Source organism: Aliinostoc maniaoense, assembly GCF_058172895.1.
In genome coordinates, this window is sequence record NZ_CP187952.1 from 4,842,594 (window position 1) to 4,900,264 (window position 57,671).

58 protein-coding genes (2 of these 58 cut by a window edge) are annotated in these 57,671 nt (G+C 40.7%); 25 read left to right on the forward strand and 33 right to left on the reverse strand.

All coding sequences use genetic code 11. The features are described from left to right. Nucleotides 1-72, reverse strand: the beginning of a protein-coding gene (gene rbp / locus ACPZ3T_RS20975) for an RNA-binding regulator (protein ID WP_490271391.1). Its footprint begins 228 nt before the window's first position; 72 of the gene's 300 nt are visible here — the first part of the coding sequence; the start codon lies at nt 70-72; its stop codon lies beyond the left edge, outside the window. A 368-nt stretch (nt 73-440) separates the two neighbouring features. Here rbp and ACPZ3T_RS20980 point away from each other — a divergent pair, with 368 nt between their 5' ends. Further along, on the forward strand, nt 441-938 hold the full coding sequence (locus ACPZ3T_RS20980; protein ID WP_490271392.1) for a CRR6 family NdhI maturation factor: 498 nt from the start codon (nt 441-443) through the stop codon (nt 936-938). 82 nt (nt 939-1,020) lie between these two features. Here ACPZ3T_RS20980 and ACPZ3T_RS20985 read toward each other — a convergent pair whose 3' ends face one another. The 4 genes from ACPZ3T_RS20985 to ACPZ3T_RS21000 form a co-directional block, all read right to left on the reverse strand. Further along, nucleotides 1,021-2,004, reverse strand: coding sequence for an RNA polymerase sigma factor, RpoD/SigA family (locus ACPZ3T_RS20985; protein WP_490271393.1), 984 nt, complete (start codon nt 2,002-2,004; stop codon nt 1,021-1,023). Nucleotides 2,005-2,519: 515 nt separating this feature from the next. Beyond that, a complete protein-coding gene (locus ACPZ3T_RS20990; protein ID WP_490271394.1) occupies nt 2,520-2,672 on the reverse strand; it encodes a hypothetical protein in 153 nt (50 codons plus the stop codon). Nucleotides 2,673-2,692: 20 nt separating this feature from the next. Beyond that, entirely contained in the window at nt 2,693-4,432 is a 1,740-nt protein-coding gene (locus tag ACPZ3T_RS20995; protein ID WP_490271395.1) for a helicase HerA domain-containing protein, read from the reverse strand. A 173-nt stretch (nt 4,433-4,605) separates the two neighbouring features. Further along, complete coding sequence (locus tag ACPZ3T_RS21000) at nt 4,606-5,397, reverse strand: glutathione S-transferase (protein ID WP_490271396.1); 792 nt, start codon at nt 5,395-5,397, stop codon at nt 4,606-4,608. A gap of 701 nt (nt 5,398-6,098) precedes the next feature. On the opposite strand from ACPZ3T_RS21000, the gene ACPZ3T_RS21005 reads away from it, so the two are divergent. Then, a complete protein-coding gene (locus ACPZ3T_RS21005) occupies nt 6,099-6,905 on the forward strand; it encodes a fasciclin domain-containing protein (protein WP_490271397.1) in 807 nt (268 codons plus the stop codon). Nucleotides 6,906-7,155: 250 nt separating this feature from the next. Here ACPZ3T_RS21005 and ACPZ3T_RS21010 read toward each other — a convergent pair whose 3' ends face one another. The 5 genes from ACPZ3T_RS21010 to ACPZ3T_RS21030 all read right to left on the reverse strand — a co-directional run bounded on the left by ACPZ3T_RS21010 (nt 7,156) and on the right by ACPZ3T_RS21030 (nt 13,148). Beyond that, nucleotides 7,156-7,839: a DevA family ABC transporter ATP-binding protein gene (locus tag ACPZ3T_RS21010; protein ID WP_490271398.1), complete on the reverse strand. Its 684-nt coding sequence runs from the start codon at nt 7,837-7,839 to the stop codon at nt 7,156-7,158. A 24-nt stretch (nt 7,840-7,863) separates the two neighbouring features. After that, on the reverse strand, nt 7,864-9,036 hold the full coding sequence (gene devC / locus ACPZ3T_RS21015) for an ABC transporter permease DevC (protein ID WP_490271399.1): 1,173 nt from the start codon (nt 9,034-9,036) through the stop codon (nt 7,864-7,866). A gap of 42 nt (nt 9,037-9,078) precedes the next feature. Then, the gene (locus tag ACPZ3T_RS21020) at nt 9,079-10,266 is read right to left on the reverse strand and encodes an ABC exporter membrane fusion protein (protein ID WP_490271400.1); all 1,188 of its coding nucleotides are present in this window, start codon (nt 10,264-10,266) and stop codon (nt 9,079-9,081) included. A 139-nt stretch (nt 10,267-10,405) separates the two neighbouring features. Next, nucleotides 10,406-10,681 carry a hypothetical protein gene (locus ACPZ3T_RS21025; protein ID WP_490271401.1) on the reverse strand — a complete coding sequence of 92 codons (276 nt, stop codon included), beginning with the start codon at nt 10,679-10,681 and terminating at the stop codon, nt 10,406-10,408. Between the two features lie 1,717 nt (nt 10,682-12,398). Next, the gene (locus tag ACPZ3T_RS21030; RefSeq protein ID WP_490271402.1) at nt 12,399-13,148 is read right to left on the reverse strand and encodes a hypothetical protein; all 750 of its coding nucleotides are present in this window, start codon (nt 13,146-13,148) and stop codon (nt 12,399-12,401) included. 115 nt (nt 13,149-13,263) lie between these two features. Between ACPZ3T_RS21030 and ACPZ3T_RS21035 the strand changes: the two genes are divergently transcribed. The 3 genes from ACPZ3T_RS21035 (at nt 13,264) to ACPZ3T_RS21045 (ending at nt 16,243) form a co-directional block, all read left to right on the forward strand. Beyond that, nucleotides 13,264-13,689, forward strand: a complete 426-nt coding sequence (locus ACPZ3T_RS21035; RefSeq protein ID WP_490277305.1) for a hypothetical protein — start codon at nt 13,264-13,266, stop codon at nt 13,687-13,689. Nucleotides 13,690-13,699: 10 nt separating this feature from the next. Continuing rightward, entirely contained in the window at nt 13,700-13,996 is a 297-nt protein-coding gene (locus ACPZ3T_RS21040; protein ID WP_490271403.1) for an antibiotic biosynthesis monooxygenase family protein, read from the forward strand. Between the two features lie 102 nt (nt 13,997-14,098). After that, nucleotides 14,099-16,243, forward strand: coding sequence for a single-stranded-DNA-specific exonuclease RecJ (locus tag ACPZ3T_RS21045; RefSeq protein WP_490271404.1), 2,145 nt, complete (start codon nt 14,099-14,101; stop codon nt 16,241-16,243). Nucleotides 16,244-16,280: 37 nt separating this feature from the next. Here the strand turns inward: ACPZ3T_RS21045 and psb30 are convergent, their stop codons facing one another. Further along, nucleotides 16,281-16,403 carry a photosystem II reaction center protein Ycf12/Psb30 gene (gene psb30, locus ACPZ3T_RS21050; protein WP_490271405.1) on the reverse strand — a complete coding sequence of 41 codons (123 nt, stop codon included), beginning with the start codon at nt 16,401-16,403 and terminating at the stop codon, nt 16,281-16,283. A gap of 126 nt (nt 16,404-16,529) precedes the next feature. Between psb30 and ACPZ3T_RS21055 the strand changes: the two genes are divergently transcribed. After that, on the forward strand, nt 16,530-16,880 hold the full coding sequence (locus ACPZ3T_RS21055; RefSeq protein ID WP_490271406.1) for a YkgJ family cysteine cluster protein: 351 nt from the start codon (nt 16,530-16,532) through the stop codon (nt 16,878-16,880). A 70-nt stretch (nt 16,881-16,950) separates the two neighbouring features. Here the strand turns inward: ACPZ3T_RS21055 and ACPZ3T_RS21060 are convergent, their stop codons facing one another. Next, nucleotides 16,951-17,088, reverse strand: a complete 138-nt coding sequence (locus tag ACPZ3T_RS21060; protein ID WP_490271407.1) for a YlcI/YnfO family protein — start codon at nt 17,086-17,088, stop codon at nt 16,951-16,953. Nucleotides 17,089-17,239: 151 nt separating this feature from the next. Between ACPZ3T_RS21060 and ACPZ3T_RS21065 the strand changes: the two genes are divergently transcribed. The 3 genes from ACPZ3T_RS21065 to ACPZ3T_RS21075 are packed head-to-tail and all read left to right on the forward strand — an operon-like array spanning nt 17,240 to nt 18,539. Next, nucleotides 17,240-17,659 (forward strand): TMEM165/GDT1 family protein, encoded by a 420-nt coding sequence (locus ACPZ3T_RS21065; RefSeq protein ID WP_490271408.1) that lies wholly within the window; start codon nt 17,240-17,242, stop codon nt 17,657-17,659. 35 nt (nt 17,660-17,694) lie between these two features. Next, nucleotides 17,695-17,988: a TMEM165/GDT1 family protein gene (locus ACPZ3T_RS21070; RefSeq protein WP_015138438.1), complete on the forward strand. Its 294-nt coding sequence runs from the start codon at nt 17,695-17,697 to the stop codon at nt 17,986-17,988. Between the two features lie 23 nt (nt 17,989-18,011). Next, nucleotides 18,012-18,539, forward strand: a complete 528-nt coding sequence (locus ACPZ3T_RS21075; RefSeq protein WP_490271409.1) for a GNAT family N-acetyltransferase — start codon at nt 18,012-18,014, stop codon at nt 18,537-18,539. Between the two features lie 34 nt (nt 18,540-18,573). On the opposite strand, the gene ACPZ3T_RS21080 is transcribed toward ACPZ3T_RS21075, so the two are convergent. Further along, complete coding sequence (locus tag ACPZ3T_RS21080; protein ID WP_490271410.1) at nt 18,574-19,221, reverse strand: hypothetical protein; 648 nt, start codon at nt 19,219-19,221, stop codon at nt 18,574-18,576. A gap of 473 nt (nt 19,222-19,694) precedes the next feature. Here ACPZ3T_RS21080 and ACPZ3T_RS21085 point away from each other — a divergent pair, with 473 nt between their 5' ends. The 3 genes from ACPZ3T_RS21085 (at nt 19,695) to ACPZ3T_RS21095 (ending at nt 23,611) form a co-directional block, all read left to right on the forward strand. Then, the gene (locus tag ACPZ3T_RS21085) at nt 19,695-20,198 is read left to right on the forward strand and encodes a DUF6174 domain-containing protein (RefSeq protein ID WP_490271411.1); all 504 of its coding nucleotides are present in this window, start codon (nt 19,695-19,697) and stop codon (nt 20,196-20,198) included. Between the two features lie 471 nt (nt 20,199-20,669). Further along, nucleotides 20,670-22,142, forward strand: a complete 1,473-nt coding sequence (locus ACPZ3T_RS21090) for a TldD/PmbA family protein (protein ID WP_490271412.1) — start codon at nt 20,670-20,672, stop codon at nt 22,140-22,142. 128 nt (nt 22,143-22,270) lie between these two features. Then, nucleotides 22,271-23,611 (forward strand): TldD/PmbA family protein, encoded by a 1,341-nt coding sequence (locus ACPZ3T_RS21095; protein ID WP_490271413.1) that lies wholly within the window; start codon nt 22,271-22,273, stop codon nt 23,609-23,611. 2 nt (nt 23,612-23,613) lie between these two features. Here ACPZ3T_RS21095 and ACPZ3T_RS21100 read toward each other — a convergent pair whose 3' ends face one another. The 7 genes from ACPZ3T_RS21100 to pilM all read right to left on the reverse strand — a co-directional run bounded on the left by ACPZ3T_RS21100 (nt 23,614) and on the right by pilM (nt 30,909). Next, nucleotides 23,614-23,814, reverse strand: a complete 201-nt coding sequence (locus tag ACPZ3T_RS21100; protein ID WP_490271414.1) for a hypothetical protein — start codon at nt 23,812-23,814, stop codon at nt 23,614-23,616. Further along, complete coding sequence (locus ACPZ3T_RS21105; protein ID WP_490271415.1) at nt 23,815-24,456, reverse strand: Uma2 family endonuclease; 642 nt, start codon at nt 24,454-24,456, stop codon at nt 23,815-23,817. It abuts the gene before it with no gap. A 212-nt stretch (nt 24,457-24,668) separates the two neighbouring features. Then, the gene (locus ACPZ3T_RS21110) at nt 24,669-25,313 is read right to left on the reverse strand and encodes a Uma2 family endonuclease (RefSeq protein WP_490271416.1); all 645 of its coding nucleotides are present in this window, start codon (nt 25,311-25,313) and stop codon (nt 24,669-24,671) included. Nucleotides 25,314-25,736: 423 nt separating this feature from the next. Next, the gene (locus ACPZ3T_RS21115) at nt 25,737-28,172 is read right to left on the reverse strand and encodes an AMIN domain-containing protein (protein ID WP_490271417.1); all 2,436 of its coding nucleotides are present in this window, start codon (nt 28,170-28,172) and stop codon (nt 25,737-25,739) included. Nucleotides 28,173-28,280: 108 nt separating this feature from the next. After that, nucleotides 28,281-29,042 (reverse strand): pilus assembly protein PilO, encoded by a 762-nt coding sequence (locus ACPZ3T_RS21120; protein WP_490271418.1) that lies wholly within the window; start codon nt 29,040-29,042, stop codon nt 28,281-28,283. Next, complete coding sequence (locus ACPZ3T_RS21125; protein ID WP_490271419.1) at nt 29,039-29,797, reverse strand: PilN domain-containing protein; 759 nt, start codon at nt 29,795-29,797, stop codon at nt 29,039-29,041. Before ACPZ3T_RS21125 ends, ACPZ3T_RS21120 begins: the two co-directional genes overlap by 4 nt. A 2-nt stretch (nt 29,798-29,799) precedes the next feature. Next, complete coding sequence (gene pilM, locus ACPZ3T_RS21130; RefSeq protein WP_490277306.1) at nt 29,800-30,909, reverse strand: type IV pilus assembly protein PilM; 1,110 nt, start codon at nt 30,907-30,909, stop codon at nt 29,800-29,802. A gap of 202 nt (nt 30,910-31,111) precedes the next feature. Between pilM and ACPZ3T_RS21135 the strand changes: the two genes are divergently transcribed. Then, a complete protein-coding gene (locus tag ACPZ3T_RS21135; RefSeq protein ID WP_490271420.1) occupies nt 31,112-32,410 on the forward strand; it encodes an ABC transporter substrate-binding protein in 1,299 nt (432 codons plus the stop codon). 192 nt (nt 32,411-32,602) lie between these two features. On the opposite strand, the gene ACPZ3T_RS21140 is transcribed toward ACPZ3T_RS21135, so the two are convergent. From ACPZ3T_RS21140 to ACPZ3T_RS21165, 6 genes are all read right to left on the reverse strand, one after another. Next, nucleotides 32,603-33,679, reverse strand: a complete 1,077-nt coding sequence (locus tag ACPZ3T_RS21140; protein WP_490271421.1) for a sensor histidine kinase — start codon at nt 33,677-33,679, stop codon at nt 32,603-32,605. Nucleotides 33,680-33,685: 6 nt separating this feature from the next. After that, the gene (locus ACPZ3T_RS21145; RefSeq protein ID WP_490271422.1) at nt 33,686-34,861 is read right to left on the reverse strand and encodes an FIST signal transduction protein; all 1,176 of its coding nucleotides are present in this window, start codon (nt 34,859-34,861) and stop codon (nt 33,686-33,688) included. A 789-nt stretch (nt 34,862-35,650) separates the two neighbouring features. After that, the gene (locus ACPZ3T_RS21150; protein ID WP_490271423.1) at nt 35,651-36,913 is read right to left on the reverse strand and encodes a bifunctional folylpolyglutamate synthase/dihydrofolate synthase; all 1,263 of its coding nucleotides are present in this window, start codon (nt 36,911-36,913) and stop codon (nt 35,651-35,653) included. 60 nt (nt 36,914-36,973) lie between these two features. Continuing rightward, on the reverse strand, nt 36,974-37,783 hold the full coding sequence (locus ACPZ3T_RS21155) for a Uma2 family endonuclease (RefSeq protein WP_490271424.1): 810 nt from the start codon (nt 37,781-37,783) through the stop codon (nt 36,974-36,976). Between the two features lie 246 nt (nt 37,784-38,029). After that, nucleotides 38,030-38,158, reverse strand: a complete 129-nt coding sequence (locus ACPZ3T_RS21160; RefSeq protein ID WP_490271425.1) for a photosystem II protein Y — start codon at nt 38,156-38,158, stop codon at nt 38,030-38,032. A 258-nt stretch (nt 38,159-38,416) separates the two neighbouring features. Next, nucleotides 38,417-38,938 carry a gamma carbonic anhydrase family protein gene (locus ACPZ3T_RS21165; protein ID WP_490271426.1) on the reverse strand — a complete coding sequence of 174 codons (522 nt, stop codon included), beginning with the start codon at nt 38,936-38,938 and terminating at the stop codon, nt 38,417-38,419. Between the two features lie 240 nt (nt 38,939-39,178). On the opposite strand from ACPZ3T_RS21165, the gene ACPZ3T_RS21170 reads away from it, so the two are divergent. From ACPZ3T_RS21170 to ACPZ3T_RS21200, 7 genes are all read left to right on the forward strand, one after another. Then, nucleotides 39,179-39,688: a TIGR02652 family protein gene (locus tag ACPZ3T_RS21170; RefSeq protein WP_490277307.1), complete on the forward strand. Its 510-nt coding sequence runs from the start codon at nt 39,179-39,181 to the stop codon at nt 39,686-39,688. Between the two features lie 94 nt (nt 39,689-39,782). Further along, the gene (locus ACPZ3T_RS21175; RefSeq protein WP_490271427.1) at nt 39,783-39,926 is read left to right on the forward strand and encodes a hypothetical protein; all 144 of its coding nucleotides are present in this window, start codon (nt 39,783-39,785) and stop codon (nt 39,924-39,926) included. Next, nucleotides 39,863-40,291, forward strand: coding sequence for a VOC family protein (locus ACPZ3T_RS21180; RefSeq protein ID WP_490271428.1), 429 nt, complete (start codon nt 39,863-39,865; stop codon nt 40,289-40,291). Before ACPZ3T_RS21175 ends, ACPZ3T_RS21180 begins: the two co-directional genes overlap by 64 nt. Before the next feature lie 128 nt (nt 40,292-40,419). After that, entirely contained in the window at nt 40,420-43,239 is a 2,820-nt protein-coding gene (locus tag ACPZ3T_RS21185) for a M16 family metallopeptidase (protein WP_490271429.1), read from the forward strand. A 157-nt stretch (nt 43,240-43,396) separates the two neighbouring features. Next, on the forward strand, nt 43,397-43,885 hold the full coding sequence (locus tag ACPZ3T_RS21190; RefSeq protein WP_490271430.1) for a cupredoxin domain-containing protein: 489 nt from the start codon (nt 43,397-43,399) through the stop codon (nt 43,883-43,885). Nucleotides 43,886-44,099: 214 nt separating this feature from the next. Beyond that, on the forward strand, nt 44,100-44,924 hold the full coding sequence (gene map, locus ACPZ3T_RS21195) for a type I methionyl aminopeptidase (protein ID WP_490271431.1): 825 nt from the start codon (nt 44,100-44,102) through the stop codon (nt 44,922-44,924). Nucleotides 44,925-45,501: 577 nt separating this feature from the next. Then, nucleotides 45,502-46,428, forward strand: coding sequence for a bestrophin family protein (locus tag ACPZ3T_RS21200; protein WP_490271432.1), 927 nt, complete (start codon nt 45,502-45,504; stop codon nt 46,426-46,428). Between the two features lie 139 nt (nt 46,429-46,567). On the opposite strand, the gene ACPZ3T_RS21205 is transcribed toward ACPZ3T_RS21200, so the two are convergent. Continuing rightward, on the reverse strand, nt 46,568-47,416 hold the full coding sequence (locus ACPZ3T_RS21205; RefSeq protein ID WP_490271433.1) for a M28 family peptidase: 849 nt from the start codon (nt 47,414-47,416) through the stop codon (nt 46,568-46,570). A gap of 357 nt (nt 47,417-47,773) precedes the next feature. On the opposite strand from ACPZ3T_RS21205, the gene dnaK reads away from it, so the two are divergent. Together dnaK and ACPZ3T_RS21215 are read left to right on the forward strand one after the other, a co-directional pair. Beyond that, the gene (dnaK, locus tag ACPZ3T_RS21210) at nt 47,774-49,843 is read left to right on the forward strand and encodes a molecular chaperone DnaK (RefSeq protein ID WP_490271434.1); all 2,070 of its coding nucleotides are present in this window, start codon (nt 47,774-47,776) and stop codon (nt 49,841-49,843) included. 268 nt (nt 49,844-50,111) lie between these two features. After that, the gene (locus ACPZ3T_RS21215) at nt 50,112-51,104 is read left to right on the forward strand and encodes a DnaJ C-terminal domain-containing protein (protein WP_490277308.1); all 993 of its coding nucleotides are present in this window, start codon (nt 50,112-50,114) and stop codon (nt 51,102-51,104) included. A 34-nt stretch (nt 51,105-51,138) separates the two neighbouring features. On the opposite strand, the gene ACPZ3T_RS21220 is transcribed toward ACPZ3T_RS21215, so the two are convergent. Next, complete coding sequence (locus tag ACPZ3T_RS21220; RefSeq protein ID WP_490271435.1) at nt 51,139-52,008, reverse strand: Rpn family recombination-promoting nuclease/putative transposase; 870 nt, start codon at nt 52,006-52,008, stop codon at nt 51,139-51,141. Nucleotides 52,009-52,129: 121 nt separating this feature from the next. Between ACPZ3T_RS21220 and ACPZ3T_RS21225 the strand changes: the two genes are divergently transcribed. Beyond that, the gene (locus tag ACPZ3T_RS21225) at nt 52,130-52,684 is read left to right on the forward strand and encodes a J domain-containing protein (protein ID WP_490277309.1); all 555 of its coding nucleotides are present in this window, start codon (nt 52,130-52,132) and stop codon (nt 52,682-52,684) included. Nucleotides 52,685-52,807: 123 nt separating this feature from the next. Continuing rightward, nucleotides 52,808-53,080 (forward strand): DUF3143 domain-containing protein, encoded by a 273-nt coding sequence (locus ACPZ3T_RS21230; RefSeq protein ID WP_490271436.1) that lies wholly within the window; start codon nt 52,808-52,810, stop codon nt 53,078-53,080. Here the strand turns inward: ACPZ3T_RS21230 and ACPZ3T_RS21235 are convergent. The 4 genes from ACPZ3T_RS21235 to lysA form a co-directional block, all read right to left on the reverse strand. Beyond that, complete coding sequence (locus ACPZ3T_RS21235; protein ID WP_490271437.1) at nt 53,005-53,235, reverse strand: hypothetical protein; 231 nt, start codon at nt 53,233-53,235, stop codon at nt 53,005-53,007. The two genes, ACPZ3T_RS21230 and ACPZ3T_RS21235, sit on opposite strands and share 76 nt — an antisense overlap. Next, complete coding sequence (gene uppS, locus ACPZ3T_RS21240) at nt 53,222-53,971, reverse strand: undecaprenyl pyrophosphate synthase (protein WP_490271438.1); 750 nt, start codon at nt 53,969-53,971, stop codon at nt 53,222-53,224. Before uppS ends, ACPZ3T_RS21235 begins: the two co-directional genes overlap by 14 nt. After that, a complete protein-coding gene (cdaA, locus tag ACPZ3T_RS21245; protein ID WP_490271439.1) occupies nt 53,968-54,891 on the reverse strand; it encodes a diadenylate cyclase CdaA in 924 nt (307 codons plus the stop codon). Before cdaA ends, uppS begins: the two co-directional genes overlap by 4 nt. 214 nt (nt 54,892-55,105) lie before the next feature. Beyond that, nucleotides 55,106-56,509, reverse strand: a complete 1,404-nt coding sequence (gene lysA, locus ACPZ3T_RS21250) for a diaminopimelate decarboxylase (protein ID WP_490271440.1) — start codon at nt 56,507-56,509, stop codon at nt 55,106-55,108. Nucleotides 56,510-56,603: 94 nt separating this feature from the next. Between lysA and rimI the strand changes: the two genes are divergently transcribed. After that, nucleotides 56,604-57,155, forward strand: coding sequence for a ribosomal protein S18-alanine N-acetyltransferase (rimI, locus tag ACPZ3T_RS21255; RefSeq protein ID WP_490277310.1), 552 nt, complete (start codon nt 56,604-56,606; stop codon nt 57,153-57,155). A gap of 151 nt (nt 57,156-57,306) precedes the next feature. Here rimI and ACPZ3T_RS21260 read toward each other — a convergent pair whose 3' ends face one another. Further along, nucleotides 57,307-57,671 carry the end of a histidine kinase gene (locus ACPZ3T_RS21260; protein ID WP_490271441.1) on the reverse strand. The gene runs 433 nt beyond the window's last position, so the window shows 365 of its 798 coding nt (coding positions 434-798); the start codon falls outside the window, past its right edge; it ends in the stop codon at nt 57,307-57,309.

A 57,671-nucleotide genomic window follows, 5' to 3' on the forward strand; every position in this document is an offset into this window, starting at 1 on the left:
ATATTCTGCAAAAACAGCAGTGAGGCTATCTTCTGTTACTTGGTAAGAGAGGTTGCCTACATAAATTGACATTTATTTATGTCTCCAAAATCATCACATGAGTTTGTAGAGATTTAGATTTCGGAGAGAGTCTGCAAATACCAAAAGGAGAAAGCCTGTCAATACTAAAAACAAACACTATAACCGAATATAATTCTCAAACCAGATGGTAACACAGATTGTTAGTTATGAGCGATAAATTTCAGAAAATGTTATGTAAGCACATATTTACAGTTAACGGGGAACAGGTCATTTTGAATGCGGAGGTGTAGGGGTGTGGGGGTAGACCCCTACACCCCTTTATCCCACTTTTTCTGCTGCAAATGTAGCTTTGATTGCAGAAAGCTGGTACTGTAAAGTGTCAAGTCTACCACTGTGTACAAAAAGTAGCTGTTGAGTCCATGACAATCACGATCGCACTCAATACTGATTCTGTTAACTATCTGGATTTATCACCTGTTGATAAGGTAATGAATCAATTGCTACAAGAGGCAGCATCTCCAGACAAAACACAAAGCGTTTACGCTAAGTACGAACAGCAGTTACAGTTTGATATTAACTATCCCCTCGAACCTGGCGATCCTCGTGAATTGTCAGAATTGCCTGAATTAAGATTGTGGTTTGTGCGGTTAGATGCCAAATATCCCTGGTTGCCATTTTTATTAGATTGGAAAGCGGGAGAACTGGCTCGTTACACCGCTATGCTTGTACCCCATCAATTTAGTGCTAAGGAGGGTATTCAATATAATCCTGAAGCTTTAGAAATATTTTTGATGCACAAGGTTTTTGTTTTAAGTGACTGGTTAAAACAGCAAGATATTCCCTCACCAGCCAGAATTAAATCTATGGCGCAAATGCTAGGTTACGAATTAGATGATGCCTTTTTTGAAATGTTTTGAGGGATGAAGATCAAAAAAATTGCCCCCTGAGTTCAGGAGGCGCATCACCTTGGAGGAACGCCGCATAGCTAAGATGTGAGATTTAGCTAGCAACGTATTCTTTGACATTAGCTCGACGGCGACGGAGATGAGCTAAGGCTTGATGTTCTAACTGCCGAACACGCTCACGACTGAGGTTTAATCGTTCGCCGACTTTTGCTAGAGACATTTCGTTACCATCCTCTAAACCAAAGCGCAGTGCTAACACTTCTCGCTGTTGGGGTGTGAGTTCCGCTAACAAGGTGTTTAAGTCTTGGCGTAAGAACTCTTGGGTGGTGTAATACTCTGGAGATGGGCCTTCATCTTCGAGCATTTCTTGTAGTTCTGTATCTTGGTTATCACCGACTCGCACATCTAAGGAAACTGGTTGACGCGCCATGTTCAGATATTCACGAATCTGAGCAGGTTCTAGTTCTAGTTCTTTGGCAATTTCCGTCGGAGAAGGGGATCTTCCTAAAGTCTGAGCTAGTTCGCGCTGAACTTTTTTAATTTTGTTCAGTTTCTCGGTAATATGGATCGGTAGGCGAATTGTTCGCCCTTGTTGAGCGATCGCACGGGTAATTGCTTGGCGAATCCACCAGTAAGCGTAGGTGGAGAATTTATAACCCCGCATGGGGTCAAATTTCTCTACGCCTCGCTCTAATCCTAAAGTTCCCTCTTGGATTAAATCCAGAAACTCCATGTTACGTTTCTGGTACTTCTTCGCTATGGCTACTACCAAGCGTAGGTTCGCTTCAATCATCTTTTGCTTGGCGCGTTTACCTTGAGCAACGGTTTGTTTCACCTCGGTTTCCGACTGGTGAACATATTCCGCCCATTCTGATAAACTGGGTTCGTGTTCTAACTTCTTCGCTAAAGCTTCTTTAGCGTCTAGAAGTGACATCATTTGCTGCACCTGCTTCCCGTAAACAATCTCTTGCTCACGGGTGAGCAGGGGAACTCTACCAATTTCTCGCAGATAGGTTCGCACCATATCAGCCGTGAATTTGGCGTTCAGGTCTTCGTTGTGGGTGTTAACAGTAGGCATTGGTGCGTTGTCCTCTACTCCCTAAACACAATCAATCTTGAGTAACTAAATCTGACTAGGGACAGTAGTCAAATATCACACAACATGGCGCGCTACCAAAACTTTTCAATCAGGGTATGTCCATTTTCAGAAGGCGCGTCTTTGAGATATGTTCCCCTAGCTTCCCTACATTTTTGAATCTCTGACAAGCAATTTGGGTTGTTTTCAAGAATTCTTTCTCTAGTTGCTAGTGGCAACTGTTCAATCCGAAGTCAGTATGAGTTCTACTTATCTCATCATAAAACAAACCAGGCAAATAGTAAAGTAGCCTGAAGAGGGATATATATTATAATCCGAAATGGGCTGTTTGTTAAAAAAGATTTTCTTTCCTTGAACAACTTAACTATATCTATACTGACGCGGAAACCCCCTATTCTGTTGCGTGGAAGTATGGAGATAACCGAACTGGCTAAGGCAAGATGATGGAGGGAAGTTACGAAGAGTAAAATTTAGGAATTAGCTATGGGGGGGTGTAGTTAATAGGTTTTGGGGTGTAGGGGTGTAGGGGTGTAGGGATGTAGGGGTGTAGGGGTGTAGGGGTGTAGGGGTGTAGGGGTGTAGGGGAGACAAGGTAGAAAATCACTAACACCCAATGCCCAATGCCCCATGCCCCATGCCCAATGCCCCATGCCCCATTCCCCATTTATTTTCAGAAACCTAAATCGGCTTTGGCTAGTTCAGCAGCTGCAAATACTTCTGCGTCTGGTTTTTCTTCCCAGGCGGTATCACCAATTTCGGCGTAGAAGGTGGCATCATAGGGACGGGTTCTTACTACCACGGGCATAGGGACGGCATGACCTAATATTAAGGCTTGTTGCTTGGAGTCTAATTTTGCTAACACAGACCTTAGCCCGCCAGCACCAGAAACACCTGTAAAGATGGCATCGATGTCTTTTTCATCGTTGAGCAAGGCGGTGATGCGAGTACCTATTTGGGACATGACTTCATTATCTATCCCAGAGGGTCTTTGATCAACTACTAACAAGGTGACGAAATATTTCCGTAGTTCACGGGCGATTGTGCCGAAAATGGTACTTTGAACTATGGCTGGGTCAAGGAAACGGTGCGCCTCTTCTATGGTAATCATTAATGGTGTGGGGCGATCGCTGGGATTTTTGCTTTGTAAGAATTTATCGGCTTTTTTGACGTAATGCTCATGAATACGTCTGGTGATCATGTTAGTCACCAACATATAGGAGAGCATATTCGACTGCGAACCAAATTCTACTACAACATTTTTCCCGGCTTCTAAGGATTGTAAGATTTTATTAATATAGTTTTGCGGACAAACCGCTCTCATATATTTAAGAGTATCTAAACGCAATAGTTTACGCTGCAAGGCCATAATTGAGCCTTTATGTCCGCGCTTTTCATCACAGAACATCTCAATTTCTTCATTAGTCATGTTCAGCAATTGGATAATCCAAGATTTGCCGAACTCACTATATAAGATGTTGGCGTTATCTAAAGCGGCATCCGATAAGCCTAAATCTCTACTACATAATTTCACATCTTCGACTTCTATTTGTTCATAACTTAAATAGAGTTCTTGGGAATCTCGTACCCCCCGACGTTTGCTAGATTCGGGGTCAAGGGTGTAAACTTCGACTCTACCGGGAAATAGCTGTTTGAGTCCCTTGACGGTGTTAACGTTTTTACCCTCTGCTACAGCCTCCCAGCCATATTCAGAGTGCATATCAAAAATCAAGTTAACTGCGGCATTTTTGCGAATAACACCAGCTAAAAGTAAGCGGGTGAGAAAAGATTTACCCGTACCAGATTTACCAAATACCCCATTACTCCGTTCCACAAACCGATTTAAATCGATACACACGGGAACATCCATATCTAAGGGTTTACCGATGGAAAAGTTGCGCCTTTGGGGATCGTCTTCCCAACCAAATACCCGGCGAAAATCTTCTACACTCGCCTCATAAACTTGGCTAAAGTGACTAGGGATAGTTTTCACGGGGAGTAATTCCATCGTGGTACTAGTTTGGGGTTGGAAGGAAGCCAAATTAGTAGAGGATGGCACAAAGGGATTAGCAGATTTACCGTCAGTAGTGGAAAAAGACTCATTAGATTCTGGGGTAAACATTAACATCGGTGCGAGGTTAATCGTGCCGTATGTACCGCTACCAGCCAACACATCCCGTAAAAAAGTGTCCTCCCAACTGGGGGGATTAGCAATAATACGGGCATTAGCAGCACCTAATGCTACATCTGTCAGCATACAAAAAAAGCGCGATCGCATCCCCTGTACAACTAAAAATTTACCCACCCGCATATCTTCAACGGAGATATCGGGGTGTAATCGCACTTCTAGACCCCCAGTCAGAGAACCTTCTATTACTGAACCTAATGGTTGTTGTGAATTTTCATTAGTCATTAGTTAATGGGCATGGGGCATATCAATTCAAAATTCAAAATTAAGGAATTTTGGGGCATGGGGCATGGGGCATGGGGCATGGGGTGTTAGTGATTTTCTCCCTTGTCTACCTTGTCTACCTTGTCTACCTTGTCTCCCCTGTCTCCCCTATCTCCCCTGTCTGTCTCTACAAATTATTCAATCTGAATAGAAGTCGGTGCAGAACCGGGGGTAGGAACAATAGTTAAGGGTTTGCGGAATTGGGTGTAGATGCGATCGCGCCAAGTAAAAAAGGGTGCATAATCAGGGTTATCAGCTATAGATGGTACACCTTTACCGCGCAGGTTGGTGGGTAAATCTAAATAAGCTCCTTCTGGGAATTTTAAAAGCATGGATAAACCTGCCACTGCTAAATCAGCTAAGGTGGGTTCATCTCCAGTTAAATAGGGACTGTCGGCTAGCAAGAGGATGACTGCTTCTAGGTCTTGTTTTAAATCTGCGATCGCACTTTTGATCGCATCTGGCGTATATCCTACACCAAAACCCAACACTGTCATCAAATCCGCAGGCACACCTTCCACTAAATCTTTGAGAACATTTGGTATTGAGGTTGGTAATAAAGATTTCCGAACATTTTGGTCTTTACTAATCACAGAAAATAATGCTTTTCTACCCTTGATACCTATTGACTCATCAGCCCATTCTTCCATTAATAAAGTTAAAGCGCGTTGTTTAGGGTCTTTTGGTATAAGAGGGCGATCGGGATATTCTAAGTCTAAATACTTAGCTATTTCTGTTGAATCAGCAATATATCTACTACCATCTTTTAAGACAGGCACTTTTTGCTGTCCAGTCAATCTCAATAGTTCTACCTGACCAATTCCAGGTGTTACCTCAATTTTGCGGTATTCTAAACCTTTATAGTCTAGAATCAGTCGCACTTTTTCTGAATAGTGCGAGAGTTCCCATTGGTATAATTCCAACATAATTATATACCTTGTAACTAATCAGTTCATGAACTCTATAATTGTATATTCACTTCAAGTAAATTTCCTGAGTTAATCATTAACTATTACCTAATTTCCTTGCCTATAAAATTGCTACATTGGCATTTTTGATGGGATTTAGCATCCCACAAAAACTATTTTTATGTATCATTTAATATAGCATTTTCTACATTTATACCGTAAAATAGCACAGATAAATTATATTTGCTATAATGCTCTATTTATGATTTTTATCTATCTAATGCGATATGCAACTTATTAGTAAAACCCCTCTCCCAAACTTGTAGTCTGCAAGGAGAAGGAACTGCCTTGCGCGGGTTTCCCCCGTTGTAGTAAGTGGCGTGAGAGGTTTTGATTCTTCCTCCCTTTCCTTTAAAGGAAACGGTTTAGGGGTTAGATTTGAGAGAAATTTGTACACGACGTTATCTATATAGAAGTATCGTTGATGTTGCCAAAATTCTAGCGTAAGTATAGGATGGGTATTTAATTTTTGAAATGTACTTAGATTTGCTCTATTGCCAAAATTATGGAAATCAGTCTGAAGTCTATGTATAGCAAGATTGAAAGGAGAAAAACCATATTTTGATAGAAAAATCTTACCGCCGTAGTTAGATTTTGTTACTAGTAAGATGTTATAAGTCTTTAATGTAAACGCTGTAAAATTAGAACAAACAAAATTTATGAAGGTCAACTACAGCAAACTGCTGACTAATTTTGCTAGTGTAGTAAGTTTAGCAGGGGTTAGTTTCCTGATTAGCTTACCATCAGGTGCAAAACAGGTATTAAATCCCAATCCTAGTATTTTTCAAGAACCTCACTATAATCGGAGTCAATCTACCCCTGATAGTGTTACACAACTCACAAAAGATAACAATAAAAAACCGATAGCACAAACTCCAGGGGATGGCAAACTCAATCCTAGACCGAGTATCTTTAACGAACCTCCCTATAACCGTGGTAGTCGTACCACACCCACTGAAGTAGTACCCCCCCCCACAAACAACCCCACCGCACCTGAAACACAAGTACCTACAACTGAAACACCAGCAGCAGGTACAACTGACACTCAAAACAAAACCTTGTTAGCATTAGCCGAGTCTAACGGTTCTTTTACAGTGTTAACCCAAGCCATCAAAGCTGCTGGACTTGCGGAGGCTCTCCAAGGTAAAGATAACTTAACAGTGTTCGCGCCTACTGATGATGCGTTCAAAAAATTACCACAAGACGCTTTACAGGAATTGCTTAAACCAGAGAACAAAGAGGTATTAGTCAAAATTTTGACTTATCATGTTGTTCCTGGTAGTGTTGCATCGACAGATTTAAAATCCGGTGAAGTCAAAAGTCTTGAAGGTGGTGCGATCAATGTGAAAGTTGATCCTCAGACTGGTGTTACTGTCAATGAAGCTAAGGTAACACAGGCAGACATCAAAGCTAGTAATGGTATCATTCATGTCATTGATGAAGTGATTTTACCCCCTGATTTGTAAGTTAGGGATTTTCAAATAAACAAATATTCAAGGCCAAGCTAGTAGGGTGTGTTAGCAGCGAAAGCACGGCAAGTTCCTCAGACTCTTTGGTGCGTTACGGCTTACTCCTAACGCACCCTACTGGACTAACACGACTAAAATGTTGGAATAAAAAATTTTTTCATCAGCGTTTATCTGCGTTTATCTGTGTTTTTTATCCAAATCTAATGCACTATTTTAGCTGTGTCAATCCAGTAGTCTTTATCTGTATTTAATTAATTATTCGTCCATCTTTTATATAAATTATTCGATCAGATATATCCAAAATTCTACTATCATGCGTCACCATGAAAATAGAACAATTTTGTTCCTTAGCTAGTAATTGCATGATCTTAACAATATCTCGGCCTGATTTACTATCTAATGCAGCAGTCGGTTCATCAGCCAGAACTAATTTAGGATGACGTACTAAGGCACGAGCAATAGCTACTCGTTGTTTTTGACCTCCAGACAGTTCATCAGGGTAATAATCGGCTCGATTTCCTAATCGCACAGCATGAAGCATTGCTTCTGCCTGTTTACAAGCTTCCCTGTGAGAAATAGTATTGTCTAATTTGAGTGAAACTTGAACATTTTGCTTTGCTGTTAAGAAATTTAATAGATTATGAGATTGGAAAATATAGCCGATGTGACGACGTACTTGTACTAACTGGTCATGACTCGCTCTATAAAGCTCTTGTCCGAGAAATTTTAGACTGCCATTTTGTACGGAGCGTAATCCACCAATTAAAGTTAGCAATGTTGTTTTGCCTGAGCCTGAAGGCCCAGTCATAGTCACAATTTCTCCATATTTAATAGTTAAATTAATATCAAATAATATCTGGCTTTTTAGTGTTTTCTTCCCAAAGTAATGGTTAAGATTTCTAATACTAACAAGAGAGTCTTGCTTGAACATATTACTAAAAATTGCTAATGACAGTTAAAAAATATCTACTGGGTCTACATTCCGAAGTTTTCTTGTAGATATAAAAGCAGATATAAAACACATAGAAACAATAAATATTAATACCAAACTTGCTTTATCGAAAGTCATATTAATTGGTAATTTGGTGACATCTTTTGCTAATATATATAAATTCATAGATATACCAATTCCAGGTATGTAACCAAAACACGCTAGTATTAAAGATTGTTGAAAAATTATTATTAATAAATCTTGGTTTTTAAATCCTATTGCTTTAAGAGTTGCATATTCAGCTAGATGAGTAGCAATATTACTATAAAGAATTTGATAGACAATTACTACACCCACAACAAATACCATAGATACCATTAATTGAAATATAAATCCGACGGGCGCTCTTAGTGTCCAGTATTTTTTTTCTAAATTAATAAATTCCTGACGAGTAATAACTCTTACGTCTTTGGGTAATTTAGCTGATAATGATGCTAAAATTTTTTGGGTATTAGCATGAGGCTTAAGGTTAATCAACCCAATATCTAAATTTTGTGGTGAACGGTCTTGAAATATTTCAAAAAATGTAGATGTACTAACAAGTAAATTACCATCTACTCCAAATGATGCGCCTAGACTAAATAATCCACCCAATTGGACTTTATACCCAATTGAGGAAGTGTAATTAAATATTTCCATCGTGACAGTTTTGCCTTGTTCAAATTCTTGTACAATTGGCCCAAATTCTGTTCTAGATTTGCGATCAAATAATACTGTAAGTGGTAATTTTAGTAATATGAGCTTTTGGGAAATATTTGGTAGTGCTAAATTTGTCTTATCTGGAATGATACCCAGAACATAAATTGGTATTTTTAGCCCATTAATTGAATTTTTTACTTTAGCGAATTGCATATATAAAGGACTAACAGATTCTATTTCATCAAAACCTAATATTTGATATAAATACCATCGGGGGAAGCTTTGGTGAAGTGTTAAAGATTGATATTGATTACTAATAATAAATAAATCACCTTGTAAATTGTTATGTAGTTGTATAGCACTGGTATAAAGAGCATCCTGAAAACCGATTTGGATAAACATTAAGACTGCAATAAAAGCAATGCCAGTGACAGCAACACAAAAGCGAACTTTTTGTTTCGCTAGTTGTAGCCAAGCTAGAGATATATTAACAATCATCTTGAAAGCCTAAATTAACAGACGGAAAAAAGTTGAGGAGATTTAAATATTAATACGTACTTGAACCTGTAAGTTAGTCATCGCAGAAATTCGTTGATTATCCTTCATATTATTAATACGAATTTTGACTTGCATGACTTTATTATCTGTATCAGCTTTTAAAGTATTAAAAATATTTTGTTTACCTAGTTGTAAACCAATTTCTGTAACTGTTCCTTGTAATTCGTTTGGTAAAGCATCACTAGTAATAATGGCAGACTGGCCTAGATGGAGTTTTTTAATCTCAGTTTCATAAATTTCTGCTACTACGTACATTTGCTGGGTCTGACCTAAATCTGCTATACCTGTAGTACCGATAATTTCTCCAGGGTGTGTATTTATTTTAAGAACTTGAGCGTCTATAGGCGATCGCACATAACTTAATTCCAACTCGGCTTGAGCTTGTTTAACCGCAGCTTTTGCACTCTCAACAATAGCTTTTGCTGCTTGCACATCAGTCGAGCGAATTTCTGTCATACTCCCCAATTTGGCTTTCGCTTCCATTAACTGCTGTTGAATAGTTTTGAGCATCCGCTCATGAGCAGCTTTTGCTTCCATTAACTGCTGTTGAGCAACTTTAACTCGTAAATACTTGGTTTGCGCCTCAGAAGCTGAAATTGCTCCTAATTTATATAGCTGCTGATATCGCTGATTTTCACTGGCGATATGATCTAACTCCGCTTCTAAGCGAACTATTGTGGCTTGTTTGACAGCAGTTGCTCCTTTTAAATCAGCTTCTAAACGAGCTATTGTTGCTTTTTGTGCAGAGATATCTCCAGCTTTTGCTCCTGCTTGAACTTGATTTAGGCTCGCTTGAGCCACTAAAACTTGTTTTTGTGCCATTTCCAAGGCAGCAAGACGAGGATAATAACTATCAACAATAGCAAGTGTTTGCCCTTGACGTACCCAACTACCTTGTTTAACAAAGAGTTTTGCTACTCGCACACCCCCTTGGGAATTAGGAGCAGATACACGAATAACTTCTCCTTCAGGTTCTAAATATCCTAAAGCAGTAACATTCCTCATCACAGGTGAACTAATGGGTGTCACAGAGTCTGCTTGTAATTTCAACTGCGATCGGGAAAAGCTGTAGATAGAAACTATACTCATAACTACACCCATCATACTTGTCAACATTATTGACCAACCAACTAAAGGTTTTGTCGGTAATTGTCTTTGTTTGCCTACCATAATTATTTATTCCTATTTAGTAGACTCTTGAAAGTATAGTTTAGTGTTCTAACACAGCACCTTTGCTTCTTTTCGTCCTCAAAGGCAGTTAGTAACTACAACTATTGACTGTTGTGATTTAAAAGTTTTTAATGTCTGCTTACATGAGCCACCGTAGGAGCATTGCTTCGGTTTCAGAAAGCACAATTACCCAGTTAATAGTAAGGCGGGAAAAATCGAAAGTAAAAAGTTTATTATCGTCTATCCCTACCAGACGCGGAGATGTCGTTGAAATATTATTAATACCATCATGAACGGTGCTTAAATCAACAACAGTATTACCTCCAATTACACTTTCAGCTTGTACAGAAGGCATTTCATAGAAAAAAATACTCACGTCAGTTATCAGGAAGTCATAAATGTTTTTTTTACGCATTACCTTATTTTCAGAATGAGGATAAAAGTGCAATTTTTGTGTCTGATAAACTTACTTAACGTAATTTAAGGGTTTAATTCCCCGGCTGCTATCAAGACACAAGTGTTGTTGGGAAGTCTAAATACCCATTACAACACGGAAAAACGAATTGCGTAAAGCCTGCGGCATAGCTGCGCTCAGAGCGTAGCAGGAATTTAGTCCATTACGAATTGGTTTAATAGCTATATTTTTTAGTGGCTTTGAAAGTTAGTTTAGGCTTATTTGTGGAGATAAATCATTACCTAAATCTGTAAGATTTGGCGATTTTTGCAGCATTTTATTTTTACAAATAACTTCAATACAAGTTACTTTTCAGACGTATTTTATGGAATTAAGTCTTTATAAAGTCTTTTATTCTCGTTGTGTGAATTTGGGAAAATCTTTAACCTTATTCATGAGACTTATAGCGTCACGCACCAATCATTTATCCTGATACTTGCTTAAGTCCTGTAAATATCTGCCGATAAGTCATTTTGTACTATAATTCATCATAGAAAGCAAACCATATTTTTATTATTAAGTCTAAAAAACTTCTAATGCTCTGACTTCAATTAGATATAATTAAATTATTGACAATCTGATTTTTATAGGTGAGATATTAATGAGTAGCATAGTAATTCATGATCTATTATTAACCAACAGAGATTTTTATCAAACTCTCGATTCGGTCAATTTAAAAACCATATTAGGTGGACAACTTTACATGGAATTAAATAACTTCTATTATGGAGTTAATAATTTGACAAACACAAAAGTTTACTCTAGTAGATATAATGACCATATAGAGAGTATAGATAATTCAAGAAGTAGTTATAATCACGTTAATGTTGTATAATAATCATCAGAAATACTATAAAAACATGATTTTATTCTTGAATTGACATCCAAAACATTAAATTTTAAACATCTAAATTGAATTAATATGATTCTTGTACTCTTTTTTACAGCAGAATATCAAAATCTGAAAAACAGTTCACAGCAATGAATTAAAAATTGTAGTCTTATGAATAAAATAGTAATTAATGACTTGTTTTTACTGAATCAAGGATTTACACATATCCTCGACTCAGCACAACTAGAAAACATCTCAGGCGGCAAAATTTACCTAGCAATAAATAATTTTTATTATGGAATCAATAATGTAGTAAACACATCAGTTTCCTATGGTAGTTATAACAACTATATACATAGTATCGACAATTCAAGGAAAAGTTATAATTACGTTTATATTATATAAGAATTTGATTTGGTGTTGAGCCAATATCAAGAATTTTCAAAGTAGTACAGTCTTTTTTTGAGGACTAAAGTCCTCACTACAAACATTAGCGATGGCTTCCCAAACTACTGGGTAAGCTGAAAATGTTGGGTTGATTCAAATTGAAAATCTAAAATGTAATCATGATATAGGAATCATATTTAATTATTGAACAGATATGTAGCGGAGGCAAATTGCAGTGTGGATTTTCCTCCTGCAATATTGCCGTTGTGTTAGCAGCAAGAGTACAACACCTAGCACCCAGGCCTGTGGTGCGTTACGGCTACACATACTTAGATTTTTTCAGAAATCAAATACTAGTCCTATAATTAAATATTAAAACTAACAAATTAGACTAGACACACTACTACAAATTTTTTGCTATTTTATATTGCCAAATTTTAGGTGTGTCAGTCCATTGCATTAGGAATTACGGATTACTTCTGGAATTTTTATCCCCATATTATCCTGAGCAATTAAATTAGAAGCTTCTTGTAAAAGTTCTTTTTGTTCTTTGTTAATTGCTTCTAATCTCATGGCGATTTCTGCTAATCTTTGCTGCTTTTCTGGGTAAATATTTTGATGATTTTGCTCAATTAAAACTAAATTTTTGGTCGGTATGTCCTGATTGTTTGATTTTCTGAAAACTACACTGAAAAATTTAACTAAAGAGAAAAAGCTAAATTTAAGTACAGCTTGAATTAATTTTAAAGGAACTTGCAGAATTGACCAACTGGCTTGTTCAATCAAGCGCATAATTGCTTTGACAATACTCCAAATTAAAGTTAAAGCAAATAATAATACTACTAAACTAATAATAGGATGGTTAGCTGACCAATCTAATATTTGCAGTAAACGCAACAATGTCGGGTGCTGTATCAACCAATCATTAACAGCAGAATTAATACCTGCTGTGGGATTTAATAATGATGTTTGAATAGCTTGTGATGTTATATTCTGAAGCTGTTCAGCAGTTTGCCAACTTTCGTTAATTGTTTGTGTGACTGCATCAATAGTATGATCAGTTGTTGTGGTGGCAGTTTCTTGTACAGATTGCCGAAAAATCTCGGCTGAATTAGTCCACGATGCAATTTTTTGATGAGCAAAATCTTGTGCTGTATGCCAATGTTGCCCAACTGTCTCAGATAATTTGGTATATATTGCAACTGTCATAAGCAATTAAAATTTCAAAGTACAAAATTACCCAATTCCCAATACCTCAGATTTGCTGAGGGTGAATAATATTGTGATCGGCTACTATATGGCATCAGTATTTATCCGATGGCTTATGTTGAAAAATTTGCCAGTTGTATTAGCAGCCGCTACTGTGTTATTAACATCAATAGGTGATACTCACACTAGTTTAGCGGGAACTTGTGCCTCTAGGTGTGGCTCGCGTCCCCTTCAGTTTACACCTGGTCAACGTATCCGTTTAGAAGTAGTTAATAACACTTCTAATTTAATAGAACTACAAAAAATTGCAGGTTCTAAGACTATTCCTCTGCAACCAGGCCAAAAATTACAATTCCCGCAGGAAGACGGTAAACAGCCGAATCTTTCCTTAGTATTTTGGGATAAGACAGGATTAGCATTACAAGCAGTTGTTTCTAAGCCCAATTTTGCCACATTACGCGTAGAGATTCGTCCCACTTGGCGTTATCCAGGCGATCGCTCTCTTTATATACTTAATGATGGACGCGTCAGTGTGTTTTAAACCGAACATTATGATTTTGGAAGCCGTAATGCTCTATGTTAAACATGGCATGGAGCAAGACTTTGAAAGTGCTTTTCAGGAAGCCTCAAACATTATTGCATCGATGAATGGTTACATTTCCCATGAACTGCACAAATGTCTAGAGGTAAGAGGTAAGTATTTATTACTGGTAAAATGGACGAATTTAGAAGCACATACCATCGGTTTTAGAAATTCTCCTGAATATCAGCAATGGAAACAACTCCTGCACCATTTTTATGAGCCATTTCCCACGGTAGAACACTTTGAACCGATTCTAATAAAGTAAAGGTTTGGTAAGATTTTTGAAGTAAGCAAAGGGGTCAAGCTAATATAAGCTTCACCTCTTTAATTATGTGTTTATATTTAATGGCTGATAGCCAATAGCTCAATGCTAGCTCGACCTTTACCAGAACGATCGCAAAATTCTAGACGTTTACCCAATCAGCGTTGGCAAATTTACCCGCAAAAGCCGGAATTTGCCGCAGAATTGGCATTAGCAACGCATCTATCACCAATTGTCAGCCAATTGCTGATTAATCGTGGCATTGAAAGCCTAGAACAAGCACAAGCCTTTTTAAACCCCGAATCTCTTGATTTACCGTCACCTTTAGCACAATTCCCTGATTTGGGGTTGAGTGTGGAATTGTTGGCAGATGCGATCGCCTCTCAAAGTAAAATAGCCATCTGTGGTGATTATGATGCCGATGGCATGACTAGCACCGCTTTACTGTGGCGGAGTCTTCGCAGTTTAGGCGCGCAGGTAGATTACGCCATACCCAGCCGGATGCACGAAGGTTATGGGATTAATCAAAGAATTGTGGAAGAGTTCAAGAGTGAAGGTGTAGAGTTAATTTTAACTGTAGATAATGGCATTTCGGCTTTTGAACCCATAGCCAGAGCCAGAGAACTGGGTTTAACAGTAATTATTACAGATCACCACGACATCCCCCAAAAATTACCCCCAGCCAACGCCATCTTAAATCCCAAACTGATAGCCGAAACCTCACCCTATCGGGGAATTGCGGGTGTAGGTGTAGCCTATATCTTAGCGGTGTCTTTAGCGCAAAAACTAGGCAACACTAAAGGCTTAATTCAGCCGATGCTAGCACTTTTCACCCTGGGAACGATCGCAGATTTAGCACCCTTAACCGGCGTTAACCGTCGCTGGGTAAAACGCGGCTTGAAGCTCTTACCCAAATCCCAACTACCAGGGGTGCAGGCTTTGATTCAGGTAGGGGGAGTGCAGGCTAAGGGGGCAGGGGGCAGGGGGCAGGGGGCAGGGGAGCAGGGTGCAGGGGAGAAATCTTCTTCCCCAATTCCCAATGCCCAATTCCCAATGCCCAATGCCCAGTCGCTCAAACCAGAAGACATAGGTTTCCGCCTTGGCCCTCGCATTAACGCAATTGGACGCATTGGTGATCCCCAGACGGTGATTGAATTACTGACTACAGATGATATGTCATTGGCACTGGCGCGAGCTATCCAATGCGAACAAGTCAACACTACCCGTCAACAATTATGTGAGCAAATCGAGCAAGAAGCGATCGCATTTGTAGAAACTCAATTCATCGCCTCTCTTACACAAGACAGGGTTTTAGTGGTTGTCCAACCCAATTGGCATCATGGTGTAATTGGAATAGTCGCTTCTCGTTTAGTTGAACGTTACGGCGTACCTGTATTTATCGGTACTTACGAAAATGAGACGCACATTCGCGGTTCAGCCAGAGGAATACCGGAATTTCATGTCTTTGAAGCATTGGAATATTGCCAAGATTTACTAGGAAAGTTCGGGGGACACAAAGCCGCCGGCGGATTTTCTTTACCTGCTGAGAATTTAGACGTGTTGCGATCGCGTTTATGTGAGTTCGCTAACCAATGTCTTGAACCCCAACACCTCAAGCCATTACTGCAAATCGATGCTCAGGCGAATTTTAATCAAATCAACCCAGAACTTTACCAACAACTAGACACCCTCCATCCCTGCGGTATTGATAACCCAGATCCCGTATTTTGGACAGCTAACGTGAGAGTTGTTGAGCAGAAAATTGTTGGCAAAGGTCATATTAAACTCACCCTCAGCCAAAATATCAATCAGCAAGAGTATAGAATAAAAGCGATCGCTTGGCGGTGGCGTGATTACTTTCCTCTACCTTCACCATTAGATATAGCTTACAAATTGCGCGAAAATCACTTTAACGGTAACACTACCATTGAGATGGAGTTGGTAGGAGTCAGACTTGCTAAGGATTCACCATTGCAACTTTTTTATCAACCTTCCCCGAAACCTTTAAGAACTAGCTTCCATTACAACCAGCGTCAATATACCTGTGGGATTTATCAAAACATTTCACCCCCAGAGTTAAGAATCAAAAACTCTGAGGGTAAAGTGTTAATGATGCAACCAGGGAGTAAAATCGGTTTACTAGGGACTAGTCGTGAAGATGCCCTAGAAGTTGATGTATCATTACCCCAGTATGATTGTATTATTCAAGCTGCAATTCAAGCCTTATCAAACTTAAGTGCTGAGTCTTGAGTCTGAAAATTGCAAACTAACTCAGCACTCAGCACTCCTAAAGGTTGCCGTTGCGGAAAGCCAGGACAAAAATCACAGCAGGCCCAGCCAAAACAATTAATGCAACAGAGGTTAGCTGGAAAATCACTTCCCAATTAATGTTAGCAATAGCATCAAACATCTTTTTTCATTCCTCCCAATGGTCTTAAAAATTTAATTACTCAGTTGCAATACCCGCAATCAATGATATCTGGGAATCGCCAGTGATATTTAATTTACTTAATAAAAGTATAGGAAAAAACATAAAATGGCAACATGGCAATGTGTGAAACAATGTGGAGCTTGCTGCAACCTTGACCCAGCAGATCGTCCCGAAATAGAAGATTATCTCACACCGGCAGAATTGGAATTATACATGAGTATGGTGGGTGAGGGCGGTTGGTGCATTAACTTTGACCATGACACAAGAGAATGCCGCATTTACGCCAATCGTCCCCGCTTTTGCCGTGTAGAACCAACCATATTTGAGGATATGTATGGTATTGAACCAGAAGAACTCAATGATTTTGCTATAGACTGCTGTCGTCAACAAATTGAAGGGGTCTACGGTGACAGAAGCTTAGAAATGCTACGTTTCGATAAAGCGGTCGGGATTTAAAGTTATGTTAAGTTGATTTTAATCTTTCAAAGACTGGTATCTAGGCACAAAGCTCTAGTCACTTCTTTCTTCATCTTCTCCTCCGTTTAATTTCAGATTCCAAAGCTTTAACGACTAAATCATTGAAAGATTCGTTAGTTTCCTTAACTTTTTTAGCTTTGGCAAGTAGTTCCAACGGAAAACGGATTGTTAAATCTTCAGTTTCCATAATATTCACTGCAACTGAGTAATGGTATAGCTTGTTTTTATTACTCTATGTCATAAGAAAGTTGCATTTTTGCAGTAGAGTTGCAATTTATTACAATCATCTGAGAAAATGAGAAGAATATGAAAAATCTCTAGTAACAAAACTACTGCCTGTGAAACTTGACTCTGCACCTGTAATCCTAACTGGCTTATCTGCATCTGCAAGCCAGCCAGAACTAACAGCAAGTACCGAACCTACAACCATTGAAACGATTCAGCCTGTAGCTAGTGCTGACAGTCAGAAAAAGCAGGACTCACCCATAGTTGTTTTTGGCACTACATTTATTACTATTTTTCTCGCGGAAATTGGCGATAAAACCCAGCTATCTACCTTATTAATGAGTGCAGAATCTCATGCACCCTGGGTAGTCTTTCTCGGTTCTGCGGCTGCACTGATCACCACCAGTTTATTAGGTGTACTGTTAGGAAGTTGGATTTCTAAACAACTCAGTCCCAAAGCCTTAGACAAATCAGCCGGAGTCATGTTGCTGTTAGTCTCCGTCATGCTGTTCTGGGATGTATTACAAGGTTAATTTTCCCTATTCCCCTAACCCCTAACCCCAAAATTATGGATTGGCATCTTTTAGGACTGAGTTTTATTACAGTTTTCATATCTGAATTAGGCGACAAAAGCCAGTTAGCCGCGATCGCACTTTCTGGTCGTGGTCAATCTGTGCGTGCGGTATTCTTTGGTAGTGCGGCAGCGTTACTCTTAGCTAGTTTCTTAGGTGCATTGGCTGGGGGTGCAGTCGCAGAGGTATTACCTACCCGGTTATTAAAAGCGATCGCGGCTGTAGGTTTTGCTATTCTCGCTGTTCGTCTACTGTTCTTTAATAACGAAGAATCCTTAGAATCTGAATAGATTCCAGAAAATCTGCAACCGTAATGCTAATTCCCCAACTTTCTACACCCCGCTTAATTTTAAGGGCATTTAATCAGCAAGACTTTGACGCTTACGCCGATATGTGCGGTGATCCCGAAGTTGTGCGTTACATCGGTTACGGTAAACCTTTATCCCGTGAAGAATCATGGCGCAATCTGGCGATGATGCTGGGACATTGGCAATTGCGGGGTTATGGAATGTGGGCGGTTGAAGAAAAATCCAGTGGCGAAATGATTGGTAGAATTGGCTATTGGCAACCAGAAAACTGGCCGGGACTAGAAATTGGCTGGTCTTTGCGGCGACAATTTTGGGGCTTGGGCTATGCTACCGAAGGTGCAAAGGCGGCAATGGCTTATGGCTTTGAAAATTGGGGAATAACCGAGTTAATCAGCTTAATCCGCCCAGAAAATCAAGCTTCTAGGCGGGTAGCTGAAAAATTAGGTGAAAAATTGCAAAGTGCGATCGCTCTTCTGGGTGCAGAAGCTTTAGTGTATAGCATCAACCAGGAAGATTTTTATCGTCAGGGTTGAGAGTTGACAGTCAACCTCAACTTATACCGAATTTTCACCTACGAATTACTTGGACTCGAATTGTACGTGTAGCACAACGCCAATCATCCCTAGAAATCTTTTCACAACCAGCTCTTCGCATAGCATCATCAGGCACACCAGGAGCAGAATAACGCCAACGTCCTTCCAGGGTAGGGCCAGACCTAGCACGTAGCTCTATATACTCTACCCGATTGTCTCGGCGTGAATTATCTCTCCATTCATCTCTATCTCTCACTCGCACACGGATTCTCGGTGCATTACAACGCCAATCATCCCTAGAAATACGTTGACAACCCGCTCGGTACATAGCATCATCAGGTACGTTAGGAGCATAATAACGCCAAAATCCTCCTGAACTTCGTCCAGACCTAGGACGTAATTCTATATACCGATCTCTACCTCTTCTATCTCTATTACGATCCCAATCATCTCGATCTCGTCTGTCGTCATCCCGATTTGTATCTCGTCGGTTTCTACAAATATTTGCCGCCTCCCGTGTAGAAACACCATAGTCTCTCAACTCTTGAATACATTCTCCTAACGAGTCTCTAGCAAAGGCTGCTGGCTGTGGCATGAATAGATCGATAGTAGCGATCGCACTACCAATTGATGCCACAGTGAAAACAGATGTCGTCACAATATTCTTCAGTTTTAGTTGCATAATTTTTTACTCCTCACCATATTTGACTATGGTGGATATTTTTTTGTTTCTATCATCTACTGTTTGACTGTATTTGCACCTAATCCAATCGATATCTCAGAGGTTGATGTTGTTGCCGTTTTTAACAAGTTTTAATACTTATGTCCGTATATTTCAGGCGATCGCTTTGATTCTTACCAGGAAAATAAAAGTTATTTTTTATACAAAAAATAAACAAGCTGTTTCCAGCCAAGAAAATATAAAGTATATGTAGTATATGTAGTGTATATTAGGCGTAAGCCGTAACGCACCTAAAGCTTTTGGGTCTGTGTCTTATCACTAATAACCTGAACTGAACCTGATGGCGCGATCGCTTAGTAACTTTAATCAAAAAATAAAATAAATTTAAACAATAGGGTAGAAACTATAAATACATTTACTAAAACTTAATCAAAACATACTCACATATCAAATTTAGCCAGCAAAGAAATTATATGCGTTTACCCATTATTATTACCGCCGGATTGCTGCTCTGTGTAGGTTTAAATTTACCAGTCATGTCTCAATCTACTACTGTAGAACTAGCACAGGTGACATTTGGTAATAACCGTAAATTAGAATTAAGACAATTAAAATTTAATGAGAGATTATGGAACAAACAAAATTTTTCTAACTATCGTTATACCTTAAGTAATAGTTGTTTTTGTATACCTGATGCTAGAGGCCCAGTAGTAATCGAAGTTCGTAATCGACAAACTGTTTCTGTAACTTCTGTGGAGACTGGCCAAGCAGTTGATCCGCAATTTTTCCAAAGATACAATACCATCCCTAAACTGTTTAACGTCATTGAAGATGCTATTAAACGCCAAGCATTCAGATTAGATGTACAATATAATCATAGATATGGTTATCCTACTCAAATTAACATAGATTACAATGCTCAAATAGCCGATGAAGAGATATTTCTGACAATTGAGAACTTTCAGGTAATTCAATAATTAGTATTTAACCATAAAAATATCAATCATTATTGATTTTCATATCTCCCACTTAAATTTTTGAAGAAGTGGGAGATACTTCTATTAAAAACATAATTAATAGCATTACAACTGACGCAACTAACATATTTTCTATGTAGGGTGTGTGAGGCTGCGATAGTATTTGAACGTAGTAATAAGACTGATAGCGTCACGCACCAACCAACGATTCTGACACTTGCATAAGTCCTGACTAGTTTGAATTGACACCTACCCCCCTAAAAGCCTTTCCCCTAAACCCCTAAACCCCTAAACCCCCACACCCCCACACCCCTACACCCCTACACCCCTACACCCCTACACCCTTTTTCAAAATAGTACGGTCATTCCCCAAAATTCCATCAACATCTCCCTTGGGTAAATTTGCTAGAGTTAACACACCGGGATTTTTTCAGTCAAATATTCTGATAACGCCAGCAGACGAGGCTATTCATGCTTACAAGTACCCTCCTTCTCTCTAATCAACTCCCCAACCTCCAATACTCTTCCACAGCAGAACGATTCGATGAAACTTGGGAAGCACCTCTAGCTACCCTTCTCGGTTTAGGACGTGCTGCTGGTGCAGACTTTATCGAAGTCTTTTTAGAACGCCGCAACTATATTTCTAGTTTGGCAGAAGACGACACAATTACCAGCATTTCACCCAGTTTATCTACAGGTGCAGGAGTTAGAATATTTCGTGGTAAAGCCGACTGCTACGTCAGTACCAATGACCTATCATTTTCTGGCTTAAAAGCAGCCTTAGAAAAAGGTCTTTCCATCTTAGGCCTACAACTACCAGCCCCCAACGCTTTTATCCCAGAAATTAACCTCGAATTACTGCGAGACTACGCCACAAAACGCGGTAAGGATGGGTGGCTACCTCTATGCAGTTCTATCCGCGAAATGGGAGAAGTTCTCCTTGATGGTACTGCCTACCTCAATCGCAAAGCCAACCATGTCCAGTCTCGCCGCGCCAGCTACTTCCGTGATTGGCAAGAAGTATTAGTTGCAGCCAGCGATGGCACTTTTGCCCGTGATATCCGCCTGACTCAGTCTGTAGGTTTTAACCTGCTGTGTGCTGACGGTGCTAACCGCGCCTCCATCGGTGAACGTGCTGGTAATACCAGTGATGCCAACTTCCTGAGAACTTGGGACTATCAACAAGCAGCCGAGCAAATCGCCGAATCTGCCGGTAAAATGCTCTACGCCGACTATGTAGAATCAGGAAATTACCCCATCATCATGGCCAATCACTTTGGTGGTGTAATTTTCCATGAAGCCTGCGGACACCTATTAGAAACTACCCAAATTGAACGCAACACCTCACCCTTTGCTGATAAAAAAGGCGAAAAAATTGCCCATGAAAGTCTCACAGCTTGGGATGAAGGACGAGCAGACAATGCTTTCGGCACAATTGACATGGATGACGAAGGTATGCCTGCCCAAAGAACACTATTAATTGAAAAAGGTGTTCTCAAGAACTTCCTAGCCGATAGAACCGGTTCTTCGCGGACTGGACACCCCAGAACCGGTAGCGGCCGCCGCCAAAATTACACCTTCGCTGCTGCCAGCCGGATGCGTAATACTTATATCGCTACTGGTGATTACACAGTAGAAGATGTATTTGCCTCCGTCGATAAAGGCATTTACTGTAAAAAAATGGGCGGTGGTAGCGTCGGTGCAACTGGTCAATTTAACTTTAGTGTCGATGAAGCCTATCTCATTGAAAATGGCAAAATTACCAAGCCACTCAAGGGTGCTACCCTCATCGGTGAAGCCAAGGAAATTATGAACAAAATTTCTATGTGTTCCCAAGATTTAGAACTTGCACCAGGTTTTTGTGGTTCTGTCAGTGGCAGTATCTACACAACCGTAGGACAACCCCACATCAAAGTAGATTCTATTACCGTCGGTGGACGCTAAACAATTTTAGATTTTCAATTTGTTCGTAGTCAGGACTTTAGTCCTCATTAATTGTGATGACTGAAGTCCTCTTTGTGAAATCTCCCGCGAAAACTAAAAACTGCTCTCAATTTCAATATTGAATTATTATGCCGAAGATCAGTGAAATAGCAAATTACGCCAAGGATAATGCCCAAAAACTTGGCATCAAAAAATTTGACATTTACGGCTCAACTGTAGATGAAACCAGTGTCCAAGTTGACCAAGGTGAACCAAAACAAGTCAAAGCCTCAAATCGCTCTGGTGTTACTGTGCGTGTTTGGAATGAAGACAATACAATTGGTGTCACTAGTACCACTGATGTAGATCCTCAAGGCTTAGAATTAGCTTTAAAAACCGCTTACGAAGCTAGTTTTTTTGGTGTGAAAGAACACGTCCCAGATTTTAGCCCAGAAGCTACCGCACCACTGGCTAAAACACTTGATGACAAAGCACCCCAAGCCCCTGTATCGGAACTGATCGAAAAACTATTACTAGCTGAAAAAGAATTACTAGCCGCTCATACAGCCATTATCGGAGTACCTTATAATGGTTTGGCACAAAGAGATATTGATCGGTTTTATCTCAATAGTGATGGTGCTTTGAGACAAGATTCTGTGTCTTTCTCTTCTGTTTATCTATATAGTAAAACCGAGCAAGAAGGTAAAAAACCCCGCAGCGCAGGAGCTTATCGAGTCAACCGCAGTTTAGCCGATTTAGATATTGATGGTTGTATCCAAGAAACTGCTGAAAAAACCATCAGTCATTTGAACTACGAAAAAGTTAAAACTGGTAAATATCAAGTAGTTTTTTCACCAGAGGCTTTTTTAAGTCTTTTAGGTGCATTTTCTAATTTGTTTAATGCCCAAAGTATTCTAGATAAACAAAGCTTATCTACTCCTGAAGACTTAGGTAAACAAATTGCTTCACCTTTAATTTGTGTCTATGATGATGCCTTGCACCCAGCTAATATAGGTGCAGAAACTTTTGATGGTGAAGGTACTCCAACCAGGCAAGTAAAATTAATAGAAAATGGCATTTTAACTAGTTTTCTACATAGTGCTGGCACTGCCAAAAGGTTAAATGCTCAACCAACAGGTAATGCTAGTATTGGTGCAAAAGTGAGTGTTGGCCCCAACTTTTATCATGTGTTTGCTGGCGCAAGTTCTGAACAAGAATTGAGTTTAGAAACGGCTGAAAACGTGATTTTAGTTGATGATTTACACGCTCTCCACGCTGGTGTAAAATCATTACAAGGTTCATTTTCTTTGCCCTTTGATGGTTGGTTAATTAACAAAGGTGAGAAAACCAGCATTGAATCAGCAACCGTTGCAGGTGATTTCTTGCAATTGTTGAAATCAATTATTCACGTAGAAAAAGAAGTGGAGTTAACACCCGGTGGTGTTGCTCCGAGAATTTGGGTTGATGGACTCTCCATTACTGGCGAATGAAACTAATTCGTAATTCGTAATTCGTAATTCGTAATTGGGCATTGGGCATTGGGCATTGGGCATTGGGCATTGGGGTAAATATTTCTACCTTGTCTCCCTTGTCTCCCTTGTCTCCCTTGTCTCCCTTGTCTCCCCCTGCCCCCTGCCCCCTGCCCCCTGCCCCCTGCTCCCTGCTCCCTGCCCCCTGCTCCCTGCCCTACCAACTAAGACTGCTGTGCAAGTTTCTCCTTTACCCAAGCACGAAAAGCACGAGTAGTAGAAACTTCCCCATTTTGTTTAGCTGCTAATATAAATTGGGGAATTTCCCGCACCGGCACAGGTGCAAAAGTTATACTCATTGGAACTTCTGAATATTGTCCGTCTGTAAGTTGATAAATTCTTAATGTAGTGCCGTTATAACGCCAAAACTCAGGAACTCCCATCGCTGCATATAGCTTTAATTTGTCTATTGCAGAACGGGAATATTCCACTTCTAGCACCAAATCAGGCGGTGGGTCAGTGGCTAAGTCAATATTTTCTTTATTTCTGACTAAGGCTTCATTTTGAATATAGTAGCTACTATCTGGCTCTGCTCCCCGTTCTAAATCATCCCGCGTTAAAGTCAAAGAACCAGAACGTTTAATTTCTAAACCAAATTCTTCACATAGGGCAAACACAAAACCTTCTATTAAACGGTTAGAGTTTTCGTGTGGCATGAGTGGGGACATAATTTCTACTATTCCATTGTCGTAAGCCAGTCGGGAACTGCGCTCTGTACCCATCTCCAGGAGCATAGTTTTAAAAGTTTGCCAGCTGATGTTGTGGAGTAAACTTCTAGTTTCTGCTGGGTGTGTTATCGCCACCATAGTTGATTTCTCCCCAGGATATTGGCTGATATTTCTAATCGGTTCAACATTTTAAACAAAAACCCGCGTTATAGCGAGGATCTTATGTGTTTAACTAAGTAGAACGGTGTAAATAATTAAAGGTTTGTAGTAAGGACTTTAGTCCTTACTACGAACTAAATGCAATTTTTTTACATTACTTTATATAGTTTGGTTTTTTCAAGTCGTTCTACTTACTTATCCACCGAGGAAAGTTTTCCCTTTACCCAAGCACGAAAAGCACGAGTAGTAGAAACTTCGCCATTTTGTTTAGCTGCTAATATAAATTGGGGAATTTCCCGCACCGGCACAGGTGCAAAAGTTATACTCATTGGAACTTCTGAATATTGTCCGTCTGTAAGTTGATAAATTCTTAATGTAGTGCCGTTATAACGCCAAAACTCAGGAACTCCCATCGCTGCATATAGCTTCAATTTGTCTATTGCAGAACGTGAATATTCTACTTCTAGCACTAAATCAGGCGGTGGGTCAGTGGCTAAGTCAATATTTTCTTTATTTCTGACTAAGGCTTCATTTTGAATATAGTAGCTACTATCTGGCTCTGCTCCCCGTTCTAAATCATCCCGCGTTAAAGTCAAAGAACCAGAACGTTTAATTTCTAAACCAAATTCTTCACACAGAACACCGACAAATACCTCTATGAGACGGTTAGAGTTTTCGTGTGGCATGAGTGGGGACATAATTTCTACTATTCCATTGTCGTAAGCCAGTCGGGAACTGCGCTCTGTACCCATCTCCAGGAGCATAGTTTTAAAAGTTTGCCAGCTGATGTTGTGAAGTAAACTTCTAGTTTCTGCTGGGTGTGTTATCGCCACCATAGTTGATTTCTCCCCAGGATATTGGCTGATACCAAGAGTTTGCCATATTTTGCAATAGTTGGTTTGCTTGCGATCGCCAACTGATAATATAAGCTGTTGGACATTTAATTTGCACATTGCAGGGGGCAGGGGTTTACAGCTAATGATTCGACAAGTCTTTTCTCACCTCTCCCCCAACCCCTCTCCGACACGGAGAGGGGAGTAAAAAGGATGATATATCAAGGAAAAATCAAGGTTTTAAAGCCTCTCTCCTTGCAGGGGTGGAACTCACGTTAAATTAGAACAACCTTCTATGCAATAAATAGTAGGGGCGGGTTAACAAACATCAAGAAAGATTAACTCTTTCCCTGGGTGAACCCGCCCCTACAAATATCTAGGTATTCACAAGATTTTAATTCATAAACGTGAATTACGAATTACGAATTATCGTTTAGGTGTACCCAAACCGCGACGCTCAAGCATTTGCCGCACCTGTGGGCTAGGTGTGTAGTTATAGCCGTAAGTAGAGTTTTGCGAATCATCCATAATTTGAGGTGTAAGTAATACAATTACCTCATTTCGTTGATTGGATCTATTAGTTGTTCTAAACAGTGAACCAATCAGTGGCAGGTCGCCCAAGATAGGAATCTTAGATACACTTACTCGATCTTGGTCTTGAATAATACCTGATAATATCAACGTCTGACCATCTCGCAATCGAATCAAACCAGAACTTAGAAAGCGTTTAGAAACCAAAAATATTTGTTGGCTGCTACCATTGCCTAAATTAATTTGTGCTGGAGCTTGAGGAGATGCAACCGTTGGAGCTACCGATAAAGATACAAAACCATTGTCATCAATACGCTCAACTTTGACTGCTAACCTTAACCCAACATCAGTTTTTTCAGCTGTAACTGTTTGTGTAGAAGTGCCATCACCACGAGTTGTTTCACTCTTAATGTTTCCAACTACTTCTTGCGTTAGATTGACAGTGGCCTCTTGACCTTCTTGAACAATTAATGTAGGGTCAGTCAAAATCTTAGCATTACCACTTGTGACTTGTGCCTGCAAACTAGCAAGCAAGCGTTTAGGGAATTGGAATAAAGTCGGTAAAGATGTAGTTGCTGTACCTAGAGTCCCTTGTGTAATAGTTGTTGTTCCATCAGCATTTCTGGTAATAATATTATCTGTTGCTGGAGTAATATCAGAAAAACCTGGCTGTAAAGGGTCGCCACTAGGTGCAACAGGTTTGTAGAAGTCAGCAGCCCCTGGATTTGCAACTCTAGTAATGTTACCGTTTGGGTCTACAACTACAGTACCTGGGCTAGTTCCAGGAATAGATACGGTACTATTAGGATCTAAGAAAGGTTGTCCAGTAACAGGATTTGTAATGACTGGTGTACTAGTCACACTGTTTCTTGCTTCAGCACTCGTAGCAGGTCTACCTCCACCAAAGTTAAAAGCAGCCGCACCGTTATCATTGACAAAGAAGTTATTGCCTATTCCAAAAGAAAAACTAGTATTAGCGTTCTGAGTGTTTAATAAATTAACATCAATAATTTTGACATTAACTGCTACTTGACGACGACGTATATCAAGAGAGGTAAGTTGAGATATTGCGATATCAACTAACTTGGAATTGCCAATCAAAGTTAGTGAATTGGTTCGCTCATCTCCTAATGCTTGTAAGCCTCTAAGTAAAGGGGTTGAGTCCTTAAAATCAGCACGTTGAGTTTGAACAGTAGTTTCTCTAGACGAGGTTGATTCGGTTTGTTGTGACCCTGCTTTTAGGTCGCCAGTATTTTTTGTTACAGTAACTAATCGCTCCTGAATGACAGCACTTTCTGCTCCCAAACCAACTAAATAGTTAAGAGCTACTCCGACATTTACTTGATTAAGTCTTACAGTTCGCATGACAGTATCACGCGTTGAATTAGGTAGTTTCGGCCCAACAAAAATCGTCCTATTACTCCGATTAGCTTCCAAACCACTCAGGCGCAAGACATAGTTAAACACATCTTGCACCGGCTCGTTTTCTACATCCAGAGAAATAGTTTGTTGAACTGTTTGCCCCTCTTTTTTATCACCATCTATATAAGCCAAGTTGAGATTAGCCGCACGAGCCAGCAGTGATAAAACCTCCCGTACTGGTGCATCCCGCAAGACGAGACGAGGTACACGCTCCTGAGTACCTAAATCTATAGTGCTAGGAGACGCATCAGTTGCAGAAATCGCAATATCCCCAACAGGTGGGGCGACGGCTCTGGGTAAAAGAGGCGGTGCTTGGCTCACAGGTTGACCGATACCAGCAGGTTTTGCTGGTCTACCATCAATGGTGATTTCTGGGTTGGGTACAAGCACATTGGGGACTGCACCCGGTTGAGCAACCATAGCCCCAGGGGGTTGTGTAGCCGCAGGTGGAGTTGTAGGTGTTGATGGTTGGGGGGTAATTGGTGCTGATGCTGTTGTTCCGGTTGATGGAGTATAGCCGAGGGTAATTGCATCTGATTTTCTTACCACAGGTTGACTACCAGGCGCATCATTATCACCAGTGACTATCACCCGGATACTATTAGCATCAAGTTGCACAACTTCAACAGAAGCAATTCCTGGAGCGGGTTTTTCTTGGCGGAAATTATTACCTTGTTTTAAACGTAATTGGGTATTAATAATATCGGAAACTAAAGCCTTACCCCGCTTCGTTGTAAAAACTTGTGGACGCGAGCCGCTAGAAGTTTTTAAAGTTACACTAATTCCACCATTAACGGAGTCTAACTTGACTTCATTAACTTGTGTAATTTGTGCTGATACTGGTTGTGCTGCCAAAAAAGATAATGCAGCCGCACCCAAAATAAAATTATTACCATGAACCTGTTTCACAGTTCATTCCTCACATAACAAAATATCTGCAAAATTGAAAAAGGTAATAGGAAAGAGTCAAAGTAATTACGAATTACGAATTGCGAATTACGAATTACGAATTACGAATCACTTCTTACTCGCTGCTTGAGCTGCCGCCGCTACATCTTCTGGACTCAGGGGTATTAATGCTTGTAGTTGAAAAGATGTGGTAATTGGTGCAGGCCCTACCCTCCGTAGAGGTTTCCCGGATTTATCTGTAGATTGTATGTTTGCTAATGATGATTGATAGTCTTTAACTATTAGTAATGGTTGTAAACGTTCTATATTCCGAATAATAGATTGGGTTTGTTCATAAGTACCAATAATCTCAACATTGACGCTAGTGCGTTTGAGCTTACCGTCAACGGCTGCTCCTAGAGAACCATCAGTAACGATTTCTGGTTTATCTGTCGCTGGTACAAATTTTTGCAGTTTGGCTCTGACTGCATTGGCAGGTGTGGCAGAACTACTAGAGTCTACTAAACGGTTGATATCCAAAAGTAGGGTATTTAAGGTTTTTTCGTCAGAGAATAAAGCTAAAACCTGTTGTTTTTGCTGTTTTGCTTGGGCTAATTCTTCTTTAACTTTACCAATCTGTTTGATTGTGGCCTGTTTCTGCTGGATTTGTCCTTGGAGTTCGTTGCTTTTGCCTTGTTTTTGTTGATAGGTGTCCCAAGCTGGCATGACCATATTGAGTAACATATACATAGCTCCTGCCAGGCCTACAACCCCTACTACAATCCCAATGATTTTGGGTGTAAAGGTGATGCCAAAAGCAACGGGATAATTGGGTGCTGAATCTACGTTGGCGGCGTGTTCGGCAAAATTTAAATCTTCACTCAGCGTCATCGTGTAATGACTCCTGTTTTTTGCATGGTACGAATCCGGGTTACTAGTCCCACTGTGCCTTTTTGCTCTAATTCCCGAATTAATTCAGAGGCTGGAACATCACTGAGACTGGATTGAATTGTATATTTAACTACTTGGGGTGGTTTAATTGTTACACCACTACGAGATGTTGTTTGTACTGGTGCATCTACTAAAGTAGCTGTAACAATTCGGCTGTCAGAAGATTTTAAGAACCGGGACTGTTGCAAACTGAGTAAAAAGTCGTTCACATTGTCAAAGGAGCGGGCTAAACCAGTGATTTCTATACCACCGGCGGGGTTTGCGGGTTTTCCTCCTGCGGCGGTGCTGGGTGGAATTTGTTTGACATTTTCAATCTGGACTGTTGGGGGAATGCGATCGCGCAAATCTTCTAACATGGCTGACCAAGGCCGAATTTGGTCAAATACGGTGACTAGACTTTGGGTTTCGGCTTTGACGGTCTTTGTCTGTTCCTTAATTTTGTTGATATTACCGATTTCTGTGTCTAATTTTTGACTTTCTGCTTCTAATTGAGCGATCGCCTGCTCTAACTCACCAGTTTTGGCTTGCAAAAACCACAATCCCCCTCCTACCAACAATGGCAACCCTACTCCCAATGTCACCCCTATATACACTGGTGTGAAGTTCCCAGTTGGTAGTTTAATGCCTGACTTTTTATCCAGTTTCGGTTGGTAAGCTGGACGGTCTTTGAGAAAGTTAATATCTAAACTGTACATTTTTATACCTCTCGCATTCCTAAACCAAGGATTATTCCCAAGCCAGAACGCTGTGTTACCGGGTACTTGTCTTCATCAACTTGCAAAGCTAAAGACCCAATGGGATCTATTTGGGTAGTAGGTATACTTAACCTTTGTGTAAAAAATTCATCTAGCGGTTGTAGCCCACCTCCAGGGCCAGCTAACAAAATCTGCGCTATTTCGATGTTTTCACTTTGATTGAGGTAAAAATCTATAGAACGGCGTAGCTCATCTGCCAGTTCTCCTAAGATTCGCAACACCCCGGCCATACCTGGGTTAGCTTCCGTGACCCCAGTTTTATCACCGTCTACGGGCATGATGGTCAGTGTCATCTCATACAACAGTTCCATATCCCGTGATGTCGGGAGACTCATAGCTCTAGCCAAGGCCATTTGCATTTGGTATGTACCAAGGGGTACAGTCCGGGAAAATTGGGGTATGCCATTGACAATAATGGCTATTTCCGTACTATCAAACTCAATGTCAACTAAGACGGCAGCTTCTTGGGGACTTAATTCTCGTAAATGGCGATCGCGGATTGTCCGAATTAATGCAAAACTGTTAATCTCTAGAACATTAATTTGTAAACCCGCCTGCTCAAAAGTACTAATATATGTATCTGTCACCTCCTTACGAGTAGCAACTAACAACACCTGTACTTTCTCAATGCCGTCCTCATCTACAAAGTACCCAAGTTTTTGATAATCTACATCAGCTTCCTCACGGGGATAGGGTAAATACAACCCGGCCTCATGGTTTAACACCATCTCCCGGAGTTCCCGATCATCCAACTCTGCCGGTACAGGTATAATCCGTACAATCGAATCACGTCCTGGTACACCAGTTGCCACGCGAGAAGTCTTAATCTTACTTTCAGCCAACGCCTGCTGAATCAATTGCGCCATCGCTGGAGGATCTGTGATTTGACCATCACTAACAATTCCTTCGGGAACTGGTACTGATGTAAAAGAGTCGATTTTCAAACCTTGGCGTTGCTTTCGTAGTTGAACTACATTCACTCTTTCTGGTGCTATTTCAACACCCACCCCTCTGGGAGATTTACCAAACAGATTACTAAAACTTTTCACCACAGTAATGCTCGCCAAACTGCAAAATTCAAAATTTACACCACACTTAAGTAGTCTTAGTCAATGGTCAACGGTTATTATTCGTTTACCCTATGGACTTTTGACGTTTAACTTTTGACCTCCGCCAACCGGTTCGTTTTAGCCTATAATCTCGACAATTCTGCATAAGCTTTTAACCCTGATCAAGCGTAAAAATACTGGTAAAATGATTCGATTACGAAGATTTAAAAAATTGGTCGCTTTAGTAATGTTAGGATTACTGACCAGTTGGTTTGTTAGTTGTAGCAGTGGAACAATTAGTCCCAATACTCAACAAGCTACTTCTGGAACAGCCAATATTGAGTTTTGGACAATGCAACTCCAACCTCAATTTACAAACTACTTCCAAAGCTTAATTAATAATTTTGAGACACAAAATCCCAATATTAAGGTCAAATGGGTTGATGTGCCTTGGGCAGCTATGGAGAACAAAATCTTAACAGCTGTCTCCGCAAAAACGCCACCTGATGTTGTTAATCTCAATCCTGATTTTGCTTCTCAATTAGCAGGTCGAAATGCTTGGTTAGATTTGGATACAAAAGTACCCACAGAAGCACGTTCTGCCTATCTACCCAATATTTGGAAAGCTAGCACACTCAATGGCAAAAGTTTTGGTGTTCCCTGGTATCTCACCACGAGGTTAACCATTTATAACACCGATTTATTACAACAGGCAGGTATCAGTAAACCACCCAGCACTTACGCAGAATTAGCACAAGCAGCCCAACAAATTAAAGATAAAACAGGTAAATACGCCTTTTTTGTGACTTTTGTCCCCCAGGATTCCGCAGAAGTGCTGCAATCATTAGTACAGATGGGAGTTACCCTAGTAGATGCTGAAGGCAAAGCCGCTTTTAACACCCCTGAAGGTAAAGCAGCATTTCAATATTGGGTAGATTTATATAAAAAAGGGTTATTACCCAAAGAAGCATTAACCCAAGGACATCGCCACGCCATTGATTTATACCAGTCTGGCGAGACAGCATTCTTAGCTTCAGGGCCAGAATTTCTCAAAACGATTGCTAACAATGCGCCGAAAATTGCCCAAGCTTCAGCAATTGCGCCTCAGTTGACTGGTGATACAGGCAAGAAAAATGTTGCCGTGATGAATATTGTGATTCCCCGTGATACCAAACAACCAGATGCGGCAGTTAAATTTGCTTTATTCCTCACTAATGATGAAAATCAATTAACCTTTGCCAAAGCTGCTAACGTTTTACCATCTACCAGCAAAGCACTAGCTGATAGTTACTTTAAAGATATTTCAGCGAATGCTTCCACAGTAGAAAAAGCCAGAGTTGTCAGCGCACAGCAACTGCAACAAGCAGAAATATTAACTCCCGCCTTGAAGGATATTAAAAAGTTGCAAAAAGCAATTTATGAGAACCTACAAGCAGCAATGTTAGGAGAAAAAACCATAGATAAAGCTGTAGAAGATGCAGCGCAAGGATGGAATAATCGTTAGGGAATGAGGGGGCAGGAGAGCAGGGGAGCAGGGGGGCAGGGGGCAGGCTTGCCCTGAGCGCAGTCGAAGGGGGCAGGGAGCAGGGGGCAGGGGGAGACAAGGTAGACAAGGTAGAAATATTTACCTCCATACCCGATGCCCAATGCCCAATGCCCAATTACGAATTACGAATTACGAATTACGAATTACGAATTACGAATTATTTTGTCGAATAGGAATTTGAATAATAAATTTTGCTCCTGCTCCTGGTGTGGAAAGGCATTCCAATTTACCTCTATGCAGTTCAATAATAATTCGGTAGCTAATAGATAAACCTAAGCCTGTGCCTTTACCAATTTCTTTGGTTGTAAAGAAGGGATCAAATAGCTTTGCTTGTATTGCTTCTTCAATTCCTATACCATTGTCAGCGATAGTTATTTCTACCCAATTATCAGCGACAACTTGAGTGGAAATCTCGATTTTAGGAACTAAAATATCTGGATTTGTCTGGTGTTTTTGCTTGATAACTTGTTCTTCTAACGCATCAATTCCATTAGCCAGGATATTCATAAATACTTGATTAAGTTGTCCAGCATAACATTCTACTAATGGTAAATTTCCATATTTACGAATAATTTGAATACCATATAAATTATCAGGGGATGGTTTGAGACGATTATTTAAAATTACTAATGTGCTGTCAATACCATCATGAATGTTGACTGCTTTAAATTCAGCTTCGTCTAAGCGAGAAAATGTCCTTAGTGATTTGACAATCTCACAGATACGTTCTGCGCCAGTTGTCATAGATTGGAAAAGCTTTTCTGCATCGTCTTTGAGAAAATCAATTTCAATTTCTCGGATTTTTTTTTGAATTGCAGTTACTGGTTCTGGGTAATACTGCTGATATAGTTCTACTAAACTGAGCAAGTCTTGAAAATAATCATTGGCATAATTCAAATTACCGTAAATAAAACTGACTGGGTTATTAATTTCATGAGCAATTCCAGCAACTAAAACTCCGAGAGCAGACATTTTCTCAGATTCCACTAATTTGATTTGTAGAGCTTTGAGATTACCGAGAGTAGTTTCTAGTTCTTGGGAGCGATTTTCTAGAGCAGTTTGTGATTGTTCTAACTCTCTAATCACATTTTTCAGAACTGCTTCTCTCAACTCACTAGCATTTTCTAGTTGTTCTCTATCAGCTTCAGAACGCTCTAGTTTTCTTTTGAGAATCCGCACAGTTTTTTCTAATTCCTTTAGTCTGCTCTCGTAGTCTATATCTTCCATAACCCTTTATTTTGTACCAAGCAACAAGGTAACAAAGGTTTCTTGATGATAGTAAGTTGAACCATGTGCTTCTAGGGGTGAAAATTCACCATAGGTATAGAATCCACAAATGGGTATTTCTTGAGCAAGTTTGGTTTTGACTAGTTGATATTCTTCTTTAGCTTTTGTACCTAATAGCCAACGACGGCAGCAACAGGAAAATAGTAAGATAGCATCTGGTTCTGTGCCAGGATAACGTTCTAAGGCAGTATGAAGTGAATTTTGAACAGCATGAAGAATTTCATCACGGTTGAAGTCTGTCATCTGAACTATGGCTTGTTCTGGTACATCACCTAAGAAATTGATACTACCAGTTTGAGGATCACAAGTGTTGGGGACTCGCATATAATAGCGATCGCTATCTCCTTGGTACACTGCTAAAGGATTTTCTGCTGTTGGTTGGCGATCGCCTAAATATCGCTGATAAAATTCTAATGCTGATACACCATCAATTTCGTAGAGAATTGTTCCCTCGGACTTGGTAACAATACTCTTGCGTCCAATTGGTTGCCAACCGCAAGCAGTACCATAGGAAAAGAGGATATCTCCAGAAAAAATCAAAATAGGTAAGCTATCCGTCAAAACTTCATTACGGAAAAATTGATAAGTAGTTTGAAACCTAAATTGATCTCCAGCCGCACCACCTAAAATTGGTATCTGCGAGCCTAAAGCTAATTTCAAACCTTCCAGAATTAACCCACCATTAGTAGTTGAACCATCTGCTAAATAGCTAGCGGGTAAAGCTATACATAATCTAGCTGCTGTTTTGCAGTTATCAGTTGCTTGATGTACAGCTTGGTGAGTCGCAGTTAAGGGGTTTTCTTTAACTCCATAACCTACACCCGCACGAATTTCTACAGTATCTGAGCAAAATAGCATCAGTGTGACAGAGTCTTGCTGAAACCCTAAAATTGATGAAATTTCACCATCTGTTGTACAACCAATTAACTCCAATCCTGGAAATGTTTCGGCAATTTCTTTTAATATCAAAGCGTGATCAAAATCAATGGCAGCAAATAAAATACCTGCTTTGGGTGGAAGACCTGATAAATCATTTACATCACTAATACATTGCTCTAAAACTTCTTCAATTGCTCCTTGACTATCAGGATCATCACTATGTCCAAGAATAACTTTTAGCATGATTTCTCCTTGTAAATTTGAACATATTTAATTTTGCCATTAAGTCAAACTTAAGAGTTTAATATTAAATTAATTACATCTAAATTTTTGATGAATTAAAATAGAAAATATTAAATTATCCTCAAGTTTATATTAATGAATTTAGCAATGACTGCAAACATGAAATTATTTAAATTTTTGACAACCGAAAATCAAAAATCATATCAATTTTACTGATGATTTCTGTTATAAAATTTGCCAACTTAATCACTAGATAAAAATTATCTATTCGTGTTAGCCTATACTAATTTTGCTGTTACAGCTTCTTAATCGTGGCGTAGCTGTCGAAATGAACAATAAAGTAAATAGGGTATCTGTACAGATTGACTCTGTAATTGAGTAGCCGACAAAGGCAGCAGTTTTATTAACTAACATACTTATGCGCCAAACCTAACTTTAGCATTTCTACTAAGCTCAGGTTTCCCAAAAATCGGGAAATATAAACAGTTTTGATACAAATTTTTAATGAAGTTGTGCTGTGATTGGCAATAGCGTCCAGAAAAAACAGCCAAATCTCAGGCGTTCCTTCCTCTATACACCATGTAAGCAAGGGTTTATGTAGGGGAGGCAAACAGCAGTGTGGATTTTCCTCCTGCTTTATAACTCATAACTCATAACTCATAACTCATTACTCATTACTCATTACTCATTACTCATTACTCATTACTCATAACTCATTACTTATGATGTTCGTCACTTACTTCAAAATTACTGTATGATATATAGTACGATTGATTCCGACTATATCATTTATGATAAGTGTGATATTTTTTCTAAAAAATGTCCTATTAAATAAAGAGAACCACATAAAACCACTAAATTATCGGTTGTAGAAATAGCTGCGTTTAGTGATGAAATTAAATCTGAATCAGTTTGGCAAAGTTGTAATTCTGGACAAATATCATCAGCTAGTTTCGCTAATTCTCTGGGATTAGCAGAGTTATAATCTGGTACAGATACTAAATATAATTGGTCATGGGGTTTTAATAAAACTTTAAAAATATCAGCGTGATCTTTAGTAGATAGCATTCCCATCACCCAAGTGATATTTTTATAATTGAGGCTATCTACATAATCGCGTAATACTTTTGCTGCGGCTGGATTATGTGCGCCGTCAATTAGTAATTTGTAATTATTCCAGTTCAGCCATTGCATTCGGCCTGGCCATTTAGTTTTAGCCATACCGTTGATAATTGCTTCCTCAGAAATTTGCCAATCTTTTTGTTGCAAAATTTCTAAAGTAGCTAAAGCTAAAGCAGAGTTAGTTAATTGAATTTGTCCCTGCAAAGGTAAAGGATATTGAATTAAATTACAATTGTGAATTGACTGATACTTTGCCAATTCTGGAGTTATTTGTTGGGCTGGTTGTGGTGTAATTAATGGAGATTGTAATTCTTGAGCCAGCGATCGCACAACTGCTTCAGCATCCGGTGGTAATGTTCCGACAACAACCGGGCAACCAGGCTTGAGAATACCTGCCTTTTCTCTAGCAATTTCCGCCACAGTAGAACCCAGTTGTTGCCAATGTTCCCGACTAATTGAAGTAATTACCGTCACCAGTGGATGAGATATCACATTGGTAGCATCCAAGCGTCCCCCCAACCCCACTTCTACTACTGCAATATCAACTTGCTGCTGGGCAAAATACAACCAAGCTGCCGCAGTCACGACTTCAAATAAAGTTGGGTACTCATTATCTAACTTTGCAGCAGCCGTTACTTGTAGTAATAATTCGTAAAATTCCTTAGTAGAAATTTGCTGTTCATTCAGACAGATGCGTTCTGTCCAATTTAGCAGATGGGGAGAAGTATAACGTCCTGTACGATAACCTGCTTGAGTCAGAACCGAGGACAAATAAGCACAGACAGAACCTTTCCCATTTGTCCCAGCTACATGAATTACACTAACTTGGTGATGAGGGTTGCCCAGATGAGCTAACAGTCTGTTAATACGAGAAAGTCCCAGGTTAACGCCAAAATGTTGAAATGGTTGCAGTAGAGAATCTATATTCACGATGAGGATATTGACTGAAAATACTTTGGCATTATTAACCAAGAAGATGAAGTATAATTACTAGTCTTCTGTTGCATCTGTGAGCAAACTATTAGGATCAATCCCTTGAGATTGTAAGTAGGCTATTAAGCGTTCTTTTTGCAGGCGTTCTTGTTCAGCCCGTTGTTTTTCCTGTTCAGCCCGTTGTTTTTCCTGTTCAGCCCGTTCCTGGGCTTGTTCAGCCCGTTGGCGTTCTTGTTCCACAATTTCTACAGCCCAAGGTAACAAATTACCCGATTCATCCCACCATCGCAACCAATAACCAGTTCTCGCTTCTTTCGTCCCGCGCCAAGTTCCTAAATATAATCCTATATTTGCTATCCAATGGCGACCATTTTCATCTGGTTGCTTTAACTCATAGCGTCCATTTTCTAGTTGATGAAACTCCAATAATCCACCATCTGGATCAAAAATGATGTAGATGGGAACTTGTAAAATTTGTTCGTAGAAAAACCACTTCCCCGGCGGGTAGGTGCGCTTTGATGAATATTCTTCTCCTTCTGTCTGGGATAAAAATTCCATGACTATCGCTGGAATTTCTCCTTCTAAGTGAGGAGTATAGCTGGTGCGATCGCCCACAATTTCATTTACACGGGGAATATATACCCAATCTGGTGCTTTAGCAATAAATTGCCCATTGACTGTGGCACAAATCGCAAAATTCGAGGCGATTAACATTTGCTCTTGGATGAACCCGCTAACTTCTAAGCTTTCACGCAAAGCACCAGCCAAAATTGGCTGACCTGTATTTTCCACCGGTTCATCCCCTAGCTTAAAATCATCGGGCAATGGTTGCCAACAAATATCTAGTGTGGTGATTTGGGCTACCATAAGCGAGGTTTTGGCATTTTCTTAAATTGTATCACTGAATTGGTACAGCTAATCCAGGATTAAGTAGCCATCATGAACTACGTACACCAGAACACATGAAAAAGTCTTTCCCTTACACCCCTACACCCCTACACCCCTACACCCCTTTTTTAAGTCAGAACAATTAATACCAGTCCCCAAAATCAACAAAACCGACTGTTTCCGTGAAGATAACAGTCGGTTCAATTGCTGATCTTAAAGTGAAGTTTAGGCTTCTCTGTTCAAAAAGTTTTGAACTTGTCTTAAAGCCGCAGCACCAATGTTAAAAACTGCCCAACCACCAGCAACAGCGATGGGAGCTAAAACGATCGCTACACGAAAATCAATACCATCCATTTTTAGTACCCCTCTATCAAGTGGAAATTAAAGTTTTGTCAACTACTCTCATTTTTATTTTTAGCTGAAGTGGCAAATTTTGCTAGAGGATTTTGTAAAGAAAGATTAAATAGTTATTAGGGCGTGGGGCAGGGGGCAGGGGGCAGGGGGCAGGGAGACAAGGTAGACAAGGTAGACAAGGGAGCAGGGGGAGTAAAACTCTTCAATTTTGAATTTTGAATTTTGAATTTTGAATTGATTAGCCCATTGCCCAAATTTTTAAACAAATCCAACATCTGTGCCTTTGCCAGCATGGACTAAAGCTAACTTTTTGTAACGTTCGGCGTGTTCTATGAGTTCTGTGGCTTGTTCAGTTGTAACTGGACGTAAAACTTTGCCAGGAATGCCCACAACTAGAGATAAGGGAGGTATATTCTTGGTTACTACTGCACCAGCACCAATGATGCTACCTGCTCCTACTCTGACTCCATCTAACACTACTGCGCCAATGCCAATTAAACACCCGCGCTCAATGTGGGCAGAATGTACTACAGCACGATGTCCTACTGTCACATGATCTTCTAAAATTGTGGGCAACCCAGGATCACCGTGTAAAATTGCCCCGTCTTGAATATTTGTGCATTCACCAATGTCAATGCGCTCTACATCTGCCCTCACCACTGCTCCATACCAAATGCTGACTCCATCTGCTATGTTGACTGAACCAATAACCACAGCGTTGGATGCAATGAAGGCAGCTTGAGAAAAATCAGGAGAAGGCCAGTAAGAAGTGATAGACACGATAGAATAGGAGTATGGTACCCAGGAACACTGGAGAAACTCCATCCTGAGAGTCTGGTTGCAAAACCAGAATATCACAGTGTGAATCCTCCCGATGGAGGAAAGCAAAAGTGAAAATTGTTCTTGTTCTACAGACTTCTGTGCAGCAATGAACAACTATCTCGGATCGGTAAACCCGAAGTGTAAAATCCAACCCTCTGGTGCTGGTGAAGACGAAACTATGTTTGTACGCACTTCATGATGAATCCAGGTTTGCAGTACCCTATATTTGGCGCGGACATACAGTGTCCCCATTGTCGCCAAACAATTCCGGCACTGACACTAACTGATACCTATTTATGCCCCCGTCATGGCGCGTTTGAGGCTAACCCCAAAACTGGAGAGTTAGTTCATCTACAGTCTGGGCGACATTGGCGGCGGTGGAATAACGAATGGTATAGACAACACACTCATCCTGATGGCATTCGGTTTGAAATCCATGAAGCCTTAGATAAGTTATATACTCAAGGCTATCGAGCAACACGAGTGATCATCGCCAGACGTTATCAGGAGTTGATGAGTGGTTATTTAGAACGCAGTACTCCTTGGCGTTCTGGACAGCAGGAAACCTCATCTGCAAGACTATATGGTTTACCTGTAGAATTTAGTCCTGATCCAGCTGAAGATCCTTGCTGGGAAGTGATTAATTTCGATTTAGACAAAGAACCGGGTGTTCCCGTGCGCTACCCTTATTTCCGGTTGTTTGAGTAAATTTGAGGGTGTAGGGGTGTAGGGGTGTAGGGGTGTAGGGGTGTAGGGGAGGCAAGGGAGACAAGGGAGATTTTACCCCGATGCCCGATGCTTCATGCCCGATGCTTCATGCCCCATGCCCCATGCCCCATGCCCCATGCCCTTAACCCCAATATTTCTGAATTTTGAATTGAAATGCACCACGCTTCTATCCGCACTGCGAATATTCATCAAGCGATCGCCTTTTATGAAATACTAGGATTTACAGTCTGTGAACGCTTCACTACAGGCTACACCCTAGCGTGCTGGATGGAAGGACTAGGGGGCAGAATTGAACTGATTCAAATTCCCCAACCAAAACCAGCCCCGGATGCGTTTGGTGATGAACATTATGTGGGATACTATCACCTGTCCTTTGATTTAACGACAATTACCCCAGATTTACCGGGATGGTTAAGAAATTTACAACAGCGCATAGCACTGATAGCAGAATTACCACCATTAAAAATTTTATTAGAACCAACACAGCAACAAATAGGCGATCGCATTCTCGAAGTAGCCTTTATCGCTGATACAGACGGACTACCCTTAGAATTTATCCGATTTTTAACTAAACTTGATTAGTTTGTTGGATTTCTTTTGTCTTTTTATATACATTATTCATATTGCTGAGGTAGCATATTCTCAGAAGAATTAAACTACTGTCGGCAGTAAAAACACATAAATTAATTTTCATACATCTACCAAAATAAATGTCTATATTGTCTGCGTGCTATAAATACCGTTCCTATTTTTTGCTGTTGGGTATTTCATTAGTTGCGGTATTATTCCTGAGCAATGCACCTGCTAAAAGTCAAAATCTAACTACCTCTAGTCAAGTCAATCACCAAGTAACATTAGTGACCAAAAATCCCCAAGATTTAAAATTAACAGCAAATGTTCATAAAACAGTCTTAGACAATGGTTTAACCGTCTTCATCAAAGAAGTACACACAGCACCAGTTGTCAGCGTGCAGGTGTGGTATAAATTCGGTTCACGCCACGAAGCCGCAGGAGTTAATGGCATTGCCCATCAACTAGAACATATGATGTTTAAAGGTACAAACAACCGTCCAACTCAATTTGGTTGGTTATTTAGTGCTTTAGGTAGTGACTCCAACGCTTTTACGAGTTATGACCAAACAGCTTATTACGGAACTGTAGAACGGGACAAGCTCAAAGCATTACTAGTTCTAGAAGCAGATAGAATGCAAAACGCGCTCTTGGATGGCGAACACCTAGCCAAAGAGAAGCGGGTAGTCATTTCCGAATTACAAGGGTATGAAAATAGCCCAGAATATCGCCTCAATCGTGCTATCCTACGCTCAGTATTTCCTAATTATGGTTACGGTTTACCCGTAGGTGGTACTAAGGCAGATGTAGAAAAGTTCCAAGTTGAACAAGTAAAGCAGTATTATCGTCAGTTTTATCATCCTGACAATGCAGTCTTAGTAATTGTCGGTGATTGCCAAACCGAAAAAACCCTAGCCACAGTCAAAGAAATCTTCGGTAATATTCCCAAGGCTCAACAGTCAACAGTTAACAGTCAACAGTTAACAGTTAACCGTTCAAAGTCACCAATCTTTTTACGAGAACCAGGATCAGCCGCATTATTACAAGCTATATATCCACTACCACAGGCAAACCACCAAGATATGCCAGCTTTAGAGGTGGCTGACTACATCTTGACAGAAGGGAGAAATTCTCGACTATATCAAGCATTAGTAGAATCAGGTTTAGCAAATGATGTTTCAGGTTCGGTGGTAAGCTTAGAAAAAGCTGGTTGGTATGAGTTGTTAGTTACATCAGATCCTGAGCAAAATGTCAACAAAATTGACTCAGTCTTGAATAATGCGATCGCCAAACTAACTCAAAATGGCATCACAGCCGCAGAATTAGCTAGAGCCAAAAGACAGTTAGAAGCTGCGATAATTTTGAGTAACCGTAGTATCACTGATCAGGCAATGCAGTTAGGCAACGATCAGACAACTACGGGTGATTATCACTTTACCGACTACTATTTAGCCGCCATTCATCAAGTCACCACCGCAGATGTTGTAGATGTATTAAACAAATATCTCTCAAAATCTGCCCGCACAGTCGGTATTTTTGAGCCAATTGTCAATCAAGTCAAGGAAATTGGAGTCAAACACTCACCGCCACAGTCTAGAGAAAATTTATCTGTTAATTCACCTGCTTCCACCTTTGAGATGATGCAGTATTTACCAAAAATAGATACCGAGCAAAGTGAGTCTCAAACAACTCATCTCAAACTACCAGAGCAGTTTATCTTAGCTAACGGCCTACAAGTACTATTGTTAAGCGATCGCTCTACCCCTACCATTACCTTGAGTGGTCATATCAAAGCTGGTACAGAATTTGATCCTGGGGAAAAAGCTGGATTATCCTCCCTAGTAGCAGATAGCTTGATGAGTGGCACTAAAACCAAAAACGCCACCACCTTAGCCAAAGCCTTAGAAGATAGAGGCGCAACCTTAGACTTTTCCGCCTACCGCAATGGTGTGCAAATTGAAGGTAATAGTCTTGCACAAGACTTACCTGTGTTAATCAAAACTTTAGCAGATGCTGTTCAAAATAGTACATTTCCGCAAAAAGAGTTGGAATTAAATCGCCAACAAGCTTTAACAGACCTCAAGGTCGAATTAGATGATCCAGCCGAAGTTGCTAAAAGAATATTTTTACAATCCATTTATCCGAAAAAACACCCACTACACGAGTTTCCCACCCAGTCAAGTTTGCGGCGGATTAAAAGAAACGACGTTGTGAATTTCCAGCGTCAATACTATCGTCCAGATACAATGGTGTTGGCAGTAGTGGGAGATTTTGACCAAGATAAAGTGCGATCGCTCATACAAAAAGAGTTTGGCAATTGGCGCGCCAGTGGTCAACCACCCAGCATACAATATCCCCAAGTATCAAACCCCACTAATCTTGTCCGGGTAAACCCCATCGTCCCCGGTAAAGCCCAAGCAATTACTTACATGGGTTATACAGGTATTACACGGCAAGACCCCAGATTTTACAAAGCTTTGGTATTAAACCAAATTGTAGGAGGCGATACCCTATCTAGCCGCCTCGGTTCAGAAGTGCGCGATCGCCTTGGCTTAACCTATGGGATTTATAGCCACTTCCAAGCCGAAAAAGACTTTGGGATATTTTGGATTGAAATGCAAACTAGTCCAGAAGATGCCAATCAAGCGATCGCTAGCACACGCCAACTACTCCAACAAATCCATCAGCAAGGTGTCACAGCCACAGAAGTAGAAATGGCTAAACGTACCCTGATTGGAAGTTATAATGTTTCCCTATCAGATCCAGAAGAGTTAACTAGTAACATCTTGATGAATCAGGTGTATGGCTTAGACAAAACTGAACTACAGAAATATACCCAAAAAATTCAGCAAGTTAGCCTCAGTGAAGTTAATCAAGCCGCCCGTGAATTACTCCACCCTGATAACCTAGTTGTAGTTACGGCCGGGCCTGCTATGTTGGCTCACCAAACTGTTAGATAATAATTCGTAATTCGTAATTCGTAATGGACTTCGTCCCGCTTCGCTAACGTAATTCGTAATACCGCTACGCGGAAGCAAGCTACGTAACGATGCTCCCCCCCGCTACGCTAACGTAATTACAGAATTTGTCTTTTGTCCTCAGATTCTCTTGTTGATAATGTTGGTAAAATTTTTTTATACTGGATTGATTTTAATTCGGCGTAGCTTTGTAGTTTTGACATTGTTGATATGTCTGCTTTTTACGGTGGCTAATAATGCGATCGCCGCAACTTCCACTGGTGATTTACTAAAATCGCCAGCTACAGAAATCACCATAAGTTTAGGTAATTCTGCTAATGAACTTAAATTTGAACCCAATCATTTAGACTTTGTAGCCGGGAAACGTTATCAACTAAAATTAACTAACCCCAGTCAAATGAAACATTACTTTACAGCTAAAGATTTTGCTGACGTTATCTGGACGCAAAAAGTCGAAGCCGGGAAAGTAGAAATTAAAGGCGCGATTCATGAACTAGAACTAAAACCTGGTGCAGTAGCAGAATGGGTATTTGTACCCATGAAACCAGGGAAATATAGCTTACACTGTTCTATCCCCGGACACACAGAAGCTGGGATGATAGGGGAGATTATGATTGCTGGCAAATAGACAAGGGAGACAAGGGGGACAAGGGAGGCAGGGGAGTTAAATCAGTGATTAAGTAACTGATGATGCCCAATGCCCAATGCCCAATGCCCCATGCCCCATGCCCCATAACCAACAAAAAATTAAGTTAACGTAAACATAGATAGTATTTCTCAACTAAACTTTAGATAAAAGACTGCAAAATTAGCTTTAAGGCGCAAGTAATTATTAGGTTTCCATGAACATCCTCACCAACTTACTTTCTCACGCACCTAAACCCGTAACTCCCAAACAACGCCGAGGCATTGAAATTAAATCGCCGCGTGAAATTGAGATTATGCGGCAATCAGCAAAAATTGTTGCTACTGTCCTCAAGGAAATTTCGGAGTTAGTCAAACCCGGTATGACTACTGCCGACTTGGATGCTTACGCAGAAAAGCGCATCCGGGAAATGGATGCAACACCAAGCTTTAAGGGATATCACGGTTTTACTGGTTCTATTTGTGCCAGCATTAATAATGAAGTCGTGCATGGTATACCAAATCCCAAAAAAGTCATTCGGGCTGGGGATGTTTTAAAAGTAGATACAGGTGCTTATTATCAAGGGTTTCATGGAGATTCTTGCATTACCATCGCCGTGGGTGAAGTTACCCCGGAAGCTGCTAGACTAATTCGAGTTGCGGAAGAAGCACTTTATAAAGGTATTGAACAAGTTAAAGCAGGCGCATACTTGCTTGATGTGGCTGGTGCAATTGAAGATCATGTGAAAGCACATGGTTACACTGTGGTAGAAGAATTTACCGGACATGGTGTCGGACGTAACTTACATGAAGAACCATCAGTATTTAACTACCGCACACGGGAAATGCCTAATGTGAAACTTCGTGCGGGTATGACTTTGGCTATTGAGCCAATTTTAAACGCTGGTTCTAAACATACACGCACTTTAGCAGATCGATGGACGGCTGTAACTGTAGATAATTCCTTATCAGCCCAGTTTGAGCATACAGTTTTGGTCACGGAAACAGGTTATGAAATTTTGACCGATCGCAGTAAAGTTTAATATCTAAAATATAACCAACAGCGATCGCATTAGTGAAGTGCGATCGCTTTTTACTGCTTAGTCTAAGCTCCAGTCACAAGGAAGAATGAAAATCACTTTTCCCATCCCTAATGCCCACTTTTAAGGCAGTTCTAAAGTTTGTAAGTAGCCGTCATGAACTACATACACCAGAACACATGAAAAAGTCTTTCCCTTACACCCCTATACCCTTACACCCCTACACCCCTTTTTCAAGTCAGAACGGTGTAAATAATTAAAGGTTTGTAGTAAGGACTTTAGTCCTCTCATAAGGACTAAAGTCCTTACTACGAACTAAATGTAATTTTTTTACATTGCTTTACATAGTTCGGTTTTTTCAAGTGGTTCTACTTAATCCAAAATACAAAATCCAAAATTGGCATGACTCGTATTGTTATAACTACCATCAGTTCTCTAATCTGTAAATTCCTCAATGTCAGTTGTGTCACATCCAGAGTTATGATTGTCTCGTCGTAGCCAATATTTTCTTTGCTATAGCTTTGCTGAAATCAGCATCTCACCATTTTTATAAATATAAAATTATTATTAGGTTTAACCTATGAGTGTTGAAAAAATTGAATGGTTGCAAATGGCTGTTCGCGTCAAAGGTTCAGTTATTGCATCAATATATAAACGGGTAATTGGCTGCGGATTGTTTGGAGTTTTCGTTTCTGTAATGTATTATTTCAAAGTGCCTGTATCTCAGCCAATTTTAGGTACTATTATTCCTAGTATTGTTTTAGGTTTATTATTAGTTTTTCGTACCAATACAGCCTATGAAAGATTTTGGGAAGGCAGAAAATGTTGGGGTTCGATAGTTAATACTGTTCGCAATATAGCAAGACAGATTTTAGTATCCGTTAAAGAAATTTCAAACGAAGATAAAAAAGATAAAATTGCGGCTTTATATTTATTAGTTGGTTTTGCGGTAGCTACTAAATTACATTTACGGGGAGAACCAGTAAATAATGAATTAGAAGATTTGATGTCATCTGCTAAATATTTTAAACTGAAAAACATGAATAATCCCCCCTTAGAAATAGCGTTTTGGATTGAGGATTATTTACAAAGGCAATATGAGCAGAATTGTTTAAATTCCTATCAGTTAACCGCTATTCAGCAATTATTAAATAATTTAGTAGATAATTTAGGAGCTTGTGAGCGCATTTTAAAAACTCCCATGCCTTTGGCTTATTCGATTCATTTAAAACAATTACTATTACTGTATTGTTTGCTTTTACCATTTCAAATGGTAGAAAGTTTAGGATGGTGGACAGGTGCAGTTACAGCGTTGGTAAGTTTTACCTTATTTGGCATTGAAGCCATTGGCTTAGAAATAGAAAATCCCTTTGGTTACGATGCCAATGATTTACCACTAGATGCCATTTGCCAGACCATGAAACGGAATATTGATGATTTAATCAATTTATATGTAATGCGATCGCCCGAAGATGCCCAATTATCCCTTTTGCCTCCTGAATTGTAATTGGGTATGGGGCATGGGGCATTGGGCATTGGGGTAAATAATTCTCCCTTGTCTCCCTTGTCTCCCTTGTCTCCCTTGTCTCCCTTGTCTCCCCCTGCTCCCTGCTCCCTTGCTCCCTGCCCCCTACACCCCTACACCCCTACACCCTCCTAATAGCCACTTCCAACCCTTCACATACACCAGCGAGAAAATCTAAATCTAACGTCGCAATTGTATCGCTGGGTTGATGATAGTGAGGGTTACGCAAAAAGGCGGTATCTGTCACCATCATTGCGGGATAACCTGCATCCCAAAATGGTGAATGATCGCTTAATCTAGTTTGACGCACAATCAAACCCCTATTCGGCACTGGTAGCCACTGACTGGATATTCCCGCTTGGCGAATACTGCGACTCATGCGAATTAAATCAGGAATTGTTCGCAAATTACCAATTAAAGCAATAAAATCCCCTGTATCTGGGTAAAAACGTTCTAAAGGTGGGGGATAACTTTGGCTACCAAGGGTAAAATCACGATATCCTAACATTTCTAGAGACATCATCAAACGTAGTGGTTGCTGTTGTTGTCGCAATAAGGCTGCATAGTCAGCACTACCCAACAGCCCATATTCCTCCATATCAAATGCCACCAGTCGCAAGGGATATTTAGCGGGTTGTGCAGCAAACTTACTGGCTAATTCCAGTAATACAGCCACACCTGTAGCATTATCATCAGCTCCTGACGTTCCTGGTACAGCATCATAATGTGCGCCAATTAAAATGGGAGGTAAATTCTTGCTTTTCGCTATCGATTGGGCAGGTAAGTTAAGAATGAGATTATGAAAATCTCTATTGTTCACAGCAAAGGTGTGGATTTCCACACTTCCCCATTGAGAAAATTCTTGGCGGATGTATTCTTGAACAAAGAAATGTCCGGCAGTCGCTAGATAAGGATCGCGTTCTCGCGCTATCTGTTGGAGGTGATTATATAATCTTGTTTGTAAATTCAAGTGTTTATCAAAAAAAATAATCTCAAATTGATCATGCAGGCATCAAGCACAACAAATCAAGTTGAAAGTCGCTTGATCTTGAATGGTAAGTTGTACGGGCTGATTGAGCAATGTATCTGTTTTCCCTAAGAATATCTCGCAGAATCCGCCCCTACTGATTAATAACTCATGACTAATGACGATCATGTGAATGTTATTCTAGTGTTGCAACTAACTCCTCAAGCTTTTACGCCTCCAACTTTTGCTGCAATCACCCCTATTATACTATTGGGGAAATCTTACCTTGTAGCACTAAGCTAGAGGTCGTCCCGCCCAATCATAATATATGTATAAGACGCACTAGGAGAAAAGTAACGCATGGGCAAGGTAGTCGGCATCGACTTGGGTACAACCAACTCAGTAGTCGCCGTAATGGAGGGTGGCAAGCCGGTGGTGATTGCCAATGCAGAAGGAATGCGAACAACCCCCTCCGTAGTTGGCTTCAGCAAAGACGGCGAACGGGTGGTTGGGCAAATGGCAAGACGGCAAACAGTCCTCAACCCACAAAATACTTATTTTGCAGTGAAACGCTTTATTGGGCGTAAGTACGGCGAACTTAACCCAGAATCGAAGCGTGTACCCTACACTATCCGTAAAGACGACATAGGTAATATCAAAATTGCCTGTCCCCGCCAGAATAAAGACTTTGCGCCAGAAGAAATCTCAGCAATGGTGCTGAAGAAATTAGCAGACGATGCCAGCACCTACTTAGGCGCGCCAGTCACAGGGGCAGTAATTACAGTTCCTGCTTATTTTAATGATTCTCAAAGGCAGGCAACCCGTGATGCTGGTAGGATTGCTGGGTTGGAAGTGTTGCGGATTCTTAACGAACCAACAGCCGCATCCCTAGCTTATGGCTTAGATCGGGGTTATACCGAAACCATCTTAGTATTTGACTTGGGTGGTGGGACATTTGACGTATCGATTTTGGAAGTAGGGGATGGGGTATTTGAAGTTAAAGCCACTAGTGGTGATACTCAACTAGGTGGCAATGACTTTGATAAAAAAGTTGTTGATTGGTTGGCAGAGCAATTTTTAGAAGCAGAAGGTGTAGACTTAAGACGCGATCGCCAAGCTTTACAACGTTTAATGGAAGCCGCAGAAAAAGCTAAAATTGAACTTTCTGCCGTCAGCGTCACTGATATTAACTTACCCTTCATCACAGCTACGGAAGACGGCCCCAAACATCTCGAAACCCGCCTCACACGTTCCCAGTTTGAAGGTTTGTGTGCTGACTTATTAGGACGTATACGCACCCCAGTAAAACGGGCTTTAAAAGATGCAGGCTTGCGCCCAGACGATATTGAAGAAGTAGTACTAGTTGGTGGTTCTACACGAATGCCAATGGTAAAACAACTGGTGCGGGATATGATTGGCATTGATCCTAGCGAAAATGTCAACCCGGATGAAGTTGTAGCAATGGGTGCAGCTATTCAAGCAGGTATCCTGGCTGGGGAATTTAAAGATGTGCTGCTATTGGATGTTACGCCCTTATCTTTGGGCTTAGAAACCATCGGCGGCGTAATGAAAAAATTAATTCCCCGCAACACTACCATTCCCGTCCGTCGTTCTGATATTTTCTCCACCTCCGAAAATAACCAAAATAGCGTGGAAATCCACGTTGTCCAAGGTGAGAGGGAAATGGCGGCTGATAATAAATCTTTGGGAAGATTCAAACTCTATGGCATCCCACCCGCACCTAGGGGCATACCTCAAATTCAGGTATCATTAGATATAGATGCTAATGGGATTTTGCAGGTGACAGCCTTAGATAGAACCACCGGCAGAGAACAGAGTATCACCATTCAAGGAGCTTCTACCTTGAGTGAAGCAGAAGTGAATCGGATGATTCAGGATGCTCAAAAATATGCTGATATTGACAGGGAACGCAAAGAAAGGGTAGAAAAACGCACCCGTTCCGAAGCTTTGATTCTCCAAGCCGAAAGACAACTCAGAGAAGTCGCCTTAGAATTTGGGATGCAGTTTGCCCGTAACCGTCGCCAACGCATTGATAACATTTGTCGAGAACTGAAAGAAAGTCTCAAAGAAGATGACGATCGCGGCATTGATCAAGCTTACGTAGATTTACAGGATGCTTTGTATGAATTGAATCGAGAAGTCCGCGAGTATTATGCCGAAGACGAAGACGACGACTTATTCGGTACAATCCGCGATATCTTTGTAGGCGATAAAGAAAAAGACCGCGATCGGGACTATTACAGAGATAATTACCGCGACAATTATCGAGAACGCGACCCTTATAATCGAGACTACAACGACAGAGATTATGGACGCGATCGCCGTTCCCCCTACGATAATCCTCCCCCCCGCCGTCAACCTCGTCCCAGTTATCAAGATAATTGGGATGATGATGATGATTGGCTGTAACTGTATAGGGCATTGGGCATGGGGCATTGGGCATGGGGCATTGGGCATTGGGCATTATTCAAAATTGAAGAGTTTTACTCCCCCTGCTCCCCTGCTCCCCTACACCCCTATACCCCTACACCCCTACACCCCTACACCCCTACACTTCTATTTCCTGAATTTGGATTTAGTAATTGGTAATTAGTATTTAGTAATTGAGCATTAATATGAATCCATTACTAAATTAAAGATTACTAAAATCTCAACTTTAAAAGTTAAATAAATGAATATGCAAAATTTGCAGAATTTTCGGGATTACTACGAAATTTTAGGAGTAGCAAAAGATGCTACTAATGAAGAAATTAAAAAGAATTATCGGCGGTTAGCTAGACAATACCACCCTGACCTTAACCCAGGAAATAAAGCAGCAGAAGAAAAATTTAAAGATATTGGTGAGGCTTACGAAGTCCTTTCTGATACAGCTAAACGCGCCCAATATGACCAATTTAGTCGCTATTGGAAGCAAAAAGGCTTTAGTAAACAAGCACCAAAAACTAAAACTTGGGAACGGACAGGAGAACGGAATGGCAATCAAAATGTAGATCCGAGTCAGTTTGCCAATTTTGAGGATTTTATTAATCAAGTTGTGGGTGTAGGTGGTCGCAAAGACACTAAAAATGGGACAAGTAGCAGCACTACCACTGACCCATTTCGTAGCCCAAAAAGTAAAGTTCAATATACAGTTCCCAAAAATCCACCACGTCCCGCACGGCGAGATATTGAAGCGAGATTAACCCTGCCACTAGAAAAAGCTTATCAAGGTGGTACAGAACGGATTAGATTAGAAGATGGGCGATCGCTAGAAGTTAATATGCCCCCCGCTATGGTGACAGGGCAAAGTATTAGATTGCGAAATCAAGGTATTGGTGGTGGGGATCTCTATTTAAAAATTACCGTTGAGCCACATCCGTTATTTAAACTAGAAGGTGCTAATATCTCTTGCCAAGTACCAGTAACACCTACTGAAGCTGTTTTAGGCGGACAAGTAGAAGCACCCACCCTAGATGGGCCTGTGAAAATGACCATTCCCCCAGGAGTTCGATCTGGTCAAAGATTTCGCTTGGCAAATAAAGGTTATCCCACCGAAGATGGTAAACGTGGTGATCAATTGGTAGAAATTCAAATACTTACCCCAAAAAGCATTAGCCAGGAAGAAAAGGAACTTTACGAAAAATTGCGGCAAATTGAAACCTTTAAACCCCGTGCTAATTTATTGGGTTAAGATTTTGCTGTAAATTTTTATTGATAGCATGAGGCTACAGCAGTTGACGCAATTCCTCAATTGAGTTGGCTGTAATAATTTGGCGTAAAATTTCCTTCAATTCTGTTGTATCGCTAATTTGATTGATTTGTGGCAACAATTGCAAGCCATCCTCACCAAATTTGACATCTAAATTAATTTCGATACTCGCAATCAATCCTTGTCGTTCCCCGCGTGCTTCCCCGCGTGCTTCTCCGCGTGCTTCTCCTTCACGCAGAATTTCCTGATACCAGGGCGATTCACGTAGTACAGTCATATCCCACCTCATAATTTCCTGAACTAAGGAACTCTCTAACACAAACGTAGCAAAAAAAGCTAAAACTGTTTCTAATTGATTCAACTGTTCATCTGCACGCAGAATTTGCAATGCTGCTCGAATCACAGACTCATCCTCACCACCTTTGAGAATCGGGACGAATGGTAATAAGGGGGGTAACGGTTGTTGCAAGGCAATATTGACATCAACTTCCCACAGATTAATTACACGATAATCTTGGATTGCTCGTAAACCTGCTAGATTTGATGTAAAACTTGTAGGTATTTCTTCGTTACTGGTTTTGAGAATATTAATTAATACAGGGTACGTAGGTAAATTATATTTTTCTTCCGCCAGTGCTGCATAAGCACGGATTCGGCGTGGCATTTGCCGTTGGTAACGTAATTGTAATTCGTTGAGGACAAGAAATTCTCCGTATTCAGGACTGTTGACACGAACTAAAACATCACTTTGTCTGCTAATCCACTGAAATTCAGAGTTGAGAATCTCTCCAGCAATAATATCAGGTATTTGAGTCACCCATTTTACCCAGTTGTCGGGTGCAAGGCTGATTAATTTTTTAGTGCTGACATCTGCGGATTTATTCATCGAGTTATAGATGCACTCAGTCGATGAAATTGATCGTAACTTAGTACGGGTGAGAGGTTTAAAATATTAGAAAAAACTTGATAGCAAGGTGAATCAAACAGCCGTGAATCAAAATGGGACAATGCCACAAAGCAGTGAACCCAACTATTACTTATTGCTAGGGCTACATCCCTCAGCATCCGTAATCGATATCCGTCGTGCTTATCGGGAACTGAGTAAACGCTATCATCCCGACACTACAGAATTACCTGCTGCTGTTGCTACCCCAAAATTCCAGCAAATTAACGAAGCCTACGCCACCCTGAGTAATCCTGAAAGGCGTTTAAATTATGATATCAAGATTGGTTATTCTCGGTTTGGAGTGATTCAAGCTCCACCAGATTTACATCATCCTACTGCCTCTGCTTATGATTACTCAAAATCAGCTTACTTGGATGCGAGCGATCGCCCCCTCTCCTCTGGCGAAATTTTTGCTCTATTCATTTTGGCACTAACTTTTGTAGGCTGTTTACTGCTAGCAGTTACTATTGGCTTAACTCGTGGTGATCAAGCTTTACAAACTCACATACCGCAACCTGTAGTTACACCAATTTCCTATGTGGGGACTGGGGACTGGGGACTGGGGACTGGGGACTGGAAGCAGGGAGAGTATTATGGACTGATGACTGTTGACTGATGACTAATCAATTTTGAATACTTCTCTACGACAGACTGCGCCTTAAGCGAAGCTATGCCGCAGGCTTTACGACAAGTGATATAGTGAGCCTGTCAAACTGCTCAGTACAAGTTTTGAATTTTTATGTCTACATTACCGCCTGATACCCCTTTATATAGTCATCCTCTGCCAGAAATTGAGCAGTGGTTAAAAGATCAAGGTTGTCAACAAGATGAAACACAACTACACTGCTGGCGTATACAAAGGCCGAGTTGGCAAGCGGAATTATCGTTGGATATTGAGCAAATAGTGGTGCGATATATCCAAGCTGGGGAAAATGGTCAAGATATCCAACGCGCTTTCAAATATTCCTTCAGTAGAGAAGATATTGAGCAAGCTGTATTTTCCGGGCCGTGAATTGGGAATTGGGAATTGGGAATTGGGAATTGGGCATTGGGGTAAATATTTCTCCCTTGTCTCCCTTGTCTCCCTTGTCTCCCTTGTCTCCCCCTGCTCCCTGCACCCTGCCCCCAGTCCCCACTCCCCAATCCCCCATCCCTAAACCTTCCCAAATCGCCGCTCCCTTTGCTGATAGGCACACAAAGCGCGGTGAAATTCGGCGCGGTCAAAATCTGGCCAGAGAGTATCAGTAATGTAAATTTCTCCGTAGGCCATTTGCCAGAGGAGGAAATTAGAAAGACGCATTTCGCCACTGGTACGGATGAGCAAATCGGGATCGGCAATTCCGGCTGTGTAGAGGTGGCGTTCAAATACTTCCTCTGATATGTCGTCAGGTTGGAGGATACCTTGCTGGACTTTTTGGGCGATCGCACGGCAGGCTTGTAAAATCTCCTGTCGTCCACCGTAGTTAGTGGCGACAGAAAAGCAGATACCGCGATTATGCTTGGTTTCTTCCATTGAACGAGAAATTTCTGCTTGTAGCGATCGCGGCAAAGCTGCTAAATTGCCGACAAACTGAATTTGCACGTTTTCTTCGACCATTTCCCGCAACTCTTGGCGCAACACTCGCTGGAATAGGGTCATTAAAAAATCTACTTCTTCTTGGGGTCTTTTCCAGTTTTCCGTGGAAAAAGCATAAGCTGTTAATGCCTCAATTCCCCAATCTTTACAACAACGTAGCAAATCCTTGAGGGCATCAACTCCCCGTTTGTGACCCATAATCCGAGGTAGACCTTGGCGTTTAGCCCAACGGCCATTGCCATCCATAATCACTGCAACGTGTTTGGGCAATAGTTCGCGTTTTAAATCTAGGGGCAATTCGTATAGTTCAGTTTGTTGTATTGTCATTTTTTGTCTTGAGAAGCGGTCGAAGGTAATCCAAGTAAACGTGAACCTAGTTTCAGTGCTTTACTACCAATCTGACGACCCAAGCTTAACAAACCAGGAGCAACTGCTTCCCGGTCTACAGTTGGGGACAATCGAGCCTCTAAGGACTCTTTGAGCTTCCTAATGGTGAGTGGCCTATTTAGAGTTCCCCGTTCTGCTAGGGAAATAGAACCAGTTTCTTCTGATACAACGACACAAATACAATTTTCGACTCGCTCAGTAATTCCCATTGCTGCCCGGTGGCGTGTACCCAACTGACGTGAGGCTGTGCGTCCCGAAAGCGGTAAAATTATACCCGAAGATACAATCCGTGAACCACGGATTAAGGTTGCGCCATCGTGCAACAAGGTTTTGGGTTGAAAAATTGTCTGTATCAGTTCTTTAGAAACGTCCGCATTCAGCTTGACACCAGGGACAGAGAAATCCCGTTCATCAATTGGGCCAGTTGTTTCCAAAATTAGTAAAGCTCCTATTCGGTTTTTCGAGAGTTCTTTAACCGCTTCCACAATTTCATCTATTACACTATCAGACTTAGGAATAGTTAGATTGGATGGTTGAAATAATTGCCGAAATTCACCGCGTCCTAATTGTTCTAGAAACCTGCGAAACTCTGACTGGAGAGCAACTGCCATTGCTACAGCACAGCCAATCACTAATTTTTCTAGCACAAAATTTAACAGTGGTAGACCAAACCTGCCGCTTAATGCTGAAGCTAGCATTAACACGATAAAACCCCGCACCATCCACAGTGTCCGACGCTCACTAATGATCACTAGTATCATGTAAGTCAGTGCCAGCACCAATACAATATCCAGAGTCCCCAACAGCAAGGACTGAGACCATCCTAGGTTTGCCAGCCATTGCTTCCACCAATCGTTCATGACCTCTGGGTTACTCTTAATACTTCTAGTCAATAGTCAATAGTCAATAGTCATTGGAGGCAAAAATTTGACTTTTGAGTGTAAGAAAGTCGGAGTCTTCTCTACGAGAGGCTGCGCGTTCACGTTCGCGGAGCGTCCCGCAGGGAAGGGTGTTTCCGTCGTCGAGTCCAAGTGACTGAACCCGCAGGGTTGACTGTTGACTGTTGACTGCGGACTAATTCTTCAATCTTTCCGGTAAGCAATCTTGTCGAATTAAATCTTGATAAGTTTCTCGTTGCAAAATGAGATTTGCTTCGCCATTGGCAACCACAACAGCTGCCGGTCTGGGTAAACGGTTATAGTTGGATGCCATACTGTAATTGTACGCACCAGTTCCCATAACTACGAGAATATCCCCCGGTTCTGTTTTGGGTAGTTGGGCATTTTTGATTAAAATATCCCCAGATTCACAATGTTTACCAGCAATGGTGACTGTTTCTGTAATAGGGGCAGACATTTTGTTGGCAATGACTGTACGATAAACTGACTGGTAAGTAATGGGACGGGGATTATCAGACATACCGCCGTCTATGGCGATGTAGGTACGAATTTCCGGTATAGTTTTAGATGAACCAATGGTGTAGGCTGTCACACAAGCTGGAGCAATTAGCGATCGCCCAGGTTCAGAAAGCAATTTTGGTAAAGGGATATTTTCCACTGCACAAGCTGCTTGGACAATATCACAAATTGCCTTTACCCATTCTTCAATGCTTGGTGGATCATCTGATTCTACATATTTAATCCCCAAACCGCCACCTACATTTAATTCAGTGACATTTAAACCATATTTACCCGCATCCCGTAACCACTGCACCATGACAGCCGCTAAATCTTGATGGGGTTGACGCTCAAAAATTTGTGAACCAATATGAGCGTGTAAACCCACACAGTTTAAATTGGGTTGTTGGCTGACGAACTCAAAAACCTCATTTAAATCGTTGGGATCAAAACCAAATTTGCTATCTAGGTGTCCTGTACGGATATATTCGTGGGTATGACATTCAATGCCTGGTGTAAGTCGTAACATAATCCGAATGGGTGGTATAGACATTCCTGCCAATATATCCACCAAGGTATGTAATTCATACCAGTTATCGACCACAATTGTCACACCAGACTCAATAGCAAAAGTCAGTTCTTCACGGGATTTATTATTACCGTGGAGGTAAATTTTTTCAGGACTTATTCCAGCAGTCAGCGCGGTATAAAGTTCACCGCCAGAAACCACATCAATGCCTAAGCCTTCTGAAGCAATAATCGCATCCACAGCCAGACAATTCCAGGCTTTAGAAGCATAGAGTACTTGAGATGCCCCTTGATAATATTTTTGAAAGCTATCTCGATATTGTTGACAGGCTGTTCTGAGGGTTTCCTCGTCTAAAATATACAAAGGTGAGCCAAACTGCTGCACTAGGGTTGTGACATCACACCCGCCGATGGCCAAGCGACCTTCACTATTAACTGTGGCAGTTAAAGGTAAAAGTTCTTGGTTAGGCGAAATATTTGTATTTACGCTGTCGCTTTGAGGTAAATACTGCACTCCAGCAGATTGAACCCCAGCAGGGTGAGTCGATACCATATTTATATAAATTGTCCTTGTTGAAATTAGGGGCGTGAGTAAGTCTCCCGATCCCAGTTTACAAAGGGTTTGTATTCTTATCCCAATAAAAGTGATTTTATCTTCTAACTTAAAACTGAAATTATTAACCTCAGAGGATCTAAGCGCGATTTTAGAATTAGATCAAGCCTGTTTTGGGGGACTTTGGACACTGGAGGGCTACCAAAGAGAATTAGATAGTCCTAATAGTGATTTACTGGGAATCTTCGCGCCGCACTCTAGTAAAAAATTACTGGGTATGGGGTGCTTCTGGTCGATTTTAGAAGAAGCCCACATTACAATTGTGGCAGTTCATCCCCAATATCATCGTCAGGGCTTGGGACAGGCTTTAGTTTATGCTTTGCTGAAAACAGCTAGCGATCGCAATTTAGAAAGAGCTACCCTGGAAGTCCGGGCTTCTAATCAAGCAGCAATCTCTTTATACCAGAAATTTGGGTTTAAAACAGCTGGGCGGCGACGACATTATTATCAAGACAACGGTGAAGATGCCTTGATTTTGTGGCTATCAGATTTACAAGACCCCTCATTTACTAAAAAATTGTCACACTGGCACAATATGATTGCAACTCAGTTACACAAATATGGTTGGCAGTTGCTTAGTCAATGAACAGGGTGTAAGGGGTGGGGTGTGGGGTGTAGTGAACCCCGTACTTAAAAATAGATTTGATGTTTATGCAACATTTTTATATAATATTAAAGCTCTAGTTGTTTGGTTAACTAGAGCTTTAATAATTAGGATTTTATTGGTCAGACAAAGCCTATTTATGGAGAACTTCTTTATCTTGTGGATTAGGCTCTTTATCCTTGAATAAATCAGCAGTAGCTAATAATAATTCCCGCAGAATTTGTTTAAGTTGACGCTCTTTTCTAGCAATGACTGTACCAGCTTCACCTAGTTTGTTTTCTAATTGCGATCGCTGCTGGTCTACCTGTGTCGCTAAAGCTTCAGCTTGGGGACGCACCTGACTATACCAGTTATTGGCTTCGTCGAGATAATTCTTCACTTCATCAGCACGTCCGCCGTAACGTGCCGCTAAATTAGCACGTACAATCGCTAGTTGTGCTTGTAATTGAGCATAGCGTTTCTTTAATAGTGCTAATTCTTCACTATCTTTGATAGCAT

Excerpts from the sequence above, each read along its gene's own strand:
- ACPZ3T_RS20980 (WP_490271392.1), top strand. The coding sequence starts at position 441 with ATGACAATCACGATCGCACTCAATACTGATTCTGTTAACTATCTGGAT.
- ACPZ3T_RS20985 (WP_490271393.1), bottom strand. The coding sequence starts at position 2,004 with ATGCCTACTGTTAACACCCACAACGAAGACCTGAACGCCAAATTCACG.
- ACPZ3T_RS20990 (WP_490271394.1), bottom strand. The coding sequence starts at position 2,672 with ATGGGGCATTGGGCATGGGGCATGGGGCATTGGGCATTGGGTGTTAGT.
- ACPZ3T_RS20995 (WP_490271395.1), bottom strand. The coding sequence starts at position 4,432 with ATGACTAATGAAAATTCACAACAACCATTAGGTTCAGTAATAGAAGGT.
- ACPZ3T_RS21000 (WP_490271396.1), bottom strand. The coding sequence starts at position 5,397 with ATGTTGGAATTATACCAATGGGAACTCTCGCACTATTCAGAAAAAGTG.
- ACPZ3T_RS21005 (WP_490271397.1), top strand. The coding sequence starts at position 6,099 with ATGAAGGTCAACTACAGCAAACTGCTGACTAATTTTGCTAGTGTAGTA.
- ACPZ3T_RS21010 (WP_490271398.1), bottom strand. The coding sequence starts at position 7,839 with ATGTTCAAGCAAGACTCTCTTGTTAGTATTAGAAATCTTAACCATTAC.
- devC (WP_490271399.1), bottom strand. The coding sequence starts at position 9,036 with ATGATTGTTAATATATCTCTAGCTTGGCTACAACTAGCGAAACAAAAA.
- ACPZ3T_RS21020 (WP_490271400.1), bottom strand. The coding sequence starts at position 10,266 with ATGGTAGGCAAACAAAGACAATTACCGACAAAACCTTTAGTTGGTTGG.
- ACPZ3T_RS21025 (WP_490271401.1), bottom strand. The coding sequence starts at position 10,681 with ATGCGTAAAAAAAACATTTATGACTTCCTGATAACTGACGTGAGTATT.
- ACPZ3T_RS21030 (WP_490271402.1), bottom strand. The coding sequence starts at position 13,148 with ATGACAGTTGCAATATATACCAAATTATCTGAGACAGTTGGGCAACAT.
- ACPZ3T_RS21035 (WP_490277305.1), top strand. The coding sequence starts at position 13,264 with ATGTTGAAAAATTTGCCAGTTGTATTAGCAGCCGCTACTGTGTTATTA.
- ACPZ3T_RS21040 (WP_490271403.1), top strand. The coding sequence starts at position 13,700 with ATGATTTTGGAAGCCGTAATGCTCTATGTTAAACATGGCATGGAGCAA.
- ACPZ3T_RS21045 (WP_490271404.1), top strand. The coding sequence starts at position 14,099 with ATGCTAGCTCGACCTTTACCAGAACGATCGCAAAATTCTAGACGTTTA.
- psb30 (WP_490271405.1), bottom strand. The coding sequence starts at position 16,403 with ATGTTTGATGCTATTGCTAACATTAATTGGGAAGTGATTTTCCAGCTA.
- ACPZ3T_RS21055 (WP_490271406.1), top strand. The coding sequence starts at position 16,530 with ATGGCAACATGGCAATGTGTGAAACAATGTGGAGCTTGCTGCAACCTT.
- ACPZ3T_RS21060 (WP_490271407.1), bottom strand. The coding sequence starts at position 17,088 with ATGGAAACTGAAGATTTAACAATCCGTTTTCCGTTGGAACTACTTGCC.
- ACPZ3T_RS21070 (WP_015138438.1), top strand. The coding sequence starts at position 17,695 with ATGGATTGGCATCTTTTAGGACTGAGTTTTATTACAGTTTTCATATCT.
- ACPZ3T_RS21075 (WP_490271409.1), top strand. The coding sequence starts at position 18,012 with ATGCTAATTCCCCAACTTTCTACACCCCGCTTAATTTTAAGGGCATTT.
- ACPZ3T_RS21080 (WP_490271410.1), bottom strand. The coding sequence starts at position 19,221 with ATGCAACTAAAACTGAAGAATATTGTGACGACATCTGTTTTCACTGTG.
- ACPZ3T_RS21085 (WP_490271411.1), top strand. The coding sequence starts at position 19,695 with ATGCGTTTACCCATTATTATTACCGCCGGATTGCTGCTCTGTGTAGGT.
- ACPZ3T_RS21090 (WP_490271412.1), top strand. The coding sequence starts at position 20,670 with ATGCTTACAAGTACCCTCCTTCTCTCTAATCAACTCCCCAACCTCCAA.
- ACPZ3T_RS21095 (WP_490271413.1), top strand. The coding sequence starts at position 22,271 with ATGCCGAAGATCAGTGAAATAGCAAATTACGCCAAGGATAATGCCCAA.
- ACPZ3T_RS21105 (WP_490271415.1), bottom strand. The coding sequence starts at position 24,456 with ATGGTGGCGATAACACACCCAGCAGAAACTAGAAGTTTACTCCACAAC.
- ACPZ3T_RS21110 (WP_490271416.1), bottom strand. The coding sequence starts at position 25,313 with ATGGTGGCGATAACACACCCAGCAGAAACTAGAAGTTTACTTCACAAC.
- ACPZ3T_RS21120 (WP_490271418.1), bottom strand. The coding sequence starts at position 29,042 with ATGACGCTGAGTGAAGATTTAAATTTTGCCGAACACGCCGCCAACGTA.
- ACPZ3T_RS21125 (WP_490271419.1), bottom strand. The coding sequence starts at position 29,797 with ATGTACAGTTTAGATATTAACTTTCTCAAAGACCGTCCAGCTTACCAA.
- ACPZ3T_RS21135 (WP_490271420.1), top strand. The coding sequence starts at position 31,112 with ATGATTCGATTACGAAGATTTAAAAAATTGGTCGCTTTAGTAATGTTA.
- ACPZ3T_RS21140 (WP_490271421.1), bottom strand. The coding sequence starts at position 33,679 with ATGGAAGATATAGACTACGAGAGCAGACTAAAGGAATTAGAAAAAACT.
- ACPZ3T_RS21145 (WP_490271422.1), bottom strand. The coding sequence starts at position 34,861 with ATGCTAAAAGTTATTCTTGGACATAGTGATGATCCTGATAGTCAAGGA.
- ACPZ3T_RS21155 (WP_490271424.1), bottom strand. The coding sequence starts at position 37,783 with ATGGTAGCCCAAATCACCACACTAGATATTTGTTGGCAACCATTGCCC.
- ACPZ3T_RS21160 (WP_490271425.1), bottom strand. The coding sequence starts at position 38,158 with ATGGATGGTATTGATTTTCGTGTAGCGATCGTTTTAGCTCCCATCGCT.
- ACPZ3T_RS21170 (WP_490277307.1), top strand. The coding sequence starts at position 39,179 with ATGAATCCAGGTTTGCAGTACCCTATATTTGGCGCGGACATACAGTGT.
- ACPZ3T_RS21175 (WP_490271427.1), top strand. The coding sequence starts at position 39,783 with ATGCCCGATGCTTCATGCCCCATGCCCCATGCCCCATGCCCCATGCCC.
- ACPZ3T_RS21180 (WP_490271428.1), top strand. The coding sequence starts at position 39,863 with ATGCACCACGCTTCTATCCGCACTGCGAATATTCATCAAGCGATCGCC.
- ACPZ3T_RS21185 (WP_490271429.1), top strand. The coding sequence starts at position 40,420 with ATGTCTATATTGTCTGCGTGCTATAAATACCGTTCCTATTTTTTGCTG.
- ACPZ3T_RS21190 (WP_490271430.1), top strand. The coding sequence starts at position 43,397 with ATGTTGGTAAAATTTTTTTATACTGGATTGATTTTAATTCGGCGTAGC.
- map (WP_490271431.1), top strand. The coding sequence starts at position 44,100 with ATGAACATCCTCACCAACTTACTTTCTCACGCACCTAAACCCGTAACT.
- ACPZ3T_RS21200 (WP_490271432.1), top strand. The coding sequence starts at position 45,502 with ATGAGTGTTGAAAAAATTGAATGGTTGCAAATGGCTGTTCGCGTCAAA.
- dnaK (WP_490271434.1), top strand. The coding sequence starts at position 47,774 with ATGGGCAAGGTAGTCGGCATCGACTTGGGTACAACCAACTCAGTAGTC.
- ACPZ3T_RS21215 (WP_490277308.1), top strand. The coding sequence starts at position 50,112 with ATGCAAAATTTGCAGAATTTTCGGGATTACTACGAAATTTTAGGAGTA.
- ACPZ3T_RS21220 (WP_490271435.1), bottom strand. The coding sequence starts at position 52,008 with ATGAATAAATCCGCAGATGTCAGCACTAAAAAATTAATCAGCCTTGCA.
- ACPZ3T_RS21225 (WP_490277309.1), top strand. The coding sequence starts at position 52,130 with ATGCCACAAAGCAGTGAACCCAACTATTACTTATTGCTAGGGCTACAT.
- ACPZ3T_RS21230 (WP_490271436.1), top strand. The coding sequence starts at position 52,808 with ATGTCTACATTACCGCCTGATACCCCTTTATATAGTCATCCTCTGCCA.
- uppS (WP_490271438.1), bottom strand. The coding sequence starts at position 53,971 with ATGACAATACAACAAACTGAACTATACGAATTGCCCCTAGATTTAAAA.
- cdaA (WP_490271439.1), bottom strand. The coding sequence starts at position 54,891 with ATGAACGATTGGTGGAAGCAATGGCTGGCAAACCTAGGATGGTCTCAG.
- lysA (WP_490271440.1), bottom strand. The coding sequence starts at position 56,509 with ATGGTATCGACTCACCCTGCTGGGGTTCAATCTGCTGGAGTGCAGTAT.